Origin of the sequence: Streptomyces piniterrae (assembly GCF_005048155.1) — a bacterium.
Lineage (GTDB): Bacteria > Actinomycetota > Actinomycetes > Streptomycetales > Streptomycetaceae > Streptomyces > Streptomyces piniterrae.
Genome location: NZ_SUMB01000001.1, coordinates 689,390 through 745,473 on the forward strand (window position 1 = coordinate 689,390; position 56,084 = coordinate 745,473).

Sequence of the window (56,084 nt, forward strand, 5' to 3'; positions counted from 1 at the left end):
CGAGGACTGCAAGGTGCCCAGGTCACTGGGAGGGCGACCTCGTGATGGGCGCACGGCCCTCAGCGGCCGCGACGCTCGTCGAGCGCACCAGTCGATACACCGCCATCGTCGCGTTTGCCCGACGGCATCAAGCCCGAGCAGATCGCACCGCACCGCACCGCACCTCACCCGCAGCCTTCTCGGCATCCCGCCCCAGCTGCGGCGGACGCCCACCTGGGACCGGGGCCGCGAGATGACCGAGCACCAGGCCGTCACCGCGGAGACGGGTATGCCGATCTATCGCCGTCCGCCGACCGACCCGGGCGTGAACGGGCAAGATCCATGGCAGAACGGGGCCCCGAAATGCCAGCGTCTTTCTCGGCCCCGGCACGTAGGAATATCCGTAGGAATATGAGCCGGCGCCGCGGGGACCGTGATCGCTTTGGCTTCTCCTCCGGATCTGCGTGGCTCGGCGGTCCCGCACCGCCGGGCCACGCAAGGGTCAGGCCAGGCCTATCTGCTGGTAGAAGGTCAGGTTGTCCCAGAAGAGGAACTCCTCCTCCATCACTTCGTGCTTGTTCCAGATGCCGACCGTGGCCATGTTGATGGAGAACTTCTTGCTCGTGGGCTGGATGAAGCCGCCCTTGCCGTCCGGCATGGGGCGTGTGAAGGTGCCCTGCATGACGCCGGTCACCGAGGTCAGGTTGTCCTTGGCGATGCGGATCGGGTGCTCGGTGATGCGGGTGTCCGGCGCCCAGACGAACTGGCTCTTCATGTCGGCGATGTGCCGGTCGATGCCGTCCGTGTAGTGGCCGTCGGGCCAGTGGACGCGGATGTTCTGTGCGTGGCTCTCAGCGAGCCGGTCCCACTTCTGACCGGAGTAGACGACGAAGTCCAGCTCGTCGAAGACCTCAAGGTGCTTGCGCTCCGTATCGGTCAGGTGGGCCGGCCAGAGCGACTCGGCCTGCGGGGTGGAGGCCGGGTCGCCGAGCAGTTCCCGGTCGCTCGTGGCCGCGGCTGCCAGGTCGGTTCCGCTGGCTACCGCGGTGATGGCGAGGGCGCCCAGGGCAGCGGCGCCTCCGCCTCGGAGGACGTGGCGGCGGTCGATCATGTCGATTCCTTGTCTACAAGATCACGCTGGGGAGAGGGGAGAGGGGAGAGGGGAGAGGGCGGGGAGGCTCAGAGGGCGTAGGGGCCGAAGCGGCCCCAGGCCACAACGGTGGCCAGGAGGAGGAGCACCAGATTGACCGGGATCGCCTTGGCCTCCTTCCGGCGCAGGTGAACCGCGGCGGCACCCAGCATGGTCGCCGCGAGTCCGAGGGCGGCCCAGGCTGCCAGGACCGGTGCGATGCCCAGCGCGGCCGGGAGGATCAGTCCCAAGGCGCCGAGTGCCTCGACGGCGCCGATTGCCCTGACCGACGTGGGGGAGAAGTCCTCGGCCCAGGCCATGCCCGAGGCGGTGAGCTTCTCCTTCGGCTGGCTGATCTTCATCAGGCCGGCCGCGAGGAAGGCCAGGGCCAGGACGCTCGTGATGATCCAGAGGGTGATGTTCATGGGGGACGCTTCCGGTCGATTGATTGAACTTTCAACTCAATGCTAGGCCGGTAGAACTTGAATCGTCAAGTAACTCGACTTGAACGTTCAAGCCAAGGGGGTGGGTATCCGGGTTGAGGGTTCAAGTTAAAATGGGGCATGAGCGCAGACGAGCCCCGCTGGCTGGACGACGACGAGCAAGCGACGTGGCTGGCCCTGGTCAGCACCGCGGTGCGGCTTCCGGCCGCTCTGGACGTTCAGCTTCAGCGCGACGCAGGGATCAGCCACTTCGAGTACCAGATCCTGGCCGGGCTCTCCATGAGCCCCGAGCGCAAACTGCGGATGAGCACCCTCGCCGACTTCGTCGACGGCTCGCTCTCCCGGCTCTCCCATGCAGTCAAACGCCTGGAGAAGGAGGGCTGGCTCTACCGCACCGCTGACCCCGCCGATGGTCGCTTCACCCTTGCGGTACTTACCGATGAAGGCTGGGGCAAGGTCGTGGACGCCGCCCCCGGCCATGTCGCGGAGGTGCGCCGCCTGGTGCTCGATCCCCTCACCAAGGCCCAGCAGAAGCAGCTGCGCGAGATCGGCCGCCGCATCAACAACGCCATCGGTCCCGACAGTCCCTGAGCCGGGCCGGCAGGCTCGCCATCGGATCAGGGTGTACCCCGGCCGGCCGTGGGGAAGCCCGCGCGGCTTCGGCGTCGTGCCAGTACTGTGCGGCGTCCAGTCGGCCGTCCTGGTCGCGGTGGTCGTTCAGGGGCAGGCCGAATCGGACGATCGAGGGTCGACACCGGGCGGCGGGGTTGCGGTCGGCGGTGGGCAGCCGATCCAGCGCCGCCGGCGCGGCCCGGCAGGTCGGAGCGTCGAGGACCGCGAGACCCTCACCCTCGGCTACGCGGGCGTGTACTCCAGCTTCCTGCGCCATGCCGAGACGGCCGCCCGCCGCCACGGCATCGACGTCCGCGCGATCCTCATGGAGGTCGGTCGCCGCAAGCTGGTCGGCGGCCAGGAAGACATGATCACCGACATCGCCCTCGACCTCGCCGCGGCCCGCACCACCGCCTGACTCGCGGGTGGCCGCCGGGATCAGCAGGCTGCTCCCAGCCGAGTGGAAGAAGCGCTCTGACCGGCCCCAACAGGTATCGGGTGGTGCAGAGTTGGTGCGCGACGCCTCAGTCGGTCTGGACAACGCAGCGGCCCAGGTGGGGATTCACTCCCTGACCTGGGCCGTAGTAGTTGGAGCGGGTGACAGGAAGCCCCACCCTGTGTACGCACGGGGTGGGGCAAGTCCCGTTGGTCGTCACACCATGGGGATCAGGAGTGCGGGAAGGTGGCCGACCTGAACGGCTGCCTGGTCGATGGACAGGCCGCAGTAGTTGCCGACGGCAGTGAACACCGCTTCGGGCAACCGAGGCCCGTGCTCCTCGTAGTACGCCACTACGGCGGCTTCGCCCACGTCCCCGATGGCCGGGAACACCGCGCCCGCCGCGTGGAGTGCCGCGTCCAGAGCGGAGGCCTCCCCCGTGTCCTCCCCGAATTCGGCCCGCAGGACACGCCCGTCACCTGGCGCATGGACGATCATCTGCGGTGGGCTCCACCGGTTCATCGTCACGCAGACGATCTCCTCGTCCGGTCCGGACCGCATCGAGACCACCTTTCGGCAGCCGGTGGACCACGTCGCCATGCCCCAGTCTTCCAGCACGTACACCCAGTCCCCGCAGGTGCCGTACATGGCGCGATGGACGTGAGGTGACTGATCGCCTGGTCGCCTCGTCGGCACGGTGATGTCCTTGCACGGGGTGCGGGCGGCCAGCTCGTCGAGGTCGGCGCCCAGGGCGACAAGGAACTCGTCCGCGTCGAGGCCACGGGCGCAGGTCAGCGATATCCCGCCGAGCATTCCGGGCAGGGCGGCGGATCTGTCTGTGGTGCTGTGTGCGCCTGTCCAGGCGATCCCGTGAGACATACCCGTCAAACTACTGACCCTGAATTCGTGTTGATGCCGGTCAGCCGTCCCTGACCAGGCTGGTTCCGGCGAGGCAGCCGTCGACCAGGTGTCAGGGTTCGGGCTCCCTCAACCCGCGACGTGTGGCAGCAGGGCGCCCACCTCCAGTTCGATCTGAGCGACGAGCGACGCTTCCTGCCCCTGGAAGTAGAAGTGGCCGCCCGGGAACAGGTGCTGCCCGAGAAGCCGTTGCGCGCCCTCGGCCCAGGCCATCAGCAGGTCTACGGGGACCACGGTGTCGTCTTCCCCGCCGAAGAGCGAGAGCGGGACGGTCACGCGACTCGCGGCCCCGGAGTGCGGCTGCCACCTCTCCGCGACGGTGAAGTCGGCCCGCACCCGTGGCTCGAAAACCGCCCAGACATCGTCGTCCTCGAGCAGGGCGGGCGGTATCGCGCCCATCTTCCCGAGCGCGGCGCGTAGTTCGGGGCCTGGCATGGAGTGGAGTCGCAGGTGATCGGGAGCATTGGTCTGGTACGGCGCCTCGCACGCCGAGACTCCCAGCCAGACGGGGGCGGGTAGTCCGTGCTCCGCGAGCTGGACGGTCATCTCGTAGGCGACCAGCGCTCCCATACTGTGCCCGAACAGCGCGAAGGGCCGGTCGAGCAGCTCCTCGACATCTTCGAGGAAGAAGTCGGCCAGCTCCGGGGCGCTCTCGTACGCCGGCAGATTGCCGAGCTGGCCACGTCCTGGGGCCTCCAGCAGGCAGATCTCCCAGTCCTCGGGGAAGAGCGGCGCCCACGCGGAGTACACCAGGTGCGATCCGGCCGCGTGGTGCAGCATGAACAGTCGCACCGCGGGATCGGCCACCGGGCGCGGGCGGATCAGCGAGACGCTGTCCGTGGCCGGTGCGGCGAGGTCGGTCATGACGGATCTCCTCGGTGTGAGCGGAGTGCCCGCAGCATGCGGGTCAGGGTCTGGCCTGCGCCGATTTCCAGGAACTCGGCGTCCGGCGTATCCAGCGCCTCGACGGTCTTCCGCCACAGCACCGGATGGTCGATCTGGCCGATCAGCAGGTCGGCGATTCCGGTTTCCGGATAGGGCCGGGCCGTCCGGTTGGCGATCACGGGGAAGGCGGGGGCGGCGAGTGTGAGGGAGCGGAGCGCGGGGGCGAACTCCTCGGCTGCCGAGGTCATATGGCTGGTGTGGAAAGGGCCACTGACATCCAGTCGGCGAACCGCGCGTGCGCCCGCGTCGAGGAGGAGGGTGGCGGCTTCCGCCAGCCCGTCCGCCGGCCCGGCGATCACAGTCTGGTCCGAGGTGTTGAGATTGGCCACCTGGATGGCGTCGAGCCCTGCCCTGCGCAGGACCAGACGCAGCACCGCGTCGTCGAGGCCCAGCACCGCCGCCATGCCGCCGCCGGCGATACGGGCCATGGCACGGGCCCGTGCCACCACCAACCGCAACCCCTCTGCGAATCCGAACACCCCGGCTGCCTCAAGGGCGTTGTACTCGCCCAGGCTGTGGCCGATGGCCACGTCGGGGGCGGACCCCTCGGCGCGGGCCGCGCGGAGAGCCAGCGCATTGACCACATACACGGCGGGCTGGGTGTACTCGGTGCTGCCCAGGCGACTGTCCGGGTCGTCCAGGCACAACTGCCGTATCGAATGGCCGAGGATGTCATCGGCTTCCCGTACCAGCTCGGGAAAGCGGCCGAACAGCTCCCGCCCCATGCCGGCGTGCTGGGCTCCCTGGCCCGGGAACATGAAGATGCGTGTCATGTGCGTTCCTTGCTCTCGTTCGCCGGTGCGGGCACCAGGCGACTGTCGTGGAAGAGCAGCGGCGGCTCCTCGGACAGCACGTCGAATGCCTCGACGTTTCCCAGGACCACCGTGTGGTCACCGGCCGTGTGGGTCGCGCGCACCGAGCAGTCGAAGTAGCCGACGCCGTCGAGGAGGACCGGCGCGCCGGAGTGCGGGCCCGGCTTCCACGGCCGTCCCACGAATGCCTCCTCGCCGTCCGGACGGTCGGAGGCCGCGAACCAGCGTGCGTCGCGGCTCTGGCGGGCGGAGAGCACGGTGACCGCGAACGCGCCGCTGTGCAGGATCAGCGTCCGCAGCCGGGAGTGCTGCCCGAGCGCCACCATGATGATGAGCGGGTCCATGGAGACGGTGGTGAAGGCGTTGACGGTCGTCCCGTGCGGTCGGCCGTCGAGCGTGCCGGAGACCACCGTCACGCCGGTGGGGAAGCGGCCGGCAGCGCGCCTGAAGTGACGGTGCGTCATGAAAGCTTCCGCAGTTCGTTGAGGTGGACCAGGCCGTCGAGCACGACGTCGGTCGGAAGTCCGAAGTCGATCAGACAGGCGACCTCGTCCACGCCCAGCCCGCGCAGCCGCTCCACGATGGGCTGGGCCTTGGGCACCGTGCCCAGGAGGCCGCCGTCGTCGTAGTAGCGGTCGAAGGCCCTGTCGACGAGGAACTCTACGTCCTTCTCGCGGAGCCGGGATGGGTCGATCTTGCGGGCACCGGCCACTCCGGAGCCCAGCAGCAGCCCGAGGGAGCTGCGCAGATAGGCACGTAGCGGCTCACGCACCAGCTCCCGGGCGGTGTCGTCGTCCTCGCCCAGGAAGGTGTGCACCATCAGGACGACATGGCCGGTCCAGCCGTCGGCCTCGGGCCGCGCCGCGACCGCCTCACGGTACGCGGCGATCTTCGCCGCGAGTTCGTCGAGGTCCTGGCCGAGAAGATGCGTCAGCACACCGGCGCCCATGCTGCCCGCATTGCGGAACGTCTCGACACCTCCGGCGCTGGTGATCCACAGCGGTAGCCGGCGCTGCACCGGCGGTGGGTAGGCGCGGACCTTCTTCTCCTCGCCCGCACCGTCCAGCACCGTCATCTCCTCGCCCCGCCACAGCGCCCGGACCTGCTCAGCGGTGTCGAGCATGAGCTGCCGGCGGTTCTCGTACGCCTCGCGGCGCAGCGCGAAGTCGACCGCGTGCCACCCGGAGGCAAAGGCGAGACCGACCCGGCCGCCCGAAATGTTGTCGACGACCCCCCACTCCTCCGCGATCCGCAGCGGATGGTGGAGAGGGGCGACGACACTGCCCGCGCGGATGCCGATGCGACGGGTCGCCGCCGCGATGGCTGCTCCGGTCACGGACGGGTTCGGGTAGAGCCCCCCGAAGGGGTGGAAGTGGCGTTCCGGGGTCCACACGGCGGTGAAGTCGTTCTCGTCGGCGAACCGGGCTCCCTCTAGCACCAGGTCATAGCGGTTCCCGCTGTCCGCCGCGCCGCTGTCGTCACCGAAGTAGAACAGGCTGAAATCCATAGGGGTCCTCCCCATGTCGAAGGGCAGCGGCTCAGGCGGAGACCGCGTCCGGGGTCTGCGAGTCCTCGTGGGGCTCTTGGTGCTGGGGCGTTCTCGTACGCTGCGCCCACCGCGCGACCGCCGGCGTGGCCAGTCCTCCGGCCAGCAGGACCCCCGCGAAGAGCAGCCAGCCTGGCCAGCCCCAGCCGACGATGACCGCCGTGGCGAGGAGCGGAGTGACCGCCGCGCCGACCCGTTGGGCGAGGCCGAACAACCCCTGGTACTGGCCATGGGCGTGCGCCGGAGCGAGCTCGTACGACAGGGCCCAGGAACCGGCGGAGTGCAGCATCTCGCCGAACACATGGATCAGCGCACCGGCCAGCAGACAGAGGACCGCCACCCATACGGGTCGGCCGGCGGCCACTGCGAACAGGGCGCAGCAGACTGCGAGGAGCACCCCGGATCTGCGCATGGCCCGGGCGCCGCCTGCCACGTCCTCGGCCCCCTTGCTCATCCGGACCTGGAACAGCACGCAGACGACCGTGTTCAGCAACATGATCGCCGCGTAGACGGAGACCGGCGCCTGCGTGCGGTCCGCGATCCAGATGGGCAGAGCCACGGTCAGGAGCGCGTCGGTGCCCAGCACGAGCACCGCGTTGAGGAAGGCGACCGCAAGGAAGGGAAGGTCTGCGAGAACGTGGCTGCCCTTGGCGTCCTCGGGCCTGGCGGCCGCCTCCGTCCGCGGCAGTCTGAGGCAGAGCAGGCCGGCGACGGTGAACAGCACACCGCTGGTGAGCAGCAGGGCAGTGAAGACCACCGCGGTGTTCACCGCCAGTGCCGCGCCTCCGAGCAGGGTGCCCAGGGAGAGGCCGACGTTGATGACGGACTGCAGATAGGCGCGTGCTTCCACCCGTTCGGACGGCGGCAGGGCGTCGGCGATGAGTGCGCCACGGGCAGCCGCACTGGCGGAGTCCGCCATCGCGGACAGGCTCACCACGACCAGGAAGCCGGTGAATCCACCGACGAGGGTGTAGCCGCACACCGCGATGCCCTGGAACACACCGAACACGATCGATGTCGTACGCGAGCCCAGGCGGTCGGACAGCTGCCCCGCCGGAATGCTGACGAGCATGGCCAGGACGGCCGAGACGGTCAGTCCCAGGCCGACCCGCTGCGAAGGGATGTCCACCGTACGCAGGAAGTACAGGACGGTGACGGAGAGCAGGAAGCCATTGGCGACGGTCCGTGCGAGGTTGCTCACCGCGAGGATGCCCACGACGCCTCGGCGCGGCTTCAGATCGCGCAGGATCGACAGCGCGCCCATCAGGCGGCTCCCGTCCGTACGTCGAAGGTCCGCCGCAGCGCCGGGCGGTCGATCTTGCCATTGGGGTTGAGAGGGAGCTCCGCCAGGTGCTCGAAGCGCCGCGGCACCATGTGCACCGGAACCTGCTTGCGCAGCCAGAGCATCATGTCGGCGGGCCGCTGCTCCTCTCCCGTGTAGCAGGCGACGAGTTCGGTTTCCGTCGCGCCCGCGACCGTGACGACGACCGCGTCGGTCACTCCGGGGCGGCGCCGCACGGCGGCCTCGATCTCGCCGAGTTCGATGCGGTAGCCGCGCAGCTTGATCTGATTGTCGAGCCGCCCGAGGTGCACCAGGGTGCCGTTCTCGTGCCGGACGCGGTCGCCGGTGCGGTAGTAGTGGGCAGGCGTGAGACCGCCCTCCCCTTGATAGACCTCGGCCGGGGCGCCGGAGGAGGGGTCGTAGGAGAGGAACCGGCCGTTGTCGTCCGCGGGATCCAGGTAGCCGTCGAAGCGCTGGGAGCCGCGGATGCAGAGCTCACCCTCGCTCGCCGGCCGTCCTTCCTCGTCCAGGACGACATGCTCCAGGAAGTCGTAGACCGGACCGATGGGTACCGTGTCGTTGGAGGTCCCGGGCCATGCCGCCGGGTCCCGGGGGAGCCGGAACTCGGTGCACGCGACGGTGAGCTCGGTGGGGCCGTAGACGTTCTCGATCACCGCGTTGGGCGCGGTCTCGCGCCACAGCCGCGCCTGGTGGTACGTGAGCTGTTCACCGATGAAGATCCCGTACCGCAGCCCGGTGGCCATGCCCGGTGGCAGGTTTCCGAGCCCCGCCGTCACCGACACCACGGAGGGCACCGAGAACCAGTGCGTGATGCCCCGTTCGACGAGGTAGTCGACCGGCTTCAGCAGCTCGGTGCGCTGCGGCACGACAAGGGTCGCACCGGCGCCCCAGGTGACGAACACGTCGAAGACCGAGGGGTCGAAGGTGAAGTCGAAGGTGTGCGAGATCCGGCAACCGGGACCGACCTCGAAGCGCTCTATGTTGTGGCCGATGTAGGGCGCGAGGTTGCGGTGGCGGATCGGCACCCCCTTGGGGCGCCCCGTCGATCCGGAGGTGAACAGGACGTAGGCGATGTCGTCCGGCGTGGTGGCGTACGGCGGCAGGTCCCCCGCGGGTTCCAGTGCCCAGGTCTCGTCGTCCGTCAGCCGAAGTACCGTTCCGGTGAAACCCTCACCGAGCACCGGGAGTTGGGGTGCGCCGTTGTCGTCGACGATAAGCGCCTCAACCCCCGCGAGCTCGCAGACCGACTGGTTTCGCTGTGCCGGATACGTGGGGTTGAGCGGGGTTACCGTGGCCCCCAGCCGCAGTGCGGCGAGGTATCCGGCGAAGGCGGTCAGGCTGCGTGAGGCGAGCAGGGCGACACGGCGGGGCGCACCGCCGTGGGCGCGGACGAGGCCACCCGCGACGGCGTCGGCCCGCCGGTCGAGTTCCCGGTAGGTCAGGGCCCTGTCCTGTATCTCCAGGGCGACTGCGTCGGGCGAGCGATGCAGGGTGCGGCGGAACCATTCGTACAGGGTGCGGTCGGTCATCGAAGTCCTTGCGTGCGGGTGTGCTCTGCGAGTAGTTCGGCGAACGCCTGGTGGTGCGCGGCTGCGAAGTCGAGGCAGCGCCACAGCAGCTCCCGGCTGGGCGCCGGATCGTGGCCGCCCCGGGCGAGCCAGGCCGACCAGGCGTGGGCTTCCAGCCGCCCGCCGCCGAGGGCGAAGCGGCTCAGCCGTCGTGGCGCCAGCGGATCGAGCGCTTCGTTCTCCCGGTCCAGGGCGTGCAGCGCCACGGCGCGCTGCCACTGCCTGTCGGGCACGGTGCGGGTGGCGCGGCCGCCCCCGGCCAGCAGCTCGCACAGCGATGCGGGGGTGACGGGCGTCTCGCCGGCCAGGTGATAGGCGCGACCCACCGAGCCCGGCGCGAAGGAGAGTTCGGCGACGGCGCGTGCGGCGAGATCGACCGGGGTGACGGCCATGGGCCGGTCGTCGCGCGGGTGCATGCCGACGGCCAAGCTGCCGGCCAAGAGCTGCCAGAGGGGATCCGTCGGGTCGCAGGCGCCATTGCCGGTCGCGCCGAGCAGCAGTCCCGTACGGAACACCCGGACGCGCATGCCGTCCTCCTCGGCGCGCTCCAGCAGCCGTTCGGCCACCCAGGCGACGGTGGCGGGCCCGTCCATCACGGGTTCCAGGGGCTGATCGCGGTTTTCCCGGATGGCTCCCTCACCGCCGAGCGCGGTACCGCACGCGGCCAGCGACGACACACAGCTGAAGTCCTGGACACCGCGCTTCCGCATCCACGTCAACAGGTCGGCCAGCGGCAACAGCGCCTCGGTACGCAGCTGTGCGTACGATCCGGTGCGCCCGACGGGCTCGGCGCGGTGCACGACCCGGCCGATACGGGCACCGTCGTGCCGTTCGAGCAGCTCGCCCAGGGCCGCGGGCCCACCCAGCAGCAGCCGCACCCGCTCGGGGTCGGGCTCCGGCAATCCGGCCGCGGCGGCTCGGGTGCGCAGCAGCTCCCGCCCCTCCCGCTCGCCGTCGGCCGGTACGACGCAGTGCACTCGGCCCTGGCTGGTCCTGAGCAGTTCGTGCAGGACAAAGGTGCCGAGCAGGTCCGTGGCCGTGGTGAGCAGGGTGTCCGGGGCGTCGGCGCGCGGCGCGGTGGAGGGCTGCCCCAGGTCGAGTGCGAGATCGGCGTTGAGCAGGTCGGCCTCGCCGTCCTGCGCCTCCACGGCCGTCCCGGTCCCGGTGGCCGCCTCGCCGCCGTCGGGCTTCAGCCCGGTGACGACGCGGGCCAGTCTGCGGACGGTCGCCTGGCTGCCGCCCGCCCGGAACACATTGACCGACACCCCGTGGCGTCGCTGGACCGCCGCCTCGATGCGCATCGCGGTGAGGGACTCTCCGCCGAGTGCCCCGAACTCGTCGTCGAGCCCGAGGGTGTCGACTCCGAACAGCTCCCGCCACAGCCCCAGCAGGTCGGCCTCGACGGGGTCGTCGGAGGCCGGCGCCGCGGCCTCGGCGGACCGGTCGTCCGCCGCCGCGGGTTTCGCGACGGCCGCGGGCGGCACCGCGAGCGGGGGGAGCCGGTCCAGGGCCCAGTGGCGGGTGCGGGTGAACGGGTAGGTGGGCAGGGCCACTCGTCGGCCGCGGTCCCCGGCAAGGGCCTCCCAGTCGACGTCGGCGCCGTGCAGCCATGCGACGGTGACCGCCTCGGCTGTCCGGTCGGCGAGCGCCTCCGCGGACCCGTCCGGGTCCAGGACGTGTTGTCCCGGCGCGGGCTCGGCGTCACCGATGACCACGGTGAAGCAGCCCTCGGGGCCGGGCCGGTCCGCGGTGTCCGTCACCACCTCGCAGCGGCCCCGCAGCGCCCGGGTCAGCCGCTCCACGAGCGGCCCGTGCACGTCCTCGCCCCCGGGCACGACCACGCGTACGCGGCGCACCGGGCGAGGCGTGCCGGGCGCCTCCTGTCGCAGCGCCTGCGGCAGGAGTTCGGGGGCCGCGGTCACCACCCGTCGTTCGGCGAACGAGACCCGTCCCACCCGCAGTGTGTGGGCGGCGTCTGCGGCGGGCACGGCGCCGCCTTCGAGCGCATCGGCCATGTCGCGGGCCAGCGTGTCGAGTTCACCGGTGGTACGGGCGGAGAGCACCAGGCTGACCCGCTCGCGTTCGGGGGCCCGCCCCCGGACCGGGGCGGGCGGCGGCCCCAGCACGGCGGTGGCGTTGGTGCCGCCGAGCCCCATGGAGTTGACGAGCACGAAGCACTCGCCGTCCGTGACGCGCCCCGGCTCCGCCGAGATGGTGAACGGACTCTCGGCCAGCACTCCCGGGCTCCGCGGGCGCTCGTACAGGGGATGCGGGGGCAGCTCACCGGTGCGCGCCACCTGCACCGCCTTGATCAGTCCGGCGATGCCGGCGGCCGGGCCGCAGTGTCCGACGTTCGCCTTCACCGAGCCCAGGCCGCAGTAGCCGGTGCGCGACTCGGCCGGGTCCTTCCCGGCCCCGACTCCCTCGGTCAGCCCGCGCAGTTCGATCTGGTCGCCCAGCGGAGTGCCGGAGCCGTGCGCCTCGACGTACCGCAGCCGGCTGCCCCGGATTCCGGCGACATCCAGGGTCGCGGCGATCACGTCGGCGAGTCCGGCGGGGCTGGGGGCGGTGAACCCGGAGCGGGCCGAGCCGTCATTGCCGACCGCCGTGCCATGGATGACGGCGAGGACCGGATCCCCGTCGGCGAGCGCGTCCCCCAGCCGCCGCAGGGCCACCGCACCGACGCCCGAGCTGAACGAGGTGCCGGTGGAGCGGGCGTCGAAGGGCCGGCAGTAGCCGTCGCGCGAGGAGAGCCCGCCCGGCTGGTACCGGTAGCCGAGCAGTGGCTCGTTGACGGAGGCACCGCCCGCGAGAGCCAGGTCGCACTCGCCGGACAACAGGCTCAGCACCGCGTAGTGCACGGCGGTCAGCGCGGAGGAGCAGGCGGTCTGCACACCGATCGAGGGACCGCGCAGCCCCAGCTTGTAGGCCACCCGGGAGGACAGGAAGTCCCCCAGCCCGCCCAGGTGCAGCGCCACGTCGTCAACGGCGGCGGTGACTCCGCCCTCCAGGGCGCGGCCCGCATGCAGCGCCGTCATGTACGTACTGGGGCTGCATCCCGCGAAGACACCGGTGACGCGGGGGCTGCCCTTGGGGGGACGGCCCGCGGATTCCAGCGCCTCCCAGCACACCTCGAGGAAGATGCGCTGCTGCGGATCGGTGGCGTCCGCCTCGGTGGGGGAGTAGCCGAAGAACTCGGCCGCGAACTCATCGGCCCCCGGGACACCGGCGGCCCGTTTCACGTAGTCGGGTGACTCCAGGACCTCGTCGGTCAGGCCCGCCGCTCTCAGCCGGCCGGGATCGAGGTCACGGATGGCGACCCGGCCCTCGGCGATGTTGCGCCAGAACTGCTGGGGGTTCCAGGCGTCGGGGAAGCGGCAGCCGGCCCCGATGACGGCTATCGCGGTGTCATCGCTCACGCGTCGCGCTCCCCGTCGGTGCCGGCGGACGGGCGCCGTGCCCCGGCCAGCAGGTGGCCGCGGCCCGTCGTGCGGGACGTCGCGGTCTTGTGCGGGGTCTCCCGCACCGGCTCCTCGGCGTCGCCGTCCCGCCCGGCGAGGAACGCGGCCTGTGCCCGCACCGTGCTGTGCTGGAACAGGTCGGCGGCGTCGATGTCGGTGTCGGAGAGCCCGGACAGCCGGTCCAGGAGGACGATGAGCAGCAGTGAATCACCGCCCGCCTCGAAGAAGTTGACGTCCTGCGCCACTTCGGGGACGTCCAGCACCTCGCACCAGGCGGCGGCCACCTGGGATGCCAGGTCCTGGGTCTGTGCTTGGGCGGTGGGGAGCACGGGGGCCTCCAAGTCGGTGGTGAGATCGCGGGCGGCGTCGGCCAGCCGGTTCAGCAGCCCGTCGACGGTCGATGCGTCGAAGAGCGCGGTCGCATAGGTCAGGGACAGTTCGAGGCGGTCGCCGCCTCCGGTCGCATTCAGCTCCAGCTCGTACTTGAGCTTGAGCGCCGGCGGCCGCAGATAGCGGGATTCGGTGGAGTCCGCGAGCCGGGGCGGCAGCGGCATGTCGTCGACCGCGTTGACGTAGAGCGGTGTCACCGCCGGACGGCTCAGGTCGCGTCCGGGGTGCAGGCCCGCGGCCAGCAGTTCGAAGGGCGTGTCCGCGTGCCGGAAAGCGGTCACGGCGGACTCGCGGATCCTGGCGAGCAGCTCCCGCCAGGTCGGCCCGTCGGTCAGATCGGCCCGTAGGAGAAGGGTGTTGACGAACATGCCGACCACATCGGCGCTCCCCGGAACGTCGCGACCGGCCCACGGAAACGCGAACAGGAAGTCCCGCTGGCCGCTCCGCCGGGCCAGGACCGCGGCGAACAGCGCGGTCGCGGTCATGAACGTGGTGCAGCGCAGTTCCCCGGCGACCTCCCGGATCCGGGCCGTCACGTCGGCCGGCAGCAGCAACTCACGGCTGTCCGCGGCCACGTCCTGGATGGCCCCGCGGGGCCGGTCGTGGGGCAGCTCGGCATCGGTGGGTGCGCCGTCCAGCGCCGTGAGCAGCACGTCAGGGCCCTCGCCCGGGTCCGCCGCGGGCGGAAGGGCGGCCGGGTGCGGGGGCTCGGGCAGCACCAGTGGTGCACCGGTGGCCAGCGCGCGATAGGCGATGGCGAGTTCGTCCATCACGATCTCCAGCGACCAGCCGTCGCTGACGATGTGGTGCACGCCGTAGGCCAGGATCGTCCGCTGCTCGCCGATGGCGATCACCTCGCCGCGTGCGGGCGCTTCCGTCGCCAGGTCGAAGGGCGACCAGCAGACCTCCGCCACGCGCGCGTCCACCTGCTCGTCGCTCCAGCCGGTGGCGTCGACGAGTCCGACCCCCGGCGCGGTGCCGTCCGTCCGGTAGCACACGCGGCGCTGCTCGGTGTCGAACGCGAAGCGGGACCTGAGGCCGGGATGGCGGCCGAGGACGGTGGCGAACGCTTCGCGCAGCGCCGCGCGGTCCACGGGGCCGGTGAACTCGACCACGCTCGGCGCGAGGTAGGCCGTGCGCAGCGCCGGCAGCCGGTCGATCAGCCACAGCCGCTGCTGTACGGCGGTGGCGGGGTAGGGCCCGCCCTCGTCGCCGGCGGCGCGGGGCCCCGCCGACGAGGTGCGGCCGCCGTCGCTCTGCGCCGTGAGGCAGCGGGCGAGTCCCGCCACGTTCGGATCGGCCAGGAAGGAGCGCAGCGGAACCGCCGTGCCCCACTCCTCTTCGGCCGCCGCCAGCATGCGGACGGCGAGGAGGGAATGGCCGCCCAGGGTGAAGAAGTCGGCGTCCGGGCCGAGGTCGTCGGCCGCCGGGGCCGCTCCGCCGTTCGCCGCCTCGGCCAGGAACCGGGCCATCAGCCGCGCCGCACGCCGCTGCTGGGGGGTGAGTTCGGCGGGCCGCGTCTCCGCGTGGCGCAACGGCCTGTCCCGCAGCTCCGCCAGGGCCGCGAAATCGACCTTGTCGTTGGCGGTGCGCGGCAGGGCGTCGACGACATACACCTCGGAGGGCAGCACGGCGGACGGCAGCCAGCGCCGCAGGGGCAGGACGACATCCTCGCGGGCGGGCGGTGCCGCGGCCGTGTCCGTCAGCTCGACGTAAGCGAAGAGCTGGGCCGGGGTGCCGGTGGCATGTACGGCGGCCGCGGCGACGGCCGGGTTCTCCTCGATCAGTCTGCGGATCTCGCCCGGCTCGATCCGGTTGCCGAGGATCTTCACCTGGTCGTCGGCGCGCCCGAGATACTGGAGCTGCCCGTCGGGCCGCAGGCGCACCCGGTCGCCCGTGCGGTACATCAGCGCGCCGGGCTCGGTGGCGTACGGGTCGGGCAAGAAGGCCGTTGCCGTCCGTTCCGGCCGCCCCAGGTAGCCGAGCGCGACCCCGATGCCGGCGACATGGAGCTCGCCCGGTATCCCGGCGGGCAGCTCCTCGCCGTGCGGGCCGAGCACATACGCGCGGGTGCCGGGCAGGGGCACGCCGATCGGCGGCGCGCCCTCGTCGTCCGGGTCGACGTGGGCGTACGTGCTGTTGCAGGACGCCTCGGTCGGTCCGTACACATTGCGCACCCGCACGTTCCAGCGGCGGGCGCAGTCGGCCGCGAGCCGACGCGGCAGGGCCTCGCCCCCGGAGTACACGACGCGCAAGGTGGTCGGCTCGCTGTCGGGGGCTTCGGCCTCCAGCATCGCGTGCAGCAGGCTGGGGGTGACCGAGCCGGCGACGGTGGCTCCTTCGGGACCACGGATGAGCGCGAGCAGGGCGCGCGGGTCGCGCCGCTCCACATCGTCCGCGACGATCAGCCGTGCCCCGGCGAGCAGCGCTTCCAGGACGTTGAACGTGGCGGGGTCGAACGCGGTCCCGGCCGTCAGCAGCAGCCGGTCCCCCGAGCCCAGACCACAGTCGTCGGCCCACCAGAGAGCCGTGTTCAGCAGCCCGCGGTGGGGTACGAGCACGCCCTTCGGCCGGCCCGTCGTGCCCGAGGTGTAGATGAGGACCGCCGGGTCGGCGCCATCCGGATGCACGGGTTCCGCAAAGTCGCGGCCGGCGCTGTCGCCGTGGTCCCGCACCTCGTCCAGGCGCACCGGTTTCACGGCGCTGCCGAGGCCGCGGAGCAGTTCGGCACCTGCCTCGTCGACCAGGGCCAGCGAGGCTCCGGTCTCCTCCAGAATGAACTCGATACGGGCCGGGGGCGTGTCCATGGCCAGCGGCACGAAGGCGGCCCCCGACCGCAGCGCGCCGAGCCACCCGGCCACGAGCGCGCCGCCCCGGGAGCACAGCACCGGCACGAACGAGCCGCGGCCCGCGCCGTGCGCCCGCAGATGCCGGGCGACAGCCTGTGACCAGGCTTCCAGTTCGCCCCACATGAGGTCGGTCCCGGCGCAGGTGACCGCGGGAGAGTCCGGGTCGACGACCGCCATCCGGGTCTCCAGCGCTTCGACGACACTACGGCTGCCCGATGCCAGGTCGCGTTCCTCTCCCAGGAGGACTCCCGGTGGCAGCTCGCCCGGCGTGCGCCTGGTGACCGGGAGTTCGCACAGCCGCGCCCCCGGGTCACGGACGGCGGCTTCGAGGAGGACCGAGAAGTTCTCCGCCAGGGCGCGGGCCGTCTCGCCGTCGTAGCGGTCCACGTCATACTCGATCGTGCCGGTGAGGCCCCCCTCGGCCCCGTATTCCAGGACGAGGGAGAGGTCCTGCTTGGCCGTTCCGGTGGGCAGCAGCACCGGGGGCCGCCATCGCGGATCGCCGCCGGTGCGTGGTGCCGGAGCGTTCTGCAGGATGAAGCCGATGTCGGCGAGACCGCCGCTCGCCCGCAGTCCCTCTCCGCCCATCCTGGCCAGGAGCCGGTCGAACGGCAGCCGTTGGTGGCCGAGGATGCGGAAGACTTCGCCGCGCACCTCGGTGCACAGCCGCTCGAAGGTCCACTGCGGATCGGGGCGGCAGACCAGCGGCACCGTGTTGACGAAAAAGCCGACGAGTTCCTCGACCGCTGCATGGGGCCGGTTGGCGGCCACGGTGCTCAGCAGGAACTCCTGCCGCTGTGTCCATCTCTGCACGACGGCCTGGAACGCGGTGAACAGCACGGCGAAGGGCGTTGCCCGGCCCCTCGCCGCCAGCTCCTCCGCCTCCCGGACGAGCTCGGCGGGCAGCCGGAAGACGTACTGCGCACCCCTGCGGTCCCCTTCGGGCACGGATCGCCGCGGCGGGCAGCTGCCCAGGGCGAGTTCCCCCAGCGCGGGCAGCAGCTGCGCGGCCCGCGCGTCGAGGCGCTTGGCGAGAGCCTCCGCATCCTGCGAGGTGCGTTCCCAGGCAGCGAAGTCCGCGTACTGGACGGGGAGTTCGGGAAGGGCGGCCACCCCGCCCGCCAGCGCCTGCTCGTAGGCGACGGCCAGGTCCTCGTACAGCGAGGCCAGCGACCAGCCGTCGACGGCGATGTGGTGGAGGGTCAGCAACATGCTGTCGCCGGCCTCGCCCCCCTGCCACACCGTGCAGCGCAGTGGCGGGGCGGCGGACAGGTCGAACGGGGCGCGGGCGCGCTGCTCCAGTTCTCCGGTGCCGGGTGCACGCCCGGAGATCACCTCGACCGGGACGGGCGTGGGGGCGCCGATGTACTGGACAGGACGGCCGTCCCGCAGCGCGTAGGTGGTGCGGAGGACTTCGTGGCGAGCGACGACTGCTTCGAGCGCCTTCGTCAGGGCCGTCACCTCGACCGGCTCGTTCCAGCGGGTCAGCAGTGGGACGTTGTAGGCGGCCGTTCCAGGGGAGGCCGCGTCGATGTACCAGAGCCGTTCCTGAGCGGACGACAGCGGCGCGACGGTCGCGAATCGGCGGTTCGGGGCAGGCTGTGGCTGAGAATGCTGTGCCATCGGATGGTGTCTTTTCCTTCGTCGGTGCGGGTCAGCGCAGCGCGGGAGACGCTGCGCGCACCGTGTCGGCCAGCTCGGCCAGGCTCGTGGCCAGGAGGATGTCCGTCGGGTCGATCTCGACGGAGAGCGCGTCGCCGATCCGGAACGCGGCCTGGGTGGCGAGGATCGAGTTGCCACCGAGTGCGATGAAGTCGTCGGCCGGGCCGACGGACGGAGCCTTGAGCAGCTCCGACCAGATCGCGGCGATGCGCTCGGTCACGGGGTCGTTCTGGTGGCCGGGCGCGGCGGCCGCGGGCCGTCCGGCGGGCAGGTCCTGGAGGAGCCGCTGGATCGCCTGGCGGTCGGCCTTGCCCGTGGGCCCGATCGGGAGGGTCTCCAGCACCAGCCACTGAGCCGGAATCATGTACGAGGGGAGGGTGCCGGACAGCTCCGAAGCGAGCGCCCCGGCCGTGTCCCGGTCCGCTCCCGTCGCCGCCGTCGCTCCGTCGGGCGTGCCCGCGTCGGGTGGTACGAGGAAGGCGCCGACGAGCCGGGCCCCGGGGCCTTCGCCGGCCTTCTCGACGAAGGCGGCCTCGGTCAGCCCGGTCGCCACGGCGGCGCGCTCGATCTCCTCCAGCTCGATGCGGAAGCCGCGCAGCTTCACCTGACGGTCGGCGCGCCCGACGAGTTCCAGCGCGCCGTCCGGCAGCTGCCTGACCAGGTCTCCGGTCCGGTAGACCAGGGAGGAGGCAGACCCGTCGGGGGAGTAGGGCCCGTCGGGGGAGTAGGGAACGAAGGAGGCGGCCGTGCGCTCCGGCTGCCCGAGATATCCGGTGGCCACTCCCGGACCTCCGATGCACAACTCACCCGTCTGCCCCGGGGCCACCGGGTGCAGCCGAGCGTCGAGCACATGCACGTCGGTCTGCTGCAGGGCGTACCCGATGGGGACGCGGTCGCGCCCGGCGAGGGACTCCTCGGTGCAGTCGAAGAAGGTGGCGAAGACGGTGGTCTCCGTCGGACCGTAGCCGTTGACCAGGCGCTTGGGCGGTGCCTCGGCCAGCACCCGGCGGACGGCGGACAGGTCCAGCTGCTCACCGCCCACGACCAGGTTGCGCAGCGAGCCCAGCGCCACCGGGTCCTCCCGGGCCACCGTGTGGAACAGCGAGGTGGTGAGGAAGAGTGTGGTGATGCCTTCGGAGCGGATCAGCTCCACCCACTGGTCCAGTGGGAGCTCGACCACCGACGGGAGGATCACGAGGGTGGCACCCGCGGTCAGCGCTCCCCAGATCTCGAAGGTGGTGGCGTCGAAGGCCGGGTTGGCCGCGTGCCCCACCCGGTCGTCCGGCTCGATGGTGCAGTAGGTGGCCCCGGTGACGAGGCGGCGCACGGCCCGGTGGGGGACGACGACCCCCTTCGGGGAGCCGGTTGAGCCGGAGGTGTACGCGACATAGCAGGGGTTCTCCTCGTCCACCGCCGCGTTGGGGCCCGGAGCCCCGTGCCGCCCGGCCTCCGGGACGGTGAGCACGGGAGTGGACGGTGCCACCCGGAGGGCCCGCGAGCGCCGTGCCTCTCCCGCGCCGACGACCACCGCACGTACCGCCGCCTCGTCCAGGACGGAGGCGATCCGCTCGGTCGGCGCGTGTCCGTCGAGCGGCAGATACGCGGCTCCCGCACGGGCGATGCCCAGCAGTGCGACGACCAGGTCCACGCTGCGGTGCAGATCCACCGCGACCAGATCGCCGGGTTCGACGCCGAGCTCGGTCAGGGTCGCCGCCGTGCTCCCGGCGCGCTCCCAGAACTCCTGGTAGCTGAGCGACACTCCGGTGCCGGGATCGTGCACGGCGCAGCTGTGCGGGTGTTCGGCGACGCGCGCGGCGACGAGGTGGTGGACTCCGGCGATGACGGAGCCCTGCCCGGCCAATGACAACGACGAACTCATGATCTTCCTCTGTTCAGTAAGCGGCGATGCTGCTGACAGAAGGGGAAGGCGAGCGCTGAAGGCAGCTGACGGCTGCGAGCCACTGGCCGCTGCGGGTCAGGCAGCGGCACGAAGTCGTTCCCCCGTGTTTCCGTTATGCGGAAACTTGATTTCGTATGCTGGCAGACTAGGATCCGCCGTGATCAGCTGTCAACAACCTTTTTGTGAGGTCCACATGAACAACCACCCCGCCCCCGTCGCGCTGGTCACCGGCTCGTCGTCGGGCATCGGAGCCGCCATCGCCCGCCGCTTCGCCGCCGAAGGGATGCGCGTGGTCGTCAACTCCGCATCGAGCACCGAGGCGGGCAACAAGCTGGCCGCCGAACTGCCGGAGGCGATCTATGTCCAGGGGGACGTCGCGGACGTCGCGGACGCCCGCCGTGTGGTCGATGCCGCCGTCACCGCATACGGGCGGCTCGACGTGCTCGTCAACAACGCCGGCACCACGCGCTTCATTCCGCTCGACGACCTCGAGTCGGCGGACGCGGACGCCTGGCGTGCGATCTTCGACGTCAACGTCCTCGGTACGTGGCAGATGATCACGGCCTCCGTCCCCCATCTCAAGGCCGCAGGTTCGGCCGCGATCATCAACATCTCCTCGGTGTCGGGAAGCCGGGCACTGGGCAGTTCGATCCCGTACGGGGTGAGCAAGGCGGCCGTCAATCACCTGACCCGCATGCTTGCCGCGACCCTCGGCCCCGAGATCCGCGTGAACGCCATCGCGCCGGGCCTCATCGAGACGCCCTGGTACGAGGAGGCGGCCGAGGTGCTCGAGAGCTCCCGTGAATGGGTGACCGCCAACACGCCGCTGCGCCGCGTGGGCACCCCCGAGGACGTCGCCGAGGCCGCGCTCGCCCTGGTGCGCGCCACCTACACAACCGGCGACATCCTCACCCTGGACGGCGGCCGGCACGTCGTCTGACCCGCTGGCGAGCATCCGGACCATCCCTCAATGTCCAGGAAAATCAGGGGAGTTGAGATGAACGAAGGTCGAAAACCGTGAAGTTTCCTCGATGGCGCTTGTGTTATCGAACGGGCGCTCGTATGGTCGATCAAGGAAGAGCAGCACGGGGATAGTTGACTGTGGTTCTGAGCGGCAGCGGCGCCTGAAACACGCGCGAAGACGCGTAAACGGACAGCCCGCCCACGGTCTCGACTTACGACCCATGAACAGCGGTGGCCCGAAACACGCCGATACGCGTTCCCCGCAGGCCCCGCCCCATGGATTCCAGATGGATGCACGCTTTTCGACCTGGCGTTGTCATGCCATCACCTCCCTCCAAGCCCGCCTCTACGGGTGTGGCCGCGCTGCATAGACGTGTCTGTCATAAGGGGGAAACCACAATGCGACGGATTCCGTGCGTGTTAATGCGCGGAGGGACGTCCAAGGGGCTGATCTTTCACGCCGATCACCTACCCACCGACCCCGACGCCCGGGACCGGATCCTGCTGCGCGCGATGGGGTCCCCGGACGTGGCGCAGATCGACGGAGTCGGCGGCGCCACCACACTCACCAGCAAAGTCGCGATCGTCCGGCGTTCCCGCCGGCCCGAAGCCGACGTCGACTACCTCTTCGCCCAGGTGAACATCACCGCACCGGTCGTCGACACCAATCCCAGTTGCGGCAACATCCTCTCCGCCGTTGCCCCTTACGCCGTCGAGAGTGGCATGGTCGCCGCCCAGCAGGGCGAGACGACCGTACGCATCTTCAACGAGAACACCCGGACGGTCTCCACCGCTATCGTCCAGACGCCCGGCGGTCTCGTCACCTACGACGGTGCAGCACGCATCGACGGGGTCCCCGGGAGCGCGGCGCCCGTCAAGCTCGACCTCGCCGCCACCGCCGGGTCACGCACGGGCAAGCTGCTGCCGACGGGCGCCGTTCGTGACGTGGTCAACGGCATCGAAATCTCCTGTGTGGACATGTCCGTGCCCATGGTCCTCATTCCCGCGGCGGCACTCGGCCGTACGGGATACGAATCCAAACAGGACCTCGACGCCGACCACGAACTCCTCGCGCGCATAGAGGAAATTCGCCGCGAGGCATCCCACGTCATGGGACTCGGCGACGCCACAGGGAAGGTGATCCCGAAGGTCGCCCTCCTCGCCGCTCCCCGCGGCGGTTCCGGAATCAGTTCCCGCTACTTCGTACCGCACGTGTGTCACGCGACACACGCCGTCACCGGAGCCGTCTGCATCGCCGTGGCAACCGGGCTCGAGGGAACCGTCGCACACGAACTCGCGAAGGTCTCCGACGGACCGCAGCGCACGGTCCGGATCGAGCACCCGGCCGGTGGTCTGGACGTCGAACTCGCCATGGGCGACGGCCTCTTCCCGACGCCGGACATCCGCCGCGCAGCCGTCGTGCGCACCGCCCGGCGGATCTTCGAGGGCAGCGTCGTTCTGCCCCTCGAGGTCTGACATCACCTCTCATCACCTCTCCCGCGATCCATCTTTCCTGCAACTCACCTGGAGCACACCCATGGCCATCACACAGCCCACCGACGTCATCCGGGGCTGGATCGAGGAGATCCGGCCGGCACGCGACGGCGGCGGACGCACGGAACTCCTCGTCCGCGGCGGAGGAACGGTCCACACCATCACCGCCGAACCGGCACTGCTCCCCGCCGACGGCCTCTCGGCACAGAGTGTCGTCGAGGTGACCGTGGACGAGTCCGGCGACCTGCCGCGGGCCACCGCACTCCGTGTGGTCTCCGAAGCGCTGCCCCTTCCTGTCGACCTCCGCAACCCGGACCTGACCGATCTCGACCACCGGCATCTGCACATTCGCAGTCGTCAGCTCCGCGCCTCCGCGACACTGCGGCACCACGTGCAGAAGTATGTGCGCGAGTTCCTCGACGCTCAGGGCTGCCACCTCGTCCAGACCCCCATCCTGACCAGCGCCTCGTCCGTTTCGAGCGGTGCGGTGTTCCAAGTGCCGTACTACGGCGGCCAAACGGCCTCACTGCCGCAGAGCAACTGGATGTACGCGGATGCCATGGTCAGCGCGCTGGAACGCGTCTACACCTTCGGCCCCACCTTCCGCCGCGAGGACGATGCGGACGGCATCCACCTGGTGGAGATATGGCAGGTCTCCGCCGACTTCGCCTGGGCCACCTATCAGGACCTCATGGCCATCGAAGAAGAGATGCTGCGGCACGTCGCGATCCGGCTTCGTGACGAACACGCCGACGTCTATGCCCTGGCCGGCCTGCCGATGGATCACCTGGACGCCATCACGAAGCCGTTCGCCCGCATTTCCTATGCGGACTCCGTGACTCTGCTGCGTGACCTGGGCCACGATTTCACCTATGGCGCCGACTACACCAAGGAACAGTCCGACGCCATCAGCAGTACGTTCGACCGCCCGTACTTCATCACGGGTTTTCCCAAGGAACTGAAGAACTTCTGGTTCCCCGTCAATGAGGACGGCACCACCCCGACCAGTGACCTGTTCGCGCACACAGGGCAGGGCGAGATCATCGGCGGTGGTGAGCGCGCTCACCAAGCCGAGGAGATGATCGCGGGGCTGCGGCGTCGCGGCTATGACCTGGCCAAGTTCGAGTGGCTCGTGGACATCCGCCGCTACGGCTGCACCCCGCACGCCGGATTCTCCATGGGCTTCGACCGGCTCGTGGCGATGTACCTGGGAGCAGAGGACATCCGGAACGCGGTCCTCTTCCCGCGCGTGCCGCACGAGGCCATCAAGCCGTAACCCAGCGAGCCATCCACCACCACCCGGCACAAGTCGAGGCTAGACATGATCACCTTCAGGGCGCGCTCCCTCCTGCTCCTCGCCATCGCGGCCTTCGCCAGCTCGGCCTCCATGCGGATCTGCGATCCACTGCTCCCGGAATTCGTCCAGGCCTTCGGCGTCACGGAGGGCAGCGCGTCCTGGGTGATCTCGGCTTTCTCCATCGCCTACGGCAGCCTCCAGATCCTCTACGGCCCTGCCGGAGACCGACATGGCAAATACCGGGTCGTGGCGATCGTCACCACCGTTTGCGCCGTGGCGACTCTCGCCGCTGCCCTGGCTCCCACGTTCACCTGGCTCGTCATCGCCCGTACCGCCGTCGGCGCCAGCGCGGCGGCCATCATTCCCATGTCCATGGCGTGGATAGGAGACTCGGTTCCGTACGAGCGCAGACAGACCACGCTGGCTCGACTGCTCACCGGCCAGATCCTCGGCGTCATCGCAGGGCAGATCCTCGGCGGCTTCTTCGCCGATACCTTCGGCTGGCGTTGGTGCTTCGCTGTCCTGGCGGCTGTGTTCTGCACCGCGGCAGCACTGCTGTGGCGTCAGCTCGTCGGAGCCCCGCCCGTGCCGCTGCCTGATCCCGTTCACCGCCGCACGCCCCTGGCCGGGGCCCTGGCCGTCCTCAAGTCCAAGCGAGCACAGTGCATCCTGGCCATCGTGTTCCTGGAAGGAATGGCCGTCTACGGTCCCTTCGCGTTCGTTCCCTCATACCTTCACACCCAGTTCCACACCCCCCTCACCGCCGCCGGTCTGATCGCCGGAACCTATGGCCTCGGCGGTCTGCTGTACTCCCTCGCCGTCACCCGGCTGCTGAAGCGCATCGGCGAACGCGGCTTCGCTCTTGCCGGCGGCGTCATCCTCGGCATCGGGTTCCTCGCGTACGCCACGGCACCGGGCTGGGCCTGGGCGCTCCCCGCCGGCGCGCTCACCGGCCTCGGCTTCTACATGCTCCACAACACCTTGCAGACCCATGCCACCCAAATGCTTCCCGAGCGGAGAGGTACCGCGGTTTCGATATTCGTCTCCGCGTTCTTCCTCGGCCAGTCGGCGGGAACAGCCATCACCGGCCCTCTGATCGGCGTCACCGGTTTCACCGCTCCGTTCGTGGCTGCCGCGCTCATCCTCCCGTGCGCCGGACTGTGGCTGGCGGCCATCTCGTCGCCCCGCACCTCTTCCCCAGCGCCTCGGCCGGATCACCATGACCGGAACGGGCAATCCAAACAGGTCCCGGCGTGACCCCGTACCGCGGTGGAGCCTTCGCCATTGTCGAAACACAGGTCTCCGATCACGGACTCTCCCTTCTGCGAGCCGCTCACGAACTCGGCTACTACACCGTTCTGGTCAGCAGCGATCCCGACCTCTACTGCGCGCTTCCCTGCGCACACGAGGCCTTCACTCGACACGTCGACCACATCATCGAGACGGACACGACCTCAGCCGATGCCATCGTGGAAGCACTCTCGAACCTTCCGGTCGGCCGCCGCGTGCTGGGTGTGTGCACCGGTGCGGACGACCGCATGGTTCCGACCGCCGACGTGGCCCGCCAACTCGGCCTCCCGGGCTTGTCGCCACGGACGGCACGGGTTCTGCGCAGCCGAAGTCTCCTGCGCAGCGTCTGTGCCCAGGCTGGAATCTCCGTCGTCGCGCGGCCCCGGCGCGGCTGGCGGATCAGCGCAGTCGCCGTGTACGTGGACGGCGCACACCGCGTGCTGGCCATCACCCCGACGGCAGCACCACACCGGAAATCCGTCGACCTGGTGCACCGGGCTCTGACGGCCGTCGGCCATGCCTTCGGGGCAGCTCACGTGGAGCTGACGCTTTCCCTTGGACAGCCCCGGCTCGTCCAGATCACCGGGATGCCGAGCGCAGAACTCGCCCGCCTCGCCCTTGAAAGGAGCGGTGTCCATCTCCCGTACGAGCTGGTCAGATTGACTGCCGGCCTGGCCTCCGCTGCGAGCGGCCCGAGGCGGCTGATTGCCTGCTCACAACCGTTCACTCCCTCGTCAGGGATGTTGCTGCGCGTGGTGCCCAGGCCGTGGCTCCCGTGCAGATGAGTGCCGCCTGCGGAGGGGGTTCTCAGCGACCGGGCCGCCTTCCCAGGAGCCATCCATGTGACCTCGGCCGGGTCCAGAAACATGTGAAGGTCGATGACATCGCGCGACGGAGGTGTCACACCGACGACACCGACGACACCGACGACACCGACGAAAGAGAAGGTGTCGGCCCGCGCTAGGACGGCCGGGAGGACCTGGGCGCGGAGCGCGGGCTATACGGCCATGGCGGGCGCGGTCCGTTGCCGTGCGCGGTAGGCCGCGGCCTTGATCTTGTTGCCGCAGGACTCCATTCCGCACCACTGTCTCCGCATGCCGCGGGAACGGTCGATGTAGACCCGTGTGCACTCAGGATTACCGCATTCCTTCAGCAACGGGACATCCGGGCCGCTGAGCAACTCGACGGCCTGCCGGGCGACGGTCGCCAGGGCCTGCCCAGGGGTTGCCTCATTGTGCCGCCCGGTCAAGGAGAGTTGCGGCGTCACGGGAGTCTCGCGCGCGGCGCCGTTGAGCACGGCGACCGCCTCGCGGTCGAACCCCTCACCGAGGCGGCGGTTGGTGATGAGCCGGTAGACGGCCTCGCGGATGGCTGTCGCCTGCCGGACGTCTTCCTCATCGGCGGGCGTGATCGTGTCCACGAGCCCGGACTCCAGGTACCAGGCATTGAGCCGCTCCGGCGTCACCAACATCTCGAACCGGGTCGAGCGCCGTGCACGGAGCGTGGCCGCGAAGTCGAGGGCCGGATGTCCGCATACGAAAACATGGTCGAGATTCACCTCACGATCCTGACAGGTGACTGTCGCGGAGTGCAAGAATCGTCACCGGTCCGAGGGGTATCGATCGGAGGTGCGGTGCTGTGCAAGGCACCACACCCGTAGCCCATCTTCTCGTTGTCGCGCCGCCCACGGTCCGGCGCGACCAGATGTGCGGTTACGCCCGCCGTGTGACGCAGTGCTTCCCACTCCTCCTGCTCTTCCGCGTATCGCCCTTCCCAGCGCTCCCGCTCGGCGCGCTTCTCACTCACGTAGGCGCTGTAGTTGCCGCCGTAGCAACCGGGCAGTCCACGGCCGGGCCGAGGCCGATCAGGTCGGTGCAGACGCCGTCGAGGAAACGTCTGCCACCGAGGTCACGGACGAGGTCATGGGCGAGCAGAGCGGGTACGGGCACTGAGATCCGTCCAACGTGGTCGGGTGGTCGGCCCGCCGGGCGCACGGCCCCGGCGCGGGCCACTTCACACGTCGCCGGCTCACACCGCGAGGCCCCCGGTCTCCTTGAGCACTCCGTCGGCCAGCCGCAGCCAGCGGTTCACCCCGATCTTGGCGAGGAACCGCTCGTCGTGGCTGATCACGATGAAGGCGCCCTGGTAGGAGTCGAGTGCGCTCTCCAACTGGCCCGCGCTGACCAGGTCGAGGTTGTTGGTCGGCTCGTCGAGCAGGAGCAGGTGGGGAGCCGGTTCCGCGCACAGCACGCACGCCAGGGTGGCGCGCAGCCGCTCGCCGCCGGAGAGCACCCCGACCGGAAGGTGCGCCCGCGCGCCCCGGAAGAGGAAGCGGGCGAGCAGGTTCATCCGCTCCGCCTCGGGCCGCTCGGGCGCGAACGCGGCGAAGTTCTCCGCCACGGTGCGGTCCAGGTCCAACAGGTCGAGGCGCTGCGAGAGATGAGCGATCCGGCCGTGTCCGCGCCTGACCTCCCCGCCCTCCGGGGCGAGGTCGCCGGTGACCAGGCGCAGCAGGGTGGTCTTGCCCGCACCGTTGGGCCCGGTCAGCGCGATGCGCTCGGGGCCGCGGATGCTCAGGTCGACGCCGCCGTCGGCGAACACGGCTTGGCCGGCATGGTGGACCTGCATTCCCTCGCCGAGGAAGAGGTTGCGCCCGGCAGGCACCTGCGTGCCGGGGAGTTCGAGGGTGATGCGTTGTTCGTCGCGCAGCGCGCGCCCGGCCTCGTCGAGCCGGGCCTTGGCCTCGCCGACCCGGGCCGCGTGCATCTGGCCGGCCCGGCCCGCGGACTCCTGCGCGCCACGTTTCATGTTGCCCGCGAAAATGCGGGGCAGACCGGCACTCTTGAGGTTGCGGGCGGCGTTGCTCTGGCGGCGTTCGGCGCGTTCACGGGCCTGTTGCATCTCACGCTTCTCGCGCTTCAGCTCCTGCTCGGCGTTGCGGACGTTCTTCTCGGCGACCTCCTTCTCGGCGCGCACGGCCTCTTCGTACTCGGTGAAGTTGCCGCCGTACAAGCGCAGTTCGCCGCTGCCGAGTTCGGCGATGCGGTCCATGCGGTCGAGCAGCGCGCGGTCGTGACTGACCAGCAGCAGGCAGCCGCTGAAGTCCGACAGCACGTCGTAGAGCTTGTGCCGGGCCGCCAGGTCGAGGTTGTTGGTCGGCTCGTCGAGCAGCAGCACGTCGGGACGCTTGAGCAACTGGGCGGCGAGGCCCAGGGAGACGATCTGGCCGCCGCTGAGCGTACTCAGGGTGCGGTCCAGAGCCAGATCGGCCAGTCCGAGGCGGTCGAGTTGGGCGCGGGTGCGCTCCTCGACGTCCCAGTCGTCGCCGATGGTGGAGAAGTGCTCCTCGCTCACGTCGCCTGACTCGACGGCGTCGAGCGCGTGGATCACCGCGGCGATTCCGAGCACCTCGGCGACTGTGAGGTTGCCAGTCAGAGGGAGGCTCTGCGGGAGGTGGCCAAGCGTGCCATTGACCGTCAATGACCCATAGACGGGGGAGAGTTGACCTGCAATCAGCTTGAGCAGAGTGCTCTTGCCGGAGCCGTTGGGGGCCACCAGGCCGGTACGACCGGTGGGAACGGCGAAGGACAGGTCGTCGAAGACCGGGGTGTCGTCAGGCCAGGCGAAGATGAGGTTCGAGCAGACGACGGCGGCGTCGGACATGGGGATGACCTCGGGAGACTCGAGGGCAGACAGAACTCTGCCCTGGCAGCGTGGGAAAAAGGGGGTACGACAAAGCGGCCACGGCAGCGACGCTCTCGCAGCGCCGTCCGACGGCCGGTCACATCCGGATCTCATCCGGAGATGTCGTCTTCACCCACCACGTCTGCTGCTCCTCGATCGAGCGGTCCAAGTCGCCCACACCGTAGCAGGTGTCGAGAACTGTCCGACCCGCTGAGGCGGGTGCCTTCATGTGTACGCAGGCGCGAACGGTGGTGCCGTTATGCGTATGCTCCCGGCGCCATCCCGTGGTCCAGCCATTGCGCCAGCGGGCGGTATCGGCAGTGCGAAGAGCGCGGCCCATGTCGCCGGAGGCAAGCTGAAGCCATTCGGTCGGCGTACGGTCGGCCGGCTTGTCCGGTTCGACGGCCAGATCTGGACGTCGCCGGTACCGCTCTTCGCGTAAAGCCCCTTCCGGAGCAGGTCTCGTCCGATGCGTCATACGACGCGCAGGCCGCCCTGGATGCTCAACTCCGCGCGCGACCAGGCAGGCTTGAGGGCCGGTAGAGCCACTGGCGAAATTGTACGTCACCTGTTTGACCGGTGATGGCGCATGTGTGAGGGTCAGTTGCCTCAACACCGCTGGGTCCGTCTCCCGCAAACGCGGGCGAATGGCTCCCCATGGCGGCTTTCCGGGCCGCCGTGTCGTTTCGCCGGACATATATGACGGAGGATTCGCGATGATCAACGGACGCACCTTTGGCAAGGTCGTGGGTGCGGGCACCGGAGCGGCAGCCGTCTCGCTTTCCGGTCTGCAGGCCCAGGCGTCAGCCGCCGCCTCGCCCCGGCTGAGCGGTAGCCCCGCTCCGGCCGTGCCCATCATCACTCCTGGCGCCCACACCGAATTCCCCCGGCTGAACAACGTCAAGGCGGGCGTCCTCAACGTCAGTTACGCCGAAGCCGGGCCGGCGCACGGACCAGTCGTCCTGTGTCTGCACGGCTGGCCTTATGGCATCCACAGCTTCGTCGACGTCGCCCCGCTCCTCGCCGGCTTGGGCTACCGCGTCATCGTTCCCTACCTGCGCGGACACGGCGGCACCCACTTCCTTTCCAGCCGCACCCCCCGCACCGCCGAACAGTCCGCCATCGCCCTCGACATCATCGCCCTGATGGACGCGCTCAAGATTCACAAGGCTGTTCTTGCCGGCTTCGACTGGGGCTCGCGCACCGCCGACATCATCGCCGCCCTGTGGCCTGAACGCGTCAAGGCACTCGTCTCCACCAGCGGTTACCTCATCACCGATCGCAAGGCGCAACTGGAGCCCGCCGCAGCGGCCGTGGAACACAACTGGTGGTACCAGTGGTACTTCGCCACCGAGCGCGGCAAGAAGGCCATGGAGAACGAGAAAGAGCGCATCGCGCTCTGCCGCTACGTATGGACCCTCGTCTCCCCCAACTGGAACTTTGACGACGCCACCTTCGAGCGCACCGCCCAGGCCTTTCGCAATCCGGACTACGCCGCCGTCGTCCTCTACAACTACCGCTGGCGCATCGGCCTCATCGACGGCGAGCCCCGCTACGATCACTACGAGAACCTGCTCGCCGCCCAGCCCTCCATCCAAGTGCCGACCGTCACCCTTGACGCGGCCCTCGACCCCTTCACTCCGCCCGGCGACGGCTCGACCTACCGCCATCACTTCATCGGGCCCTACGAACACCGCACCGTCGCGGACATCGGGCACAACCTCCCGCAGGAAGCGCCAACCGCCTTCGCCCAGGCGGTTGTCGACGCCGACCATCTCTGAGCCCGCGCGGCACTGCCCACGGAAGGTCGGGTGGACGAGGGCGCGGCCGGCCCCGGGCACAGCACCACGGACGCCGAGCTGGAGACGGCTTGCACCGCGAGGGACAGCGCCTTCAGCCCCGTCGGCTCCTACGCCGAAGTCGCACCTGTGCCCGCCCGGCGCGCGCACTGCTGCCACATCCCATTCCGCCGACCGACGAACGCGGGTACGCCGCTCACTTCTCGGGCTCCTGGGGGCATCACGTTGTCCCGGGCGCCGGTCACAGCCTCCCTCAGGAGCGACCCGGGGTGTTTGTCGACCCGATTCTCGTAGTCAGCGCGATAGGGCAACCGCCCACTGGATGACCTCAGTTCGAGCGCATCACCACCTTGACAGGTGACGCCTGGAAAGGCACGTTGATAGCCGTCCCACCCTCGAGGGGAACACCATCCACGATCGACGAAGCGGAGATCGGTCATGAACAGGGAACGCACCAGCGATGCCGCCGAGGCGGCGCGGCACGCGCGCTACGGCAAGCTTCCCGACCGCATCCGCTTCGAGGACATGACCGAAGAGGTCGAGGCCGAGCAGGGCGGTGGCGGCAACTCGCACAGTCCCGAGGGCTCATGGAAGTACTACTCGTGTCTGGCCCTCGACCTGGGGCTGTAGATCCCGCACGGCATTCGCGGACGATGTCGCGGCGGGTTGTATTGGAGGGCGTCGCACATGCTGAGCTTCTCACCGGGCAACCCGTCCCCGGCGACGGGAGATCGGTCTCCGAACACTTCTCGGTGGCGAGGTGAGCTCCGTCGGCACGCACCGTGATGGTCCAGTGGTCCGCGCCGGGCGATCAACGCTCGCAGCGAGCGGGGCGAATGGCCCCGGGGCTCGGGCCGCAAGGGGCTGCTCGGTGTGCGAGTCCGGGTGGGGGAGTACGACATCCGGGGGTTCGACGCGGTCAGCGAGTGGACCGGAGCAGACGGTGTGCCCGGCACCGGACTTGCCCGGGTCAAGGTGGAGGTCGTCGAGGGATGCCGCCTACGCGTGCGACCCGAGGAGTTACGGCGGCGCGCTGAAGGCCACGTGCGGCACAGGTGTCGCCGGCCGGGAGAAGCTGAGCGACATGACTGTTGCCAACGACGCCCTGCTCCGCATCAACGCGTACTTCTTCGTTTAGGTGTGCTGCCTCGGCACGTTGGTGACAGGCGAGAAGCCTTTCGGTGTTTGAACGAGGCGAGGGCCTTCCGGCTCGGTGTGGATTGCGACATCTACAACCGACTCGGGGGCTGGCCGCTTCGCCGGGCCGTTGAACGCTCACAGGTCAGCCGCACCACCGCCGCACGCTGGGTCGGCCGCAATCGGCCGCCATCCGGCGCACGGCCACACCGGGATGGTCGAACCGACCCGGCCGTCCCCACCATCAGCCGCTTCGCCCGTCCGCCGTGGTCGAGCAACACATCGTCCGCCTGCGTCGCGAACACCGCATCGGCCCGCTGCGACTGGCCGCTCGCGCCGGCATCGCCGCTTCCACCGCGCATCGGATCCTCAAACGCCGTGTCCTGCCTGTCCTGTCTGTCCTAGCCGCCTGCAACCGGGCCACCGGCGAACCCGTCTCCCTGTGATTCAACCGAGGGGCACGTCGCCACACAGGTGTACGTGGATACCCAGGGCGTCGAACATCGCCGCCTTCGCCAGGAGGGCCTTGTTGGCCGTCTCCTCATCCAGGCCGTAGGCGACGTTGAGGTGATTGGCCTTGTGCCGTGCCATGAGTTGGTCACGGCCGACGCCGTGCAGCACCGCGTGCACGATCGGCCACTGTGGAGTGGTGGCGTCGAGGTGGCGCTGGGTCTCCTCGGCGGGGAGCTCGATCCCGGTGCCGCGTCCGAGGTCGACGTGCAGAACGCCGTCCATGATGAACACGCGCGACCAGACGAGTTCGCCCGGCTTCGAGACTCCGCTGAGCGTCCCGCCGCCGAGCGGGAAGTACATGGGCGGCTGGCGCATGGTTATCCAGCCGCGGTATCCGGCATCGCATCACCGGAAAGGGCGTCGAGACCTCGCAACGACCGGGCACGGCACCGCTGGACCATCGAGCGCACCATGGCCCGGCTCGCCGGCTGGCGCCGCCTGCACCGCCGCTATGAACGCAAGGCCGATCACTTCCTCGCCTTCACCAGCATCGCCCGCACCCTCATCTGCTTCCGCAGGCTCACCAAATGAGCTGACCTCATAGTGCTCACCGTTCCACATGCTTGCATGCTAGAAACGGGAGCTGAGTTCGCCCGTAATCTGGGAAGGGGGCGTTCGTGAGGACCGGGTCCGTGAAGCGGCCGGAACGTGTTGCTGTCATCGGAGTGGGCATCCTCGGAGCCAGCGTGGGCTGGAACCTGTGCCGGCACGGCGCCAAGGTGGTCTTCATCGACGCAGGCCGGCCGGGCGAAGGCGTCACCAACTGGTCTTTCTCCTGGGTCAACGCCAGCAACAAGACCACGCGCAAGTACTACTTCGACCTGAACGTCGCGGGCATGGCAGCGTACCGTGAGCTTGCCAGGACCATCGGGCCAGACTCATGGTGGTATCCCAGCGGCCATCTGCGCTGGGCAGACGATCCCGCAGAAGAGTCGAAGCTCCTGAAAACGGCCGAACAGCTGGCCAACTGGGACTACCCGGCTGAGGTGTTCACGGGGGCCGAGGTATGCCGCCGCCTCGAACCTGCTCTCACGATCCCCAGTGACGTTCCAGTCGTGTTCTACCCCGACGAAGCCTGGGTGCACGGACGTCATCTCGTCAGCCGCCTGGTCGGCCAGGCCGTTGCATCCGGCGCCGAGCTCCGGTCCGGCACCGCGGTCTGTGACATCGAGACAGGTGCCGACGGGAGCATCCAGAAGGTTGCTCTATCGGATGGGAGCTTTCTCGACGTCAACATCGTCGTGAACGCAGCAGGCCCCAGCGCCTCCCACGTCGCCGAGCTCATCGCACGGCACTTGCCGATGCGCCGGGAACCCGGAGCCGTCACCCGGATCGACTGCGCTCAGGTCCCGGTTCGCCGGGCCATGCACGCGCCGCACATCGAGATCCGTCCTGACGGAGACGCTTCGGTGGTCCTCCACAGCCGCGAGATCGACGCACTCATCGACACAGGCGAAGACCCAGCGCAACTCGCACGGCTGCTCCACGAATCGGCGCGGCAGGTCGTTCCCGACCTCGGCAACGCCCGCATCGCACAGACACGGGTAGCCCACCGGCCCATCCCAGCCGACGGATTCCCCTCGGTGGGAGCGGTGCCGTCCGCGCCGGGCTACTACGAGGCCGTATCCCACAGCGGCATCACCCTCGGGCCGGTAATCGGCCGGCTGCTTGCTGCGGAGATCCTCAGCGGCAAGAGAAGTGAGATGCTCGCGGACTTCCGCCCGGAGCGGTTCCCCCCGTGACAGCCCGTGCAAGCGCCACCAGTACCGCGACCAGGCGGGCGCATCTCCGTGCGCCCGGAACACGCCGAAGTCTTCCCAGACGGCTGGGGCTATGGCTGGGGCAGTGGACACGGTGTCGGCTCCTGGTGCTCGTCGGCTCCGATACCGGGCACTTTCCATCGCACTCAGGGGTTTGGTGGTGCCGGGGATCCGCTATACGCCCCGCGGTCGCTCTCCTGGATATTGATCGCCATGCGCGTTGACTTTGATCCTGCTGTCATGTCCCGCAACGATTTCTACAAGCTGCTGACCTCGACGGTGGTGCCGTGACCGATCGCCTGGGTGTCCACGGTCTCGGCGGACGGGGTTCATAACCTCGCACCTGCGCAGTTTGGAGGAAAGTGGTATCGGTCTGGGTGACGCTAGCCCAGGTGCAAGAGCCCCAGCAACGGCTTGCTGTGAGCTTCTCTCGTTGGTGAGTCACTCGCCAGCAGGTTCTTCGTCTGCTGGTGGTACAGCGCCTATGGCGGCGTTGACCTGTTGAATCGGTGGTGGAGGCTGTCGTCGGGCAAGTGTTGGTCCGTGCATGGTCCGGATCTTGCCGTCAGCTTCCTGTTTACTGGTCCAGGGCTGCCGACAGCGCTCCGAAGGTCACCTTCACCAGGCCGCCGGCGCATGCGCAGGAGCGGTGCGATGTGGCGAACCTCGACTGGCTCGTTGCTGCGCCTCTTCGGGTTTGCGGTGATCGCCGCGGTGGTCCCGGCCTGTACGGCGTCGGTCGGGTCGATGTCGGCAAGCGACGTGGCGAACGTGCGGGAGTCGAGCGGTGCCTCGGCATCGGCGCCGATGTCTGGCGCAGTGGGGTAGACGGCGAGTTCGACGGCGGGGTGTCGGGCCTGCGCCTGCGAGGCGGTCAACTGCGCTGTCAGCTGCGCAGGGTCGGCCTCCTGGCGTCCGGGACGATGCTGAGGGCGCGGCCGATGTCCTGGGCGAGCTGAGTGCGGGCCTTGTCGGCGGCGCGCTGCTTGGCCGTGACCCTGCTCCTTCTGGCCTCGGCGCGGGCGGCGGCGAGTTCGGTTCGAGTCGGGTGATGGTCGCGGCGGCATCCTCGCCCTGCGCCGGGGCGGGCGGCGCGGTCGGGTTCGGCGCGGTGCGGGTCGGAGCCTGCCCGATCGGCGGCATAGCGGGTTCTCCCTGCGACGCCGCGGCAGGGGTGCTGCTCGTCGAGGTGTTGCTCATGGTGCACTCCTGATGCGGTGGGCGCCTGCTCCTGGCCGACGCGTGCGGACATGCGAAAGGGGCCCGCTCCTAGCGGGCCCCTTGGGGTGGCGTTGTCGGTGGTTTGTGCTAGCCCTGTCCGGCCGATTTTCTCGGGGCCGCGACGACACTACGGCGTCTCGCCGAGTTGTCGGAGCCGCCCGAGTACGCCCAGTGCGAGGACGATCCTCCGCCTTGCCCCCCGGCTCACTTCCCTCTTGTTGGCTTGTGCGACCTCATCAGCAGCCCGGGAACGTCGCCGACGGGGTCTCGAAGGTGCCTTGCCCCTGGACCTTGATCAGGCCAACGGCGCTCTTGCAAGGCCAGCTCATCTTCCATGTACTGGTGGCCCGGTCGCCGTCGCTGATGGTCTCCAGCCTGTCGTACGACGACGAACCGTTCATGCGATACCCGAGTTGCGCTTTGATGTTCGAGCCACCCTTTTTGGTGTAGAAGACATCGATGGACTGAGGCCGGCTGTTCATGGCGATGCAGAGTTGGCCCTTGCTCAAGGTGGTGCACTTGACATGGTCCGACCCTGACGCCACCTTCTGCGACGCGTGGGCGGGCGTCGCCTCCGTTCCAGCCGCGTGAGCCGGAACAGTGAGAAGCGAGAAACCGACGGCCGCACACGCGGCGGCTGCCAGTGAGGTACGACGAATCATGGAGATCCCCCCGTATCAGTAGTGGTCTGAAGTGGTTTGAAGTGGTCTGACGGTACAAAGAATCAATCACCGGCACGACCTGATTTCGGACAACTTTTCGCTTTGTTCGAGTCGAAGGTGTGGGGGTTGTCGCATGGGTCCGCGAGTCCTCTGACGTGGCCGTGAAGCCGGAAACGATGGCGTCGGGACCCGACAAGACCCAAGGAGATCGCAGCACTCGGGCACGGAATCCGGCCTGCGCGCCGCCCCCGACCGGAAAGGCGGTCTTGCGGCTGCACGACCGTCGCTGACTTTGATGCATTTCCTGGGGCGTGTCCGATGGGTCAGCGAGTCTGCCGTGCCTGGTCAGTTGACTGCGCAGACTCAGTTGACTGGCTCGATTCAGCGAAGGCTGAACAGGGGTAGCAGTCGCGTGCCCGACGGTGAAGGCGGCTGCCAGCCCTTCGTGGGCACCCCCGCCACGACCACGTAAGCCCGAGGAGCCGGTATGCCCGCGCACCTTCGTGAACCATCGGCGACCGGTATCGGGCTGGCCGTATTGGCGGGCCTGGCGGCTCTGTGGGCCGGTGCGCGGGAGGCACGGTTGCAGATGCGGCTGATTCGCCACGGGCTGCGCACCGAAGGGGTGGTGGTGGACCAGGAGCATGAGCCCGGGGACGATTGTTCGACACCCGTCATCGAGTTCACCGACCGGCAGGGCCGGCCCGTCAGGTTCCGGCCCGTCGCGACGGGGCTGGGGCTGGCCCTTGGAACCCAGGTGCCGGTCGTCTACCTGCCCGAAAGGCCGGCGAGCGCAAGGGTATTCACCCGGAAGCACCGCCGATCTCCGATCGTCGGCCTGTTCGTCGGAGCCATGATCTTCCTCGGCGTCGCGGCTGGGGTCGTGCTCACGCGCTGAGCTTGTTCTCCCCTCTCCCTCCTTGTTCTCACTGACGGATCCTCAGCCGGATCGCGGCGTCGGTGACCGTGCCGTGAAAGACGAACGCTCTCTTGCCGTACCGGTCGCCACAGTGCGGTAGCCCTTGAGCGCGTTGATGGTCCGCTCAACTTCGTTCAGCGGGTACAGGGCGCCCGGTCAAAACCCGCAGGGCGACCGCCTCGGAGCATGGACAGCGGGCGGCATCCACCGGTTACTCGCTACCCTTGCCGCCCGGTGACGGGCCCCGGCGGCGTGCTGGTGGGCACGGCACACCGTGTCGCCCTTGTCCGGGCTGGAGTCCGCTTCGAACGCAGCCAGCTCGTCGAACGTCCCGAGACCCTCGCGGCGTGACCAACCTTGCTCAGGTCGAACCCGCCGTGTCCCTCGGCTCGTGACGGTACTTGATCTTGCGGTGGGAGATCCTCATACGGTACGCGCGGGGAGGTGGGCTGACTCCCGCCGGGTTTGAGGCGGCTGCTGAAGCGGGCCGGGGGCGGGGCCGGATAAAGACGGTCCGCACGCCTCAGGGACAGTAGAGACTGCGGGACAGTTCTCCCCAAGGTGATCAGGAGCGCCCAGTGGACGACATGGAATTCGGCGAAGCTCTGGAGACAGTCCTGCGGGATCTCCAGGCGCAGTGCGCGGTGCAGCCGGACGTACGCTCGGATGATCGGGACGGGATCGTGCTCTGGGCTCCGGACGGTTCAGGCCAGGGCGTGACCCCCCATCCGGATGGCACCGCCGCAGAGCTGCTCGTGCACCTGGCAGATCAGGTCCAGGATTGGGCGGTGGAGGCACTATGGTCCGAAGGCGCATCGGCGGTCTGGCCACAGTGCCCGAAACACCCGGACACGCATCCGCTGACGGCGACAGTCCGCACGGACACGGCGGTGTGGGTATGCCCGAAGAGGGGAACGACGGTGGCACGGATCGGGGAACTGCAGACCCAGTAGAGCGGGCGGGTCTGCGGCCAGCGACAACCGGGGCCAGCTGTGCAGCGGCTCTGGCCCCGGTTGCCGTATGTGGGTGGCGTCGCTCAGCCCGAACCGGGCACGGGCATCTGCTTGACGCCATTACGCACCGCATTCCGAAACGATCAGTTAGGACTGGGCGGTTCCGAGGGCGTTGCGCAGGAACGCCGTTGCCTGGTCGATGGCTCCGCGGGCGGCTTTGGACTGGCTCAGTGAGTTGAGCAGCATGAAGTCGTGGACCGTGCCGTCGTAGCGCACCGTGGTCACCGGAACGTCGGCTGCTCGGAGCTTGGCGGCGTATGCCTCGCCCTCATCGCGCAGCACGTCGGCCTCGTCGACGATCAGCAAGGCGGGCGGCAGGCCGGAGAGCTGCTCGATGGTGGCGTGGTGGGGAGACGCGGTGATCTCCGCGCGTTGGTTCGGGTCGGTCGTGTAGGCGTCCCAGAACCATTCCATCAGCTTGCGGCTCAGGTAGTAGCCGGTGGCGAATTGGTCGTAGGAACCGGTGTTCATGGCCGCATCCGTGACCGGGTAGTACATCGACTGCTGTACGAACGTGACGTCGCCGCGCTCCTTGGCCATGAGGGCGAGTGTGGCGGTCATGTTCCCGCCGACCGATTCCCCGGCCACTGCCATGCGCTGTGCATCCAGACCTTTGGACGCCCCTTCGCGGACGATCCATTGCGCGGTGGCGTAGCCCTGCTCGATGGCGACCGGATAGTGCGCCTCGGGCGACGGCGTGTACTCCACGAAGGCCACTGCCGCACGTGCGTCGACCGCCAACTCGCGGACCAGGCGGTCGTGAGTACCGGCGTTGCCAAGCACCCAGCCACCGCCGTGCATGTACAACACGACGGGCAGCGTTCCGGTGGCACCCTGCGGCTTGACGATGCGTACCCGTACATCGCCCACTGCCGCCGGGACGGTGACCCACTCCTCGTCGACCGGCAGCTTGTCGACCGGCGCGGCCTGGAGGTCGTCGAGCACCTTGCGGGCTGCGGTCGGATCCAGCTCGTACAGGAAAGGATGGTGCGAGGTTGCGTCAGCGAGCTCCTGTGCCTCGGGCTCGAGGACAATTGAGGCGGCTTGGCCAGCCATGAAAACGCTCTGCGGTCCCCGCAGACGGCGCCGCTCACGTGGAAGGGACGTGCACGCGTTGCCATTTCACCCACACGAGCGGAAAGCCACATGCTCACGCCGGGGTGCTGGGGCGACGCCCCACAGCTCATCGCGGTCAGTATCGGCTGTCAGTGGTGGGTCAGGCGCCTGGGCGGGGAGCTCGTCGGTGCCGGCGCCGGGCCGGCTCGTCGTCGACCAGGATGAGCATGGGCTGGCCTGGCGTGCACATCATGGTGACGAGGAAGCGGCTGGGGGAGTCCGTCCGGTTTTTTCCGTCCTGGTAATGGATGACATCGCCGTCCGGCTCCCAGAACGTCTCCCCGGCCTTGATCACCCGCTCCGGCTCACCTTCCAGCTCGAAGAGCATCTCCCCCTCCAGCATGTAGCCGAAGGCAGGTCCTGAGCGCCGGTGCGGAGGGGCGCCGGGATCGCCGGGAAGGTACGGGATGAGTACCGTCATCGCCTCCGCCCCCTCCGGAACCAACGGCGGTTTCGCCGACTGCACCACGGTGAGCGCCGTCTACCATGCCTCCGAGCGCGGTTGGCTCCCGGCGCTGCCTGCCGCCTGTTCGTTGTTCGACATGGCGAGGTCTCCAGTGCTGGGCCGGCCGGGTCAGGTGAGCCAGTCGGTGTAGTGGGTGGGGGCGATGCGCGCGTCGCCATGGGTGGTGAGCACATCGCCGTCGACGGCGGCGAACATGCCGGCGGTGTCGTCGGTGACGACCGTGCGGCCGTCGGGTCGGGCGTTCAGGGTCATCCGGCCGAGTTCGTCGAGGGGATGGACGTCGGGCCCGCCGACGTTGAGGGTTGCGTTCAGAGGGCTGCCGGCGGCGACTTCGGCGACGGTGTCGGAGACGTCCTGGGCGGCGATCGGCTGGATCGGGGTGGTGGGCAGGCGGACGGTGTCTCCCTCGGTGGTCATGGACATGATGGCGTCGATGAACTCCATGAACTGGGTGGCGCGGACAATCGAATAGGGAATCGGTCCGGCCTTGAGGATGTCTTCCTGCAAGGCTTTGGCGCGGTAGTAGGCGAGGTCGGGTACCTGGTCAGTGCCGACGATCGAGAGGATGACGAAGTGCCCCACCCCGGCCTTTTGGCCGGCTGCCAGGAGGTTGTCCATCGAGGTCTGGAAGAAGGCGGGAGAGGCATCGTCGAAGGTCGGGGAATTCGTCAGATTGACGACGCTGTCGGCTCCGGCCACTGCCTCCTCCACGCCCTGGCCGGTGATCACGTCGACACCCGTGGACGGCGAGTGCGGCACGGCCTCGTGCCCGGCGGCGTTCAGCTTCTTCACGACTTGCGACCCGATCCGACCGGTACCGCCGATGACTGCGAACTTCATGGGTCACCTTTCGTCGCGCATCGATAGGTCATGCGTCCAGATTGCGGCGATACAGTGCACGGCGCACGCTGGCCTGTACGCTCATGGGTTTTGCCGGTGGCGCTGCGTGCTCACGGCATCGCTGATGGCAATCGACGCAAGGACCATGCCTGGCAACGCTGGTGGTTACTGCGACCCCTTCTAGGACCGGCTAAGAACATCCGGTGACGGGAGGGGCGGTTGATGGCAACGCGGGTGTTCTCCGACGAGGAGTTGGAGGCCTGCGCTCGTTCCCGGCGATCGGCAAGGACGAGCTGATCCGCTACTTCACGCTCACCCCGCCTGACGAGTTCACGCTGGCCTCGGCTGACGAGGCGTTCTTACGGAAGTTCCTGCGCCCGCAGACGGTTCTCGGCGCCGCAGTGCACTTGTGCACGCTGCCGTGGCTGGGCGTAGGTCCTGACTCGCGCGTGGCTCAGGTCTCTGTATGCAGTCCCCACCAACTCCTCGAAGGTGTTCGGGGCCACCGTCGGGAAGGTGGTCTTCAGGCGTGCCGTCACCTCTTGGAGGGCGACTCGCTCAGCCTGCTGAGTACCTATCGCGCCGATCTGCCGACCCGGCCAAACTCACGCTCATGAACCTGCCGAACCCGGTGTGACTCCCTACCGGCGAAGGACGCGCATACGCGAAGTGGTCCACGCCTGATCCCGCAGAGATGTTGAACTTACTGAAATTGGACCCGTGATGTCGGGGATGGTGCTCCTGCGGCCGTCGCCGACATCACCTGGAGGCCGCCGGGGTCGGTGTCACTGGACCGGTTCGAGACGGTCGGCCCCCGGGCGCCCGGCGGTCAGGTGGGCGGTGAGGAAGCGGGCGGCGCGGTCGAGTGCGGCGTCCGCCTCGTAGAGGCGGCCGTAGTGGTGCTGGAAGACGTGGGGGAGGCCGGGGCCGACTTCGAGCGTGACCTCGACGCCGTCGGCGCCCGCGCGGCCGGCCAGCCGGACAGCGTCGTCGAGGAGCACCTCGTTCGCCCCGACCTGCACGAGGAGTGGGGGCAGCCCGGTGAGGTCGGCGAACACCGGACTGGCCAGGGGATGCGCCCTGTCGCCTGCGCCGACGTAGAGATCGGCGTAGGCGCGCACGTCGGCCGCTGTGAAAATGGGGTCGGCGCTCTCCTTGGAACGGATGCTTCCTCCAGCGAGGGTGAGGTCGACCCAGGGGGAGAAGACGACCACGGCGGCTGGTTGCGGAAGCCCTGCCTCCCGGGCGGCGAGCAGCGTGGCGATGCCCAATCCGCCACCGGCGGAGTCACCGGCCATGACGAGGTCCCGTGGGTCGGTGCCCGACGCCAGCAGCTCGCGGTAGGCCGCGAGCCCGTCGTCGACAGCCGCGGGGAAAGGGTGCTCGGGCGCCAGCCGGTAATCCACCGACGTCGCGTGCAGCCCGGCGCGGCGGGCCAGTTCACCTACCAGCCCTGCGTGGGTGTCCGGTGAGCCGATGACGTAGCCGCCGCCGTGCAGGTAGAGCAGTCGGCCGCGGCCGGAGGCTTCGGCCGGCTCCAGCTCCAGGGTCGGCCGCCCGCCCAGGACGGTCCTGCGGGTGACCACGCCCTCCGGTGCGGGGCGGGCGACAGCCGCCGTGAAACCGCTGCGCTGCTCCTCGGGAGTGGGCCGCATCTCGCTGCGAGGGGCGGAACGGAGTATGGCGTCCAGTGCGTCGCGCTGCTGTCGGGACATGCGGGGCCTCCATGGGTCGGGGTGCGAGGATGGATTCCTTGGAATCCACCTGCCTGACCCCAACCAGATTCCAAGGAAGATAATTCCTGGGAATCTACTGAAAGGTTAATGTGAGCCACATCACCCCGATCTTCAGCGATCTGGTCCGCGTCGAGACCCGGCTCTACAACGCGGTGAGCGCCCGGTTGCGCGCCGAACAAGGGCTGGGGCTGGGACAGTTCGAGCTTTTGGAGATCATCGACCGCGTGCCGGGGTGCCGCGTGCTCGACATCGTCGGCGAACTGGCGATCACCGTGGGGGCCGTCAGCAAGGCGGTCGACCGGCTGGTGGCTGCGGGCTGGTGCAGGCGGGTCGCGCACCCCCAGGACCGGCGCTCGTCCGTCCTCCGCCTCACATCCGCGGGTGAGGAGCAGTTGTCCGCTTCCCGCCCCATTCTCGAAAGCGAGCTCATCTCACTGACCGCGGCGGTCCCCCCTGACGACCTGGCCCGCGTCGCCTCCACCTTGGCCACCCTTCGCGCAGCCCTCGAGGCGGGCTCCCACGGCCGGCCGGGATGAGGGGACGCGACCCGCGAATGGCATCCGAGCTCCCAGAGTTGAGTGACGCTGCTTGGCCCGGCAAGGCCGACATCACGAATTCAATTTCAGTAGCCACTGAAAAACTTCACTTGCCAGTGATGTGATGATTCGGCCGTTCGAGAGGCTGCGAGCACTCGGTCGTGGATGATGGACGGCGACTTGGTGGTTCGACTGAAGCGCAACACACGGCAGGGGACGGCCCGCGCTTTTCTTCGTGGACGGTGCGGTGGGCGAGTAAGGGCCTTCGCAACGGATGAAAGCTGTAAGCCGTGCAGAGTCCCGGGCCTGGTGAGAACGGGCTCGGGCTGTGTGCGCGGATGCTGACGTGGTGAGGCTGATCAGGAACCTGCGCCGGGCAGCTTCTGCGACAGTTCGATCATGTTGCCCCACGGGTCTCGGAAGAACGCCAGTCGTCGGCTGATGTCCTCGATCTCGAAGGGTTCACCGATAAGGTCGACGCCACGCTTGGCGAGTTCGGCGCGTGCTTCGTCGACATCGTCGACGTGGACGCACATGTGCTGGTAGAGGTACGCGAGCTTCAGCTCACCGTAGGGCCATTCCTGGAGCACTCGGAAGTCCAGCTTCTCCGTGTACCAGGCCTTTCGCCGTGTCGTAGTCGGGAACGCGGATACCAACATGGTGACCACTGACCCGTCCGACCGTCACCCGTGCCATTCACGAGATCCGGCCACTGCTTGCCGCCCGAGGCTTCGCCGTCCCCGGCCGACCTGGCATCCGCCTGCGCACCTTGGCCGATGTCTTCGCCTACGCCCAGGCCGAAGGCATCGACCTGCGGATCGACGGCACCGAGACACAGGTCCGCCGCCCGAGGGTTGGAGGAATAGTCAATAGTTGTGGTTCGAGCTTCCGCGCGGATCCGGGATATCAACCGGTGTCTATGGGCGTTGTGATGGGACTGGTGGGAGCGTGGGCCAGCGAGCGAGCATTCGTTGGCGCATATCCGTGCTGAGCCGGCTCAGGCCGCTCAGGTCGGCGCGGTCGGCAGTCATCTGGCCGACGACACCGAGCCGGTGGACGAGCCGTTGCCGGGCGGTCGCGGTGCCCCACTTCCAGTCCCGGTCCGGGATCCGGGCCAGGTGGTCAGTGGTTCCGCGGCGGGCCCTCTCGACCAGCGCGTCGCCTCGTAGCAGCCAGCCGGCGCACGCGTCGGCGAGATCGTCGTGGAGTTCGGTGCCGGTCGCGGTGCGCCATGCCGTGCGGTAGGCGGTCTCCGCCCGGTCCAGCAGCGGAGCGGGTGCCGCAGTGACACACCAGCGCGTCGGGAAGCCGATGCGCAGGTAGGCGAGCTCCACCAGTCCGCTGCCCAATGACGACTGTTCGAAGTCGATGAACCTGATCCCGCTGGTGGTGTGCAGGTCATTGCCGGGACACGGACCCCCGTGGAGAAGGGCATGCCCCGATGCCTGGCCAAGCCGGTGCACGAGGTCATCGAGCTCGCCGGACACGCCAGGCGCGACGGGGACCCCAAGAGCCTCGGCCAGCCTGAGGAAGGATTCGACGTCGGCCTCGTCCGGGCCCAGCCAGCGGCGAAGTACTCCGACGTCCTCCGGGCCGGCAGTGGCATGCAGCCGGGCCAGGCCCGCCGCGTAGTCGACGATCCAGTCGCTGGACGGGCGTTGGTGGTCCAGATGCTCCAAGACCAGCACCCGCTCGCTGGGATCGGTGCTCAGCAGTGCGGGCACCACGGGCGCGTCAGCCCGTGGCGGCGAGCCGCAGCGCGGCCACCTCGCGGGCGTACCGCTCCTCTGCTGGGGGGGAGGGCCGGGTGACCCGGCCCTCCTACCCGGCTGTTACGACCAGCCCTGCTTCACCTCGGCGGGGGCGGTGTTCCAGTTCTTGGGTATGAACGTGATGACGTAGGTTCCGCGGTCGAAATCCGCGTACCCGGCAGACCAGTTCCGGAACTTGCTCTCGTATACGTTCATGGGGCCCAGGGCGCTGTTGGGCGCGTGATAGTGGTTGGCGTGGGTCCAAATGGTTTTGTCGGCATCCGCTTCCGTCTGAGCCCCGAACCAGCCGTAGTCGAAATTGACCCAACTTTCGCCGGGGTGGGCGGGACTGCGCGGAATATTCCTGTCCTTCGACATGTCGACCAGTCCTGTGCCCTGGTCGGGGCGGAAGGCATCCGGGTCGCCGTACTTTCTCTTGTCAGAGGAGCCCCGCTGGTCCTGCCCGCTCCAGAAGTGTTTCGAGTAGATCACCGCCTTCATCTTGGATGGGTCGTAGTTGCCTCCATCCCTTTCCTTGAAGGACGGCGTATTCCTCAGTGCCGAGTAGAAGTTCGAGCGACTGTCCTCGTAGCGCAGAGCGTCATTTTTGTTCGCGAGCTCCGTCTTGAGGTTGTCGATGTAAGTCCCTTCGTCGTGCGCATTATCCAGGGCCTTGTTCATGACGGACGCCACATCACGCGCCCGCTTGAAACCCTTCCCCTCGTCGAAACTGTCCTTGACGATGCGTCCCTCAAACTCGGCTTGCGTCTCGTTGGGGCGTGGTCTGCTGTTTTCCAGGTTACTCTTGTACTTGTTCTCGTCGAAGAACGCGAACGCCAATTTGTTCGTCGGGTAGGGGCCCGAATTGACCCAGGTGATGCCGACGCAGCCGTAGGACAGCTTTTCTCGCTGCTCTTCGGTCATTTGCTGTTGGTTGCCGTCGCGTTGACTGTAGACCTGCTGCCACTTGCGTATGTAGTTGTTGACGACCGTAGTGGCCCTACCTCCGTAGGCCCGGTACGCGTCAGGCATCCGGTTGAGCGGCTCGGCGGTAGGGGTCACCCTCTCGTCGACAGCGTCGGGGGCCCGGAAGAGCGTACTGGCGCTCGGCGGCAATTCCGCCAGAGAATTGCCGGGTTGACCCGCAGTCAGGGCTCTTTTGTTGAGTGCGTTGATGTTCTTGACGTCCTCCGCCGTCAGGCCGTGCGTTTCGGCGTAGGACCCTTCCCTTTCCCCGTCGCCGCCGCTGGCGGCATGGCTGACCGACGGCATGATTCCAGCGGTGCATATCGCCGCACTCACAGTGGCGAAGGCGAGTAAACTCCGACGTTTGTTCATGAAAATCAGTAACTCCCTTGTTGTGGAATCTCGTGAACGGGGCATGCGAGCGAACGACGCAATGAGGGGTTGCGGTAAGCAGCCGCTCCGCGACCCCAGCCGCGCTGTCCTGGGGCGCTGCGCCGGAGACAGGAAGGAACGCCGCCACGAGGCGGAAGGAGATGCGGCAGAGGCGGGAGACGGCGGTGGCGGCGTGGCCGTCGCCGGTCATGACCTGGTGGCCGGCGGGCCGCCCGAGTCGGGCGGCACCGGTGCCTCGCTACATCAGCGTCGCCGCCGAGGCGACGACGCGGGCCCGGTCCGGGGGGCCGAGGTCGCCGTAGCGGACCTCGACGCGCGGATGGGAGTGCACGAAGTCGGTGTCGCCCCGGCGGACCTGGCCGGGATGGCCGACAGCGGCGGTCGCCGGGGCGACGGGGGTCGGGGCGGCCGCCTGGGCTCCCTGGGGGAGGGGCAGGGCGGGGGCGCCGGTCAAGGCGACGGCAGGGAGAGCACGCAAAGGGATGGGGCGTATCACGTATCGGCTCCTGGATGAGTGATCAGGTGGATACGAGCAGTGATCATGCCCCGGCGCCAACTCCCCGGCAACGTCGCGGTCTTACAATCGGCCAATCTGCCACGTAGGACGTATCTGGCCATGTATCCGAGCCGGCCTGTGGGGATGCGATGCGGCAGCGTTCCCCTGCTCCTGGCGTGTGGTTCACGGCGAGGCCGGTACCGAAGTTGTCGAGAATCCCACGGTGCAGTTGAAGCCGTCGTCGACCGGGACGAAGAGTCCCGTTCAGCGGGGTGAACCGGCTACGGGAGCTCCGTCAACACCCTCGGGGCCGCAGTCGAACGAGCCATCGCCTACTTGAAGGACTGGAAGATCTTCGCCACCCCCTACGGCGGCCTCCTCGCCCGTTTGGGGTCATCCGTCGCGCAGTGCCTCGGCCCGGGGCAGGGAGAACGGCGGGGTGCAGTCCTTCCAGCCGTCCTCTGACGCGCTGTGCTGCCAGCCTGCGAGCCGTGCAACAGACGAGCCTCACCTGGCCCATGTGCATGCTGCGCTGTACCCACCGCGGCCGGGAGCGGGTCATCGCCTGGAAGCGGGTAGCGGTCCGGGCGGGAATGCTGTTCGTGCTGGCGCTGGTGCTGGGCGAGCTCGGCGAGTGGAACATCCAGATCCTGCACTACCACGCCCTGTGGCTGCTGCTCCTGCTCCTCCTTTCGGTGCTGCGGGTCACCCTGCTGATCATCGCCGGTGTACTGGCGGTGATCTGTCCGGCATTCAAGATCGCCGCCGATCACGCGGCAGCGAGCTGGGGATTCCTCCCGGGCATGGAGCCGGTCACGGCCTCGGAACAACCGGTGGGCAAGTGGGGCAGCGCGGACCGGAGGCAGCGGTGCGCCGCAGGAGCACGATCCTGCGGCGCACCGTGGGTGGTTGGGGAGTGACTTCAGGTCTCACCGGCGGGTCTGGTGGGGGCGGGTTTCTCGCGCTTCGGCCGTAACCGGCCCGGCGTCGCGATCAACCTCGCCAGGATCGAGAACGTCGGCGGAAAGCTGCAAGACGAGCGGCACGAAGTGCAGCCGGATCTCGCAGAGTTGTCCCTCGAAGGGCTCCAGCGGCACAACGCGGGCAAGACCGGCTACGGGAAGATCGCCATCAGGTGGAACGAGCTCGGCGTGTTCAACACCCGCGGCCGACCGTGGCAAGACCACACCGTTCGTTGGTACTTCGACGGCGGTTTCGGCGCTGGGCTGCTCGTCACGCACCGACCCGACGTGCAAGGTGGCGACCCCGGCCGATGCCAGAAAACAGGTCACTAGGACTACCGGCCCGCAGAACACGAAGCCATCTGGTCGGGAGAGGAATGGGACGAGTACAACGAACGGCGAGCCGCTCGCAGAAGCACGCCCCGCCGGTCTCTGACCTCGGCATACCCGCTTTCCGGGCTGATTCGATGCGGCGTGTGCCAGCCATTCCCGATCAACGACAACTCGCGTGGTCCCTGCTACGCCTACAACTGTGGTGCGCTCTCGCGGCACGCTGTTCAGCACGCGGTCGTATGGATCCGCCGAGTCATCGTCGAGAGCTAGGTGCACTGTTGGCTCTCGACTGTCCGCGACGAGATCGACGACATCGTCGCCGGCCGGGTGGTGACCCCACAGCCGCGCGAGGCTCCCGACGTCAAGAAGAAGCGCAAGCGCCTCGAAAAGGACAATGTCGTCGTACACCCTGCACCGAGGCGATGCGCTCACCGTCCTCAAGTCCCTCCCGGACGAGAGCGTTGACAGTGTCATCACCGACCCGCCGTACAACTCCGGCGGACGCACCAGTTCCGAACGCACTGCCCGCACCGCACGTGCGAAGTACACCAGCGGCGACGCCCAACACGACCTCGCCAACTTTCCCGGCGAGAACCGCGACCAGCGCTCCTACCGCAGTTGGCTGACAGAACTGCTCACCGAGGCCTACCGCGCCAGCCGCGAACACGCCGTCGTCATGGTTTTCACGGACTGGAGGCAGGAGCCCACCACCTCGGACGCCCTGCAGATGGCCGGCTGGACCTGGTCCGGAACCATCCCCTGGATCAAGCCGGCCTCACGACCTCGTAAGGGTGGGCCGAAACAGGACTCCGAGTTCATCCTCTGGGGCGGAAAGGGCTCCCTTGACAACACCCGTGACCTCTACCTGCCCGGCCACTACATCGCCTCCCAGCCTCGCAAGGACCGAGTCCACATCACCCAAAAGCCAGTCGAGGTCGTGCAGCAGCTTGTCCAGGTCTGCCCGCCCGGCGGCACCGTTCTCGACCCCTTCACCGGATCCGGCTCAACAGGCATCGCCGCGCTGAAGGAAGGCCGCAACTTCGTCGGCGTCGAACTCTCCGACCACTACGCAGGCATCGCCGAACAGCGCCTCCGCAGCGCCCTGACCCAGGACGACTTCACGCTCGCCGGACCCGAGGAATGAGAGCGGCACGCACCGGTAGACCGGGCCAGAACGCAGAAAAGGGCGGTTGCGTCATCGAACACCCGATGACGCAACCGCCCTTGAAGCTCCTGGTCAGCCCTCTTCCACGCTATGCCGGATGAGGTCGCCGGCACGCGTGAGGTCCTCGCGCGATCTGATCCGCACCTCCACGCCGTCCTTGATTCCCAAGCAGCCCAGGCCACGGACATCTCGGGAGAAGCCCTCCTCTAGCTCTACGGCATCCGGGTCCAGCTTCAGGTTGACCACCAGCGTCCGGTTCCGTGGCTGGACCCGCACCGTGGCGACATTCTTGATCCGCCGGTACGCGATGTAGTCCAGCTGGGGCTCCTTCTGCACATCCTCGTGTGACAGCAGCACCTCATCGAGATCGGCGTACAGATCCTGAAGATCCTGCGGCGACTCATCCAGGTACTGCTGAACCGATTTCGGCGAAGCCGCACTGGAGACCCGATGTAGCAGGAGCCTTTCCCCGGGCCGGAGCTGTGGCGCCGGCAACGGAAGCGACGAGCTGCAGCGTCAGCACATCGTCGAAGACCCGGTAGCTCACCAAGTCGATACGACGGCCGATCATCTCGACGGCCACCGTGTCATGGTGAGTGAAGTCGCCGGCGATGCAGACGAGTCGGGGATTGCTCCAGTCGACCGCGTCGACCGCCTCGGTGCCCAGCTTTGCCCTTGCGGGCGATGCGGACGCCGATGCGCTTGCCCCACAGTCATTTCCGCAGGTGAGGAACGTCGATACGCTTTGTCTGCATGGAGGCGCCCGGGCTTGGAATCTGTCGCGTGGGATTCGTGTCCCATGTGGAAATGGGACAGCATTGGCTTCAGCGCCTGACTGTCGTGGGTGCTGGCCGCGGACAGTCCGACGCGTAAGGGCAGTCCGTTCGCGTCGGACAGGACATGCATCTTGGAACCGGGCTTACCCCGGTCCACGGGGCTCGGACCTGCAAGTTCGCCCCTTTTTGGGCGCGGACGTGGGCGGAGTCGAGGACCGCGCGGGAGAGGTCGACCAGGTCGCGCCCGTCCAGCAGTTGGAGAACCTTCTGATGCAGCCGGCCCCAGAGCCCCGCACGGGACCAGATGACAAAACGGCGATGCACGGTCGACTTCGACGCCCCGAAACACGGTGGCAGCGCTCGCCAGGCGCAGCCGCTGACGAGTAGATAGATGATCGCGGCGAACACCGCCTCATCATCGATGTTCGCGACTCCACCGCCCTGCGGCCGCGCCCGAGCCGGCGGCAACAACGGCCTGGCAAGGTCCCACAACCCATCCGGAACGATCCATCCCCAACACCTACTCCCCATGCCCGGAACAACAGTCAACCGACCATGTAGGACACGCTCTAAGACCGTGTCCTATGTGGTGAGGCGGGCGTTGATCGCGCATGGGGCGGGGTACGTGGAGCTGGATCGTTCCGGACGGGCTGTGGGAGATCGCGAAGCCGCTTCCCGGCACGTCCAGCCCGGCCGTGCCCGCCACACCACCTCTTGTGCCGGGCGGCTGTGGATCCGGTCGGGGGTGCCGGTCAGCCGGAGCTGACGGTGCCGCGTGCGTACATCAACGTCCCGGTTCCGTAGGCGAGATGAGCCGTACCGTCCTTGCCGAACTCCAGGGACGGCCAGCCGTCGCCGGTGGCGACCGGCTGACTGGTCCACCCTGCGGGTCCGCGCCTGGCGAGCACGACCTGACCGTCGTCGAGGTAGGCGATGAACAGGGTCTGGTGCGGGTCGCCCGCGGCAGAGGGGAACCGGGGGCCGTTGGCGTCGTTGCCCTCGGCGACCACCTCGATCCTTGGCTCCGACCCCAACGAGCTGGACCAGGCGCGCACGGTGCGTGTCCGGACGTCGGCGTACGCGACGAGCACCTTGGAGAAGAGGCCTCGGGCCATGGACACGCTCTCGGCGGCGCGCATGGCCGGGTCGATCACACCGTTGACGAAGGTCGGCGGGTGCTCGGCGTCGCTGACCTCTTCCTGCGCCAGCTTCAGCGGTTGCGGGATCACGGGCGACCCGTCGTCGAAGCCTTGGAAGTAGGCGAGCCTGAGCCCGGCGCTGCTGTCGAAGGCCAGCGACAGGCCTGTCCTCGCATCGCTCGGTGCGTCGACGTCGCTGATCTGCCAGGATCCGCCGATCTTCCGCGCGACCGCCGCAGAGTCGCCGTTGAACGCGTCGCGGTACCCGACGGTCGGGGTGTCGGCGAAGGGCGGATCGTTCAGGTTCGGCTCGATCTGCATGGAGACGTCGGCGGCGGAGCGCACGACGAGCCCGGCCTGGGTGGGGATCGCCTCGAGGGACCAGCTGCCGTCGTCGCGCCTGGTGCCGAAAATTGCATTGCCGCTGTCGCCGTCCCGGTAGGCGACGTGCGGGACGCCGCCCGAGTCGAAGCTCAGACTGATCCGCACGTCGTCCCCCGCGGGGAAGCCACCCGTGTTCTCGTGCGTCCAGTGACCGTTCTGCCGACGGGCCACCCTCACGGCGGCGCCGGCCGCAGTACCGATCACGTAGGCGACGGCGGGCGCCCCGGTGCCGTCCACAGCGAGGAAGGACTGCCCCACAACGCCGGAGTCATCGACAGCCTCTAAGGTGAACTGAAGGGCATTTGTGGTCATGACGAAGGCCTCCTTTCCACGTGGGAGAGGTTCGGGTGCGACGCCTCGAAGGGGGCGGGCCTGCCATTTCTCCCTTCAGGTTACGACGCTCACCGGCGGCCCGCTGACCCGATCACCGCCCGGTACGGGTGTGAGCCCGTACCGGCCGGAGTCGCTGAGCCTTTTCAACCGTCACTCTCACGTCACCCCTCCGAGTCGCTGCTGAAGAGGCTCACTGACTGCGTGCCCAACACGCCCCTGACCTGCGCCGAGCAGAACCTGATCACCGCGATCACGACGATGTCCTCCCCGGACGACCTGCCCGCCGCCAAGATCGCCCTCGCCCAGGGCCAGCTGTTCACCCCCAAGCCCCGGCCCACGTCCGGCGCGCCACTACGCGGTGCGCCCGCCCACTGCTTCGCGGGTGCGCTCCGGGTCGCCCGCGCCTACGTCGAGGGCTACGCGCTCGCCGAGGGCGTGGTCCGCCGGCACGCCTGGTGCGCCGACGCGGGCAGGGAGTGTTCGACCCAATGTGGCCGCGGGACACGGCGGCGCAGGCGGACCTCGGTGTGCATGGGGCGGGGTACGTGGAGCTGGATCGTTCCGGACGGGCTGTGGGAGATCGCGAAGCCGCTGATCCCGCCGGACCGGGTGCGGCCGCAGCGGCGCCGTTGGGTGATCGAGCGGACGATGTCGTGGCTGACCGGCTACCGGCGAAGCCGATGGTGGAAGGCCGCCAAACGAGACACGCCCCACCGCGGCCGGTACTTCAAGCCTCAGAGGCTGCACGCGTACAAGGCGCCTGCCGCACTGCTACGAGCGCGACCCACGCAACTACCTCGCATTTCTCGGCCTCGCGGCAGCAATCTGCTGTTACAAGCGACTCGTCCGCCTCACCACATAGGACACGGTCTTAGTGGTCGGCTCCAGAAGTCCTTCGGGGGTTGACTTTGGAGCCAGCCGTGGACCCCGTCGCTCAGGTACGCGAGGATCGCCGGTTTCGAGTGAAGTTCGCGGTCGAGTAGTAAAGGCGCAGTTCCGCTGGTCGGGGCGGTGGAGAGGCGGTCGTGCTCGCGGGCTGTGTGGAAGTGCCGGGCCCTGCCGCTGATCTGTGGATTCTGTTGTTCCGTCAGTTCCTGCGGGGAGCTGAGTCGATCATGGTTGAATGCTGCGCGTCGCGGTGCCCGGGGTGCTGGTGCCGCGCCCGCCCGCCCATCTTCAGGATGTGCTGCGGGTCACATTGGCCCCATGTCACGAACGGAAGGGCAGCTTGCGTCTGGTGGTCGTCCGCACGGCGGGAACGACCAACACGAAAGCGAGAGCACAGTGATGAACGCGACAGCAGAGCAGCGGCACGAGGTCCTGGTCCTGGGTGCCGGCTACGCCGGGCTTTCCGCCGCGATCCAGCTCGCGGCCCGCACCAGGAAGCGTGGGAACCTGCGAGTGACGCTGGTCAACCCGTACGACACCTTCACCGAGCGGCTTCGACTGCACATGAGTGCCACCGGCCAGGAGACGGCCGAGATGAACATCCCGGAGCTGCTGGACGGCACCGGTGCGGCCTTCGTCCGCGGTTGGGTCGCCGCCGTGGACGTCGAGGCGAAGACCGTCCGGATCGACGACGACCGGGTCCTGCGTTACGACACCTTGGTCTACGGCCTGGGCAGCATCGCGGACACCGTCTCCGTCCCCGGCGCGGACGACCACGCGTACACCCTCAGCGGCCCGCAGGACGCAGCCCTCCTCGCCGACCGGCTGACCCGGCTCGACGGCGGGACCGTCGTGGTCGGCGGCAGCGGCCTCACCGGCGTCGAGGCCGCTGCGGAGATCGCCGAGCGGCACCCCGGGCTCCAGGTGGTGCTGCTGGGCCGCCGGGAGCCGGGCGCGAGCATGCACCCGAAGGCCAGGGCTTACCTGGACGAGGCGCTCGCCCGGCTCGGCGTGCAGGTGCGCAGCGGCGTCGAGGTGGCCAAGGTGCTGGCGGACAGGGTCGAGCTCGCGGACAGCTCCGGCATCCCGGTGGCCGCGGTGCTGTGGACCAGCGGTACCCGCGTCTCGCCGCTGGCCGCCGCCGCGGGCCTGACCGTCGACGAGCGCGGCCGCGTGGTCACCGACAGTGCGCTGCGCTCGGTCTCGCACCCGGACGTGTACGCCGTGGGCGACGCGGCGGCGATCCGGCAGGGCTACGGCGTGATGCACGGGACCTGCCAGGGCGGCATGCCCACCGGCGTGCACGCGGCCCTGTCGATCCTGCGGGTGCTGGCCGGCAAGGAGCCCAAGCCCTTCCGCTTCGGCTACTACCACACGCCCGTCAGTCTGGGCCGGGGTGACGCCGTCGTGCAGTTCACCCGCCCCGACGACAGCCCGCGCCGGATCGTGCTGACCGGCAAACGAGCCGCGAAGTACAAGGAGACGGTCACCGCCGCGCCGTGGCCGACCTTCGCCCGCATGAAGAAGATGCCCGCCTCGGGCGCCCTCTGGCCGCACGGCGGCCGCTACACCCGGATCAGGAGCGCCAAGTGACCCAGCCGCAGCAGACCAGCCCCGACCAGCTCGCCTTCCAGCAGTACCGCACCCTGCTCTTCTCCGTCGCCTACCGCCTCCTGGGCACCGCCGCCGATGCCGAGGACGTGGTCCAGGACGCCTGGCTCAAATGGTCGGCGGCCGACCGCTCCCAGGTCGCCGACCCCAAGGCCTACTTGACCCGGATCGTCTCCAACCTGGCGATGGAGCGGCTCCGTTCGACCCGCCACCAGCGCGAGACGTACGTCGGGCCGTGGCTGCCCGAGCCGATCCTCACCGGCCCGGACACCGCCGACGGCGCCGCGCTGGCGGACTCGGTCTCCATGGCCCTGCTCGTCGTCCTGGAGACGCTGAGCCCCCTGGAGCGCGCGGTCTTCGTACTGAAGGAGGTCTTCGCCTTCAGCTACGCGGAGATCGCGGAGGCGGTGGAACGCTCCGAGGCGGCGGTCCGGCAGGCCGCGCACCGCGCCCGCGAGCACGTCCAGGCCCGCCGGCCCCGTTTCACCGCGGACCGCGCCCGCCAACGCGACATCACCGAGCGCTTCTTCGCGGCGGCGACGGGCGGCGACATCAACACCCTCATGGAGCTGCTCTCCCCGGACGTGACGCTGTGGACCGACGGCGGCGGCAAGGTCCGCCAGGCCCTCAAGCCGGTCGTCGGCCTCCAGACCGTGGCCGGCTGGTTCGCCGCGCTCGGCACCGCGACCTACCAGGGCATCGAACCCGGGCAGATGCAGGCAGAACTCACCTGCATCAACGGCGGCCCGGGCGTGGTCTTCCGCGGTCCGGACCGCGTGATCTCCACGATGACCTTCGACTTCGACCCGGAGGGACGCATCTCCGCCATCCACAACGTAGCCAACCCGGACAAGCTCCACGCCGTCGCCGACGGCACCCGACACGAACTCTCCTGAACCGCCCGCTCGGCATCGGCACCCTCCAGAACACCCGTGAACGCACGGGCCCGCCACCCAGCACAGCCCGGGACCACGTGGAAGCGGTTGCGGCAGGCCGTGGCCGCCGTGATCCACTCCTGCTGATCGGCTTACCTGCCTTGGCTGTTGCCGCCGCGCGCCCGATCGTCCTGACCGCCGCCGAGCGGCACCGGCTGAAGAAGGCGGCCTGGGGCCACAAGAGCGAGCACCGAGCAAGGATGCGGGCGCAGATCGTGCTCCGGGCGGCTCGGGGCTGGTCCAACGCGCGTATCGCCGTTGACGTGAGAGTGCACGTGGACACCGTACGCACGTGGCGGGGCCGGTTCGCCGACCTGGGTCTGCCCGGACTGGCGGACCGCAAGCGCCCGGGGCGGCCTGCCGCCTTTCACCGCGTTGCAGGCTGCGCAGGTCAAGGCGCTGGCCTGCCGGCTTTCCGCCGAGGCCGGCGCACCACTGTCCCGCTGGTCGTGCCCAGAATTGGCCCGAGAGGCCGTCGAGCGCGGCATCGCGCCCTTCCTATCGGCATCCACCGTGCGCCGCTGGCTCGACCAGGATGCGATCAAACCCTGGCAGCACCGCTCATGGATCTTCATCACCGACCCGGACTTCCGGCTCAAGGCAGCGCAGGTCCTGGACCTGTACGTCCGTTCGTGGGACGGCGAGCCGCTCGGTGCAGACGAGTACGTCATCAGCGCGGACGAGAAGACCTCGATCCAGGCCCGCTGCCGCTGCCACCGCACCCTGCGGCCCGGCCAAACGAGAGCGATGCGGGTCAACCACACCTACGGGCGTGGCGGCGCACTGGCCTACCTGGCCGCCTACGACGTCCACCAGGCCACAGTGTTCGGCCACTGCGAACCGACCACAGGCATAGCCCCGTTCATGACGTTGGTCGCCCAGGTCATGAGCCAGGAACCCTACGCGAGCGCGAAGCGCGAGTTTTGGAACGTAGACAACGGCTCCTCCCACCGCAGCAAGGCCGCAGCGGACCGCCTTGTCACCGCGTTCCCGAACGCCGTGCTGATCCACACTCCGGTGCACGCCTCGTGGCTGAACCAGGTGGAGATCTTCTTCTCCGTGGTGCAGCGCAAGGTCGTGGCGCCCAACGACTTCACCGACCTCGAAGACCGTTACAACGCCACGGCACAGCCGTTCCAGTGGAAGTTCACCCCGACCACTTAGCTGGGTGCAGTCGGCATACGCAGAGGCTGCAGCCACCCTGAAGGTGGCCTTGCCGGAGTCAGTCAGCGGTCTTGTAGACCCCACACCCCACACAGGGAACAGGCCATCGCACTTCTACGCGCGGCGTGCGTGACCTCCGTTGATGTGGTCGATCTGTTCGAGGAGAACGGCATTCAGCTGTGCACGCGCGCCCCTGACCCGCTCCAGGGCGTCCAGAACCTCGTGACGTACCGGGACTTCTTGCCGGGCAGGGCTCTGCAGGACTTCGGCGCGGACTTCGCGGGTCGCCTCTCGCAACCGGCCCAGGAGCTCGGACAGGGCTGCGGAGGCTGAACCGTTTACATTGGCCGCTTCCCGACGGCCAGGGGGAGTCTGGACCAAAGGGATGC

General features: G+C 68.9%; 48 protein-coding genes and 11 pseudogenes. 26 read left to right on the forward strand and 33 right to left on the reverse strand.

Annotated features, from left to right (window positions below):
• Nucleotides 1–481 precede the first annotated feature (481 nt).
• Nucleotides 482–1,090 carry an ester cyclase gene (locus FCH28_RS02930; protein ID WP_136738053.1) on the reverse strand — a complete coding sequence of 203 codons (609 nt, stop codon included), beginning with the start codon at nt 1,088–1,090 and terminating at the stop codon, nt 482–484.
• 68 nt (nt 1,091–1,158) lie between these two features.
• Complete coding sequence (locus tag FCH28_RS02935; protein ID WP_136738054.1) at nt 1,159–1,533, reverse strand: DoxX family protein; 375 nt, start codon at nt 1,531–1,533, stop codon at nt 1,159–1,161.
• A gap of 138 nt (nt 1,534–1,671) precedes the next feature.
• On the opposite strand from FCH28_RS02935, the gene FCH28_RS02940 reads away from it, so the two are divergent.
• Both FCH28_RS02940 and FCH28_RS02945 read left to right on the forward strand, forming a co-directional pair.
• The gene (locus FCH28_RS02940; RefSeq protein WP_136738055.1) at nt 1,672–2,142 is read left to right on the forward strand and encodes a MarR family winged helix-turn-helix transcriptional regulator; all 471 of its coding nucleotides are present in this window, start codon (nt 1,672–1,674) and stop codon (nt 2,140–2,142) included.
• Nucleotides 2,143–2,383: 241 nt separating this feature from the next.
• A pseudogene (locus tag FCH28_RS02945) lies at nt 2,384–2,581 on the forward strand (4-hydroxy-2-oxovalerate aldolase); the annotation flags it as partial.
• A 234-nt stretch (nt 2,582–2,815) separates the two neighbouring features.
• Here the strand turns inward: FCH28_RS02945 and FCH28_RS02950 are convergent.
• The 10 genes from FCH28_RS02950 to FCH28_RS02995 form a co-directional block, all read right to left on the reverse strand.
• Nucleotides 2,816–3,478: a hypothetical protein gene (locus FCH28_RS02950; protein ID WP_222852379.1), complete on the reverse strand. Its 663-nt coding sequence runs from the start codon at nt 3,476–3,478 to the stop codon at nt 2,816–2,818.
• Between the two features lie 108 nt (nt 3,479–3,586).
• On the reverse strand, nt 3,587–4,381 hold the full coding sequence (locus tag FCH28_RS02955; protein WP_246102305.1) for a thioesterase II family protein: 795 nt from the start codon (nt 4,379–4,381) through the stop codon (nt 3,587–3,589).
• Nucleotides 4,378–5,235, reverse strand: coding sequence for an ACP S-malonyltransferase (gene fabD, locus FCH28_RS02960; protein ID WP_136738056.1), 858 nt, complete (start codon nt 5,233–5,235; stop codon nt 4,378–4,380). Before fabD ends, FCH28_RS02955 begins: the two co-directional genes overlap by 4 nt.
• On the reverse strand, nt 5,232–5,738 hold the full coding sequence (locus FCH28_RS02965; protein ID WP_136738057.1) for a flavin reductase family protein: 507 nt from the start codon (nt 5,736–5,738) through the stop codon (nt 5,232–5,234). The genes fabD and FCH28_RS02965 overlap by 4 nt, the downstream gene beginning before the upstream one ends.
• Nucleotides 5,735–6,781 (reverse strand): MupA/Atu3671 family FMN-dependent luciferase-like monooxygenase, encoded by a 1,047-nt coding sequence (locus FCH28_RS02970; protein WP_136738058.1) that lies wholly within the window; start codon nt 6,779–6,781, stop codon nt 5,735–5,737. Before FCH28_RS02970 ends, FCH28_RS02965 begins: the two co-directional genes overlap by 4 nt.
• 31 nt (nt 6,782–6,812) lie before the next feature.
• Nucleotides 6,813–8,084 carry an MFS transporter gene (locus FCH28_RS02975; protein ID WP_136738059.1) on the reverse strand — a complete coding sequence of 424 codons (1,272 nt, stop codon included), beginning with the start codon at nt 8,082–8,084 and terminating at the stop codon, nt 6,813–6,815.
• Nucleotides 8,084–9,652: an amino acid adenylation domain-containing protein gene (locus tag FCH28_RS02980; RefSeq protein ID WP_136738060.1), complete on the reverse strand. Its 1,569-nt coding sequence runs from the start codon at nt 9,650–9,652 to the stop codon at nt 8,084–8,086. Before FCH28_RS02980 ends, FCH28_RS02975 begins: the two co-directional genes overlap by 1 nt.
• On the reverse strand, nt 9,649–13,110 hold the full coding sequence (locus FCH28_RS02985) for a beta-ketoacyl synthase N-terminal-like domain-containing protein (protein WP_136738061.1): 3,462 nt from the start codon (nt 13,108–13,110) through the stop codon (nt 9,649–9,651). The genes FCH28_RS02980 and FCH28_RS02985 overlap by 4 nt, the downstream gene beginning before the upstream one ends.
• Nucleotides 13,107–18,014, reverse strand: a complete 4,908-nt coding sequence (locus tag FCH28_RS02990; protein ID WP_136738062.1) for a non-ribosomal peptide synthetase — start codon at nt 18,012–18,014, stop codon at nt 13,107–13,109. The genes FCH28_RS02985 and FCH28_RS02990 overlap by 4 nt, the downstream gene beginning before the upstream one ends.
• A gap of 31 nt (nt 18,015–18,045) precedes the next feature.
• Complete coding sequence (locus FCH28_RS02995) at nt 18,046–19,932, reverse strand: non-ribosomal peptide synthetase (RefSeq protein WP_136738063.1); 1,887 nt, start codon at nt 19,930–19,932, stop codon at nt 18,046–18,048.
• Nucleotides 19,933–20,146: 214 nt separating this feature from the next.
• Between FCH28_RS02995 and FCH28_RS03000 the strand changes: the two genes are divergently transcribed.
• From FCH28_RS03000 to FCH28_RS03020, 5 genes are all read left to right on the forward strand, one after another.
• Entirely contained in the window at nt 20,147–20,893 is a 747-nt protein-coding gene (locus tag FCH28_RS03000) for an SDR family NAD(P)-dependent oxidoreductase (protein ID WP_136738064.1), read from the forward strand.
• 422 nt (nt 20,894–21,315) lie between these two features.
• Nucleotides 21,316–22,392: a 4-oxalomesaconate tautomerase gene (locus FCH28_RS03005; protein ID WP_136738065.1), complete on the forward strand. Its 1,077-nt coding sequence runs from the start codon at nt 21,316–21,318 to the stop codon at nt 22,390–22,392.
• A gap of 61 nt (nt 22,393–22,453) precedes the next feature.
• A complete protein-coding gene (locus FCH28_RS03010) occupies nt 22,454–23,686 on the forward strand; it encodes an amino acid--tRNA ligase-related protein (RefSeq protein WP_136738066.1) in 1,233 nt (410 codons plus the stop codon).
• 45 nt (nt 23,687–23,731) lie between these two features.
• The gene (locus tag FCH28_RS03015; protein ID WP_136738067.1) at nt 23,732–24,964 is read left to right on the forward strand and encodes an MFS transporter; all 1,233 of its coding nucleotides are present in this window, start codon (nt 23,732–23,734) and stop codon (nt 24,962–24,964) included.
• On the forward strand, nt 24,961–25,782 hold the full coding sequence (locus FCH28_RS03020) for an ATP-grasp domain-containing protein (protein ID WP_136738068.1): 822 nt from the start codon (nt 24,961–24,963) through the stop codon (nt 25,780–25,782). Before FCH28_RS03015 ends, FCH28_RS03020 begins: the two co-directional genes overlap by 4 nt.
• 212 nt (nt 25,783–25,994) lie before the next feature.
• On the opposite strand, the gene FCH28_RS03025 is transcribed toward FCH28_RS03020, so the two are convergent.
• The 4 genes and pseudogenes from FCH28_RS03025 to FCH28_RS39825 form a co-directional block, all read right to left on the reverse strand.
• Complete coding sequence (locus FCH28_RS03025; protein WP_136738069.1) at nt 25,995–26,555, reverse strand: CGNR zinc finger domain-containing protein; 561 nt, start codon at nt 26,553–26,555, stop codon at nt 25,995–25,997.
• A 95-nt stretch (nt 26,556–26,650) separates the two neighbouring features.
• Nucleotides 26,651–26,895, reverse strand: a pseudogene (locus FCH28_RS03030) (ABC transporter ATP-binding protein); the annotation flags it as partial.
• Nucleotides 26,896–27,025: 130 nt separating this feature from the next.
• Entirely contained in the window at nt 27,026–28,660 is a 1,635-nt protein-coding gene (locus FCH28_RS03035; RefSeq protein ID WP_136738070.1) for an ABC-F family ATP-binding cassette domain-containing protein, read from the reverse strand.
• A gap of 246 nt (nt 28,661–28,906) precedes the next feature.
• The gene (locus tag FCH28_RS39825; RefSeq protein WP_342781572.1) at nt 28,907–29,152 is read right to left on the reverse strand and encodes an SsgA family sporulation/cell division regulator; all 246 of its coding nucleotides are present in this window, start codon (nt 29,150–29,152) and stop codon (nt 28,907–28,909) included.
• A gap of 245 nt (nt 29,153–29,397) precedes the next feature.
• On the opposite strand from FCH28_RS39825, the gene FCH28_RS03050 reads away from it, so the two are divergent.
• The 3 genes and pseudogenes from FCH28_RS03050 to FCH28_RS38835 all read left to right on the forward strand — a co-directional run.
• Nucleotides 29,398–30,462 (forward strand): alpha/beta fold hydrolase, encoded by a 1,065-nt coding sequence (locus FCH28_RS03050; RefSeq protein ID WP_136738072.1) that lies wholly within the window; start codon nt 29,398–29,400, stop codon nt 30,460–30,462.
• Nucleotides 30,463–30,918: 456 nt separating this feature from the next.
• Nucleotides 30,919–31,110, forward strand: coding sequence for a hypothetical protein (locus FCH28_RS03060; protein WP_136738073.1), 192 nt, complete (start codon nt 30,919–30,921; stop codon nt 31,108–31,110).
• Between the two features lie 615 nt (nt 31,111–31,725).
• Nucleotides 31,726–32,054 (forward strand): annotated as a pseudogene (locus tag FCH28_RS38835) (transposase family protein); the annotation flags it as partial.
• A 10-nt stretch (nt 32,055–32,064) separates the two neighbouring features.
• Here the strand turns inward: FCH28_RS38835 and FCH28_RS03065 are convergent.
• Nucleotides 32,065–32,445, reverse strand: a complete 381-nt coding sequence (locus tag FCH28_RS03065; RefSeq protein WP_246102380.1) for a hypothetical protein — start codon at nt 32,443–32,445, stop codon at nt 32,065–32,067.
• On the opposite strand from FCH28_RS03065, the pseudogene FCH28_RS38840 reads away from it, so the two are divergent.
• From FCH28_RS38840 to FCH28_RS39990, 3 genes and pseudogenes are all read left to right on the forward strand, one after another.
• A pseudogene (locus tag FCH28_RS38840) lies at nt 32,445–32,661 on the forward strand (transposase); the annotation flags it as partial. The gene FCH28_RS03065 and the pseudogene FCH28_RS38840 sit on opposite strands and share 1 nt — an antisense overlap.
• Nucleotides 32,662–32,762: 101 nt before the next feature.
• The gene (locus tag FCH28_RS03075) at nt 32,763–33,872 is read left to right on the forward strand and encodes an NAD(P)/FAD-dependent oxidoreductase (protein WP_246102309.1); all 1,110 of its coding nucleotides are present in this window, start codon (nt 32,763–32,765) and stop codon (nt 33,870–33,872) included.
• A 231-nt stretch (nt 33,873–34,103) separates the two neighbouring features.
• A pseudogene (locus tag FCH28_RS39990) lies at nt 34,104–34,244 on the forward strand (flavin reductase family protein); the annotation flags it as partial.
• Between the two features lie 532 nt (nt 34,245–34,776).
• Here FCH28_RS39990 and FCH28_RS03085 read toward each other — a convergent pair.
• Both FCH28_RS03085 and FCH28_RS38850 read right to left on the reverse strand, forming a co-directional pair.
• Entirely contained in the window at nt 34,777–35,142 is a 366-nt protein-coding gene (locus FCH28_RS03085) for a hypothetical protein (RefSeq protein ID WP_136738074.1), read from the reverse strand.
• Between the two features lie 205 nt (nt 35,143–35,347).
• Nucleotides 35,348–35,773 (reverse strand): hypothetical protein, encoded by a 426-nt coding sequence (locus FCH28_RS38850; protein ID WP_136738075.1) that lies wholly within the window; start codon nt 35,771–35,773, stop codon nt 35,348–35,350.
• A gap of 487 nt (nt 35,774–36,260) precedes the next feature.
• On the opposite strand from FCH28_RS38850, the gene FCH28_RS03095 reads away from it, so the two are divergent.
• Nucleotides 36,261–36,671: a DUF3592 domain-containing protein gene (locus FCH28_RS03095; protein ID WP_136738076.1), complete on the forward strand. Its 411-nt coding sequence runs from the start codon at nt 36,261–36,263 to the stop codon at nt 36,669–36,671.
• Nucleotides 36,672–36,699: 28 nt separating this feature from the next.
• On the opposite strand, the pseudogene FCH28_RS03100 reads toward FCH28_RS03095, so the two are convergent.
• A pseudogene (locus FCH28_RS03100) lies at nt 36,700–36,871 on the reverse strand (IS5/IS1182 family transposase); the annotation flags it as partial.
• 408 nt (nt 36,872–37,279) lie between these two features.
• On the opposite strand from FCH28_RS03100, the gene FCH28_RS03105 reads away from it, so the two are divergent.
• Nucleotides 37,280–37,645, forward strand: coding sequence for a hypothetical protein (locus FCH28_RS03105; protein WP_136738353.1), 366 nt, complete (start codon nt 37,280–37,282; stop codon nt 37,643–37,645).
• A gap of 147 nt (nt 37,646–37,792) precedes the next feature.
• Here FCH28_RS03105 and FCH28_RS03110 read toward each other — a convergent pair whose 3' ends face one another.
• The 5 genes from FCH28_RS03110 to FCH28_RS03125 form a co-directional block, all read right to left on the reverse strand.
• Nucleotides 37,793–38,761 (reverse strand): alpha/beta hydrolase, encoded by a 969-nt coding sequence (locus FCH28_RS03110; protein ID WP_136738077.1) that lies wholly within the window; start codon nt 38,759–38,761, stop codon nt 37,793–37,795.
• Nucleotides 38,762–38,921: 160 nt separating this feature from the next.
• Nucleotides 38,922–39,290 carry a cupin domain-containing protein gene (locus tag FCH28_RS03115; RefSeq protein WP_246102311.1) on the reverse strand — a complete coding sequence of 123 codons (369 nt, stop codon included), beginning with the start codon at nt 39,288–39,290 and terminating at the stop codon, nt 38,922–38,924.
• A 105-nt stretch (nt 39,291–39,395) separates the two neighbouring features.
• Nucleotides 39,396–40,127, reverse strand: a complete 732-nt coding sequence (locus FCH28_RS03120) for an SDR family oxidoreductase (RefSeq protein ID WP_136738078.1) — start codon at nt 40,125–40,127, stop codon at nt 39,396–39,398.
• Nucleotides 40,128–40,486: 359 nt separating this feature from the next.
• Entirely contained in the window at nt 40,487–40,714 is a 228-nt protein-coding gene (locus FCH28_RS39995; protein WP_425471871.1) for a three-helix bundle dimerization domain-containing protein, read from the reverse strand.
• Nucleotides 40,715–40,912: 198 nt separating this feature from the next.
• A complete protein-coding gene (locus FCH28_RS03125) occupies nt 40,913–41,842 on the reverse strand; it encodes an alpha/beta hydrolase (protein WP_136738079.1) in 930 nt (309 codons plus the stop codon).
• A 110-nt stretch (nt 41,843–41,952) separates the two neighbouring features.
• On the opposite strand from FCH28_RS03125, the gene FCH28_RS03130 reads away from it, so the two are divergent.
• Nucleotides 41,953–42,399: a MarR family winged helix-turn-helix transcriptional regulator gene (locus FCH28_RS03130; protein ID WP_136738080.1), complete on the forward strand. Its 447-nt coding sequence runs from the start codon at nt 41,953–41,955 to the stop codon at nt 42,397–42,399.
• 359 nt (nt 42,400–42,758) lie between these two features.
• Here the strand turns inward: FCH28_RS03130 and FCH28_RS03135 are convergent, their stop codons facing one another.
• Nucleotides 42,759–43,058 (reverse strand): VOC family protein, encoded by a 300-nt coding sequence (locus FCH28_RS03135; protein ID WP_246102313.1) that lies wholly within the window; start codon nt 43,056–43,058, stop codon nt 42,759–42,761.
• Between the two features lie 14 nt (nt 43,059–43,072).
• Here FCH28_RS03135 and FCH28_RS38855 point away from each other — a divergent pair.
• Nucleotides 43,073–43,258, forward strand: a pseudogene (locus tag FCH28_RS38855) (transposase family protein); the annotation flags it as partial.
• 58 nt (nt 43,259–43,316) lie between these two features.
• Here FCH28_RS38855 and FCH28_RS03145 read toward each other — a convergent pair.
• The 3 genes and pseudogenes from FCH28_RS03145 to FCH28_RS03155 form a co-directional block, all read right to left on the reverse strand.
• A pseudogene (locus FCH28_RS03145) lies at nt 43,317–44,196 on the reverse strand (protein kinase family protein); the annotation flags it as partial.
• A gap of 35 nt (nt 44,197–44,231) precedes the next feature.
• A complete protein-coding gene (locus FCH28_RS03150) occupies nt 44,232–45,488 on the reverse strand; it encodes a protein-glutamine gamma-glutamyltransferase (RefSeq protein ID WP_136738082.1) in 1,257 nt (418 codons plus the stop codon).
• 259 nt (nt 45,489–45,747) lie between these two features.
• Nucleotides 45,748–46,005 (reverse strand): hypothetical protein, encoded by a 258-nt coding sequence (locus tag FCH28_RS03155; protein WP_136738083.1) that lies wholly within the window; start codon nt 46,003–46,005, stop codon nt 45,748–45,750.
• Nucleotides 46,006–46,496: 491 nt separating this feature from the next.
• On the opposite strand from FCH28_RS03155, the gene FCH28_RS03160 reads away from it, so the two are divergent.
• The 3 genes from FCH28_RS03160 (at nt 46,497) to FCH28_RS03170 (ending at nt 48,444) form a co-directional block, all read left to right on the forward strand.
• Nucleotides 46,497–46,925: a hypothetical protein gene (locus FCH28_RS03160; protein ID WP_136738084.1), complete on the forward strand. Its 429-nt coding sequence runs from the start codon at nt 46,497–46,499 to the stop codon at nt 46,923–46,925.
• A gap of 24 nt (nt 46,926–46,949) precedes the next feature.
• Nucleotides 46,950–47,300, forward strand: a complete 351-nt coding sequence (locus FCH28_RS03165; RefSeq protein WP_136738085.1) for a hypothetical protein — start codon at nt 46,950–46,952, stop codon at nt 47,298–47,300.
• Nucleotides 47,301–47,694: 394 nt separating this feature from the next.
• The gene (locus FCH28_RS03170) at nt 47,695–48,444 is read left to right on the forward strand and encodes a DNA-methyltransferase (RefSeq protein WP_136738086.1); all 750 of its coding nucleotides are present in this window, start codon (nt 47,695–47,697) and stop codon (nt 48,442–48,444) included.
• Nucleotides 48,445–48,537: 93 nt separating this feature from the next.
• On the opposite strand, the gene FCH28_RS38860 is transcribed toward FCH28_RS03170, so the two are convergent.
• From FCH28_RS38860 to FCH28_RS03195, 4 genes and pseudogenes are all read right to left on the reverse strand, one after another.
• Nucleotides 48,538–48,822 carry a hypothetical protein gene (locus FCH28_RS38860; RefSeq protein ID WP_246102315.1) on the reverse strand — a complete coding sequence of 95 codons (285 nt, stop codon included), beginning with the start codon at nt 48,820–48,822 and terminating at the stop codon, nt 48,538–48,540.
• Nucleotides 48,823–48,865: 43 nt separating this feature from the next.
• Nucleotides 48,866–49,048, reverse strand: a complete 183-nt coding sequence (locus tag FCH28_RS38865; protein ID WP_136738088.1) for a hypothetical protein — start codon at nt 49,046–49,048, stop codon at nt 48,866–48,868.
• 7 nt (nt 49,049–49,055) lie between these two features.
• Nucleotides 49,056–49,772, reverse strand: a pseudogene (locus tag FCH28_RS38870) (IS5 family transposase); the annotation flags it as partial.
• A gap of 221 nt (nt 49,773–49,993) precedes the next feature.
• Nucleotides 49,994–51,076 (reverse strand): hypothetical protein, encoded by a 1,083-nt coding sequence (locus tag FCH28_RS03195; protein WP_136738091.1) that lies wholly within the window; start codon nt 51,074–51,076, stop codon nt 49,994–49,996.
• 552 nt (nt 51,077–51,628) lie between these two features.
• Between FCH28_RS03195 and FCH28_RS03200 the strand changes: the two are divergent.
• The 6 genes and pseudogenes from FCH28_RS03200 to FCH28_RS03220 all read left to right on the forward strand — a co-directional run bounded on the left by FCH28_RS03200 (nt 51,629) and on the right by FCH28_RS03220 (nt 56,028).
• Nucleotides 51,629–51,959 (forward strand): annotated as a pseudogene (locus FCH28_RS03200) (hypothetical protein).
• Between the two features lie 425 nt (nt 51,960–52,384).
• Nucleotides 52,385–53,578, forward strand: coding sequence for an NAD(P)/FAD-dependent oxidoreductase (locus FCH28_RS03205; RefSeq protein ID WP_136738092.1), 1,194 nt, complete (start codon nt 52,385–52,387; stop codon nt 53,576–53,578).
• Nucleotides 53,575–54,492, forward strand: coding sequence for an RNA polymerase sigma-70 factor (locus FCH28_RS03210; RefSeq protein WP_136738093.1), 918 nt, complete (start codon nt 53,575–53,577; stop codon nt 54,490–54,492). The genes FCH28_RS03205 and FCH28_RS03210 overlap by 4 nt, the downstream gene beginning before the upstream one ends.
• 239 nt (nt 54,493–54,731) lie before the next feature.
• Nucleotides 54,732–54,884 (forward strand): annotated as a pseudogene (locus FCH28_RS38875) (helix-turn-helix domain-containing protein); the annotation flags it as partial.
• Between the two features lie 4 nt (nt 54,885–54,888).
• Nucleotides 54,889–55,695, forward strand: coding sequence for an IS630 family transposase (locus FCH28_RS03215; RefSeq protein ID WP_425471873.1), 807 nt, complete (start codon nt 54,889–54,891; stop codon nt 55,693–55,695).
• Between the two features lie 129 nt (nt 55,696–55,824).
• Entirely contained in the window at nt 55,825–56,028 is a 204-nt protein-coding gene (locus FCH28_RS03220) for a hypothetical protein (RefSeq protein WP_136738094.1), read from the forward strand.
• Nucleotides 56,029–56,084: the final 56 nt, after the last annotated feature.

Excerpts from the sequence above, each read along its gene's own strand:
- FCH28_RS03000 (WP_136738064.1), top strand. The coding sequence starts at position 20,147 with ATGAACAACCACCCCGCCCCCGTCGCGCTGGTCACCGGCTCGTCGTCG.
- FCH28_RS03125 (WP_136738079.1), bottom strand. The coding sequence starts at position 41,842 with ATGTCCCGACAGCAGCGCGACGCACTGGACGCCATACTCCGTTCCGCC.
- FCH28_RS03015 (WP_136738067.1), top strand. The coding sequence starts at position 23,732 with ATGATCACCTTCAGGGCGCGCTCCCTCCTGCTCCTCGCCATCGCGGCC.
- FCH28_RS38850 (WP_136738075.1), bottom strand. The coding sequence starts at position 35,773 with ATGATTCGTCGTACCTCACTGGCAGCCGCCGCGTGTGCGGCCGTCGGT.
- FCH28_RS02930 (WP_136738053.1), bottom strand. The coding sequence starts at position 1,090 with ATGATCGACCGCCGCCACGTCCTCCGAGGCGGAGGCGCCGCTGCCCTG.
- FCH28_RS02950 (WP_222852379.1), bottom strand. The coding sequence starts at position 3,478 with ATGTCTCACGGGATCGCCTGGACAGGCGCACACAGCACCACAGACAGA.
- FCH28_RS03170 (WP_136738086.1), top strand. The coding sequence starts at position 47,695 with ATGTCGTCGTACACCCTGCACCGAGGCGATGCGCTCACCGTCCTCAAG.
- FCH28_RS03010 (WP_136738066.1), top strand. The coding sequence starts at position 22,454 with ATGGCCATCACACAGCCCACCGACGTCATCCGGGGCTGGATCGAGGAG.
- FCH28_RS02955 (WP_246102305.1), bottom strand. The coding sequence starts at position 4,381 with ATGACCGACCTCGCCGCACCGGCCACGGACAGCGTCTCGCTGATCCGC.
- FCH28_RS02990 (WP_136738062.1), bottom strand. The coding sequence starts at position 18,014 with ATGGCACAGCATTCTCAGCCACAGCCTGCCCCGAACCGCCGATTCGCG.
- fabD (WP_136738056.1), bottom strand. The coding sequence starts at position 5,235 with ATGACACGCATCTTCATGTTCCCGGGCCAGGGAGCCCAGCACGCCGGC.
- FCH28_RS02995 (WP_136738063.1), bottom strand. The coding sequence starts at position 19,932 with ATGAGTTCGTCGTTGTCATTGGCCGGGCAGGGCTCCGTCATCGCCGGA.
- FCH28_RS02980 (WP_136738060.1), bottom strand. The coding sequence starts at position 9,652 with ATGACCGACCGCACCCTGTACGAATGGTTCCGCCGCACCCTGCATCGC.
- FCH28_RS02970 (WP_136738058.1), bottom strand. The coding sequence starts at position 6,781 with ATGGATTTCAGCCTGTTCTACTTCGGTGACGACAGCGGCGCGGCGGAC.
- FCH28_RS03005 (WP_136738065.1), top strand. The coding sequence starts at position 21,316 with ATGCGACGGATTCCGTGCGTGTTAATGCGCGGAGGGACGTCCAAGGGG.
- FCH28_RS03105 (WP_136738353.1), top strand. The coding sequence starts at position 37,280 with ATGGAATTCGGCGAAGCTCTGGAGACAGTCCTGCGGGATCTCCAGGCG.
- FCH28_RS03195 (WP_136738091.1), bottom strand. The coding sequence starts at position 51,076 with ATGACCACAAATGCCCTTCAGTTCACCTTAGAGGCTGTCGATGACTCC.
- FCH28_RS02965 (WP_136738057.1), bottom strand. The coding sequence starts at position 5,738 with ATGACGCACCGTCACTTCAGGCGCGCTGCCGGCCGCTTCCCCACCGGC.
- FCH28_RS03035 (WP_136738070.1), bottom strand. The coding sequence starts at position 28,660 with ATGTCCGACGCCGCCGTCGTCTGCTCGAACCTCATCTTCGCCTGGCCT.
- FCH28_RS03110 (WP_136738077.1), bottom strand. The coding sequence starts at position 38,761 with ATGGCTGGCCAAGCCGCCTCAATTGTCCTCGAGCCCGAGGCACAGGAG.
- FCH28_RS02975 (WP_136738059.1), bottom strand. The coding sequence starts at position 8,084 with ATGGGCGCGCTGTCGATCCTGCGCGATCTGAAGCCGCGCCGAGGCGTC.
- FCH28_RS03050 (WP_136738072.1), top strand. The coding sequence starts at position 29,398 with ATGATCAACGGACGCACCTTTGGCAAGGTCGTGGGTGCGGGCACCGGA.
- FCH28_RS03135 (WP_246102313.1), bottom strand. The coding sequence starts at position 43,058 with ATGTTGGTATCCGCGTTCCCGACTACGACACGGCGAAAGGCCTGGTAC.
- FCH28_RS03095 (WP_136738076.1), top strand. The coding sequence starts at position 36,261 with ATGCCCGCGCACCTTCGTGAACCATCGGCGACCGGTATCGGGCTGGCC.
- FCH28_RS03120 (WP_136738078.1), bottom strand. The coding sequence starts at position 40,127 with ATGAAGTTCGCAGTCATCGGCGGTACCGGTCGGATCGGGTCGCAAGTC.
- FCH28_RS03060 (WP_136738073.1), top strand. The coding sequence starts at position 30,919 with ATGAACAGGGAACGCACCAGCGATGCCGCCGAGGCGGCGCGGCACGCG.
- FCH28_RS03065 (WP_246102380.1), bottom strand. The coding sequence starts at position 32,445 with ATGCGCCAGCCGCCCATGTACTTCCCGCTCGGCGGCGGGACGCTCAGC.
- FCH28_RS03085 (WP_136738074.1), bottom strand. The coding sequence starts at position 35,142 with ATGTCCGCACGCGTCGGCCAGGAGCAGGCGCCCACCGCATCAGGAGTG.
- FCH28_RS03205 (WP_136738092.1), top strand. The coding sequence starts at position 52,385 with ATGAACGCGACAGCAGAGCAGCGGCACGAGGTCCTGGTCCTGGGTGCC.
- FCH28_RS02940 (WP_136738055.1), top strand. The coding sequence starts at position 1,672 with ATGAGCGCAGACGAGCCCCGCTGGCTGGACGACGACGAGCAAGCGACG.
- FCH28_RS02935 (WP_136738054.1), bottom strand. The coding sequence starts at position 1,533 with ATGAACATCACCCTCTGGATCATCACGAGCGTCCTGGCCCTGGCCTTC.
- FCH28_RS03150 (WP_136738082.1), bottom strand. The coding sequence starts at position 45,488 with ATGAACAAACGTCGGAGTTTACTCGCCTTCGCCACTGTGAGTGCGGCG.